This window comes from Pseudomonas sp. GNP012 (assembly GCF_054343835.1).
This window is the reverse complement of record NZ_JBTGUU010000001.1, coordinates 5470984-5526570: the sequence shown is the minus strand read 5'-3', so window position 1 is coordinate 5526570 and position 55587 is coordinate 5470984. Positions and strand designations below refer to the sequence as shown.

At 59.8% G+C, this 55587-nt stretch carries 54 protein-coding genes and 1 pseudogene (2 of these 55 cut by a window edge); 20 read left to right on the top strand and 35 right to left on the bottom strand.

Annotated features, from left to right (window positions below; translation table 11 throughout):
• A protein-coding gene (locus tag ACXX83_RS25135; RefSeq protein ID WP_458549893.1) for an aminopeptidase crosses the window boundary here: on the top strand, positions 1-761 show its 3' portion. It extends 337 nt beyond the left edge of the window; only the last 761 of its 1098 coding nucleotides appear in the window; its start codon lies beyond the left edge, outside the window; the stop codon is at positions 759-761.
• Here the strand turns inward: ACXX83_RS25135 and ACXX83_RS25130 are convergent.
• The 4 genes from ACXX83_RS25130 to ACXX83_RS25115 form a co-directional block, all read right to left on the bottom strand.
• Positions 743-1972: a spore maturation protein gene (locus ACXX83_RS25130; RefSeq protein ID WP_015092921.1), complete on the bottom strand. Its 1230-nt coding sequence runs from the start codon at positions 1970-1972 to the stop codon at positions 743-745. The two genes, ACXX83_RS25135 and ACXX83_RS25130, sit on opposite strands and share 19 nt — an antisense overlap.
• Positions 1973-2185: 213 nt before the next feature.
• Positions 2186-3517, bottom strand: a complete 1332-nt coding sequence (gene gltP / locus ACXX83_RS25125; protein ID WP_015092920.1) for a glutamate/aspartate:proton symporter GltP — start codon at positions 3515-3517, stop codon at positions 2186-2188.
• 840 nt (positions 3518-4357) lie between these two features.
• On the bottom strand, positions 4358-4522 hold the full coding sequence (locus ACXX83_RS25120) for a DUF1328 domain-containing protein (RefSeq protein WP_003177151.1): 165 nt from the start codon (positions 4520-4522) through the stop codon (positions 4358-4360).
• A gap of 72 nt (positions 4523-4594) precedes the next feature.
• Entirely contained in the window at positions 4595-4882 is a 288-nt protein-coding gene (locus ACXX83_RS25115; RefSeq protein WP_217836803.1) for a hypothetical protein, read from the bottom strand.
• Between the two features lie 438 nt (positions 4883-5320).
• Here ACXX83_RS25115 and algB point away from each other — a divergent pair, with 438 nt between their 5' ends.
• Together algB and ACXX83_RS25105 are read left to right on the top strand one after the other, a co-directional pair.
• Entirely contained in the window at positions 5321-6667 is a 1347-nt protein-coding gene (algB, locus tag ACXX83_RS25110) for a sigma-54-dependent response regulator transcription factor AlgB (protein ID WP_007969783.1), read from the top strand.
• Between the two features lie 10 nt (positions 6668-6677).
• The gene (locus ACXX83_RS25105; protein WP_217836801.1) at positions 6678-8468 is read left to right on the top strand and encodes an ATP-binding protein; all 1791 of its coding nucleotides are present in this window, start codon (positions 6678-6680) and stop codon (positions 8466-8468) included.
• A 7-nt stretch (positions 8469-8475) separates the two neighbouring features.
• Here the strand turns inward: ACXX83_RS25105 and ACXX83_RS25100 are convergent, their stop codons facing one another.
• The 7 genes from ACXX83_RS25100 to ACXX83_RS25070 form a co-directional block, all read right to left on the bottom strand.
• On the bottom strand, positions 8476-10092 hold the full coding sequence (locus ACXX83_RS25100) for an EAL domain-containing protein (protein ID WP_015092916.1): 1617 nt from the start codon (positions 10090-10092) through the stop codon (positions 8476-8478).
• Between the two features lie 76 nt (positions 10093-10168).
• On the bottom strand, positions 10169-10948 hold the full coding sequence (locus ACXX83_RS25095) for an N-acetylmuramoyl-L-alanine amidase (protein WP_015092915.1): 780 nt from the start codon (positions 10946-10948) through the stop codon (positions 10169-10171).
• Positions 10949-11052: 104 nt separating this feature from the next.
• Positions 11053-13071, bottom strand: a complete 2019-nt coding sequence (locus ACXX83_RS25090; RefSeq protein ID WP_458549888.1) for a GGDEF domain-containing protein — start codon at positions 13069-13071, stop codon at positions 11053-11055.
• Positions 13068-13946: an endonuclease/exonuclease/phosphatase family protein gene (locus tag ACXX83_RS25085; protein WP_015092913.1), complete on the bottom strand. Its 879-nt coding sequence runs from the start codon at positions 13944-13946 to the stop codon at positions 13068-13070. Before ACXX83_RS25085 ends, ACXX83_RS25090 begins: the two co-directional genes overlap by 4 nt.
• Before the next feature lie 14 nt (positions 13947-13960).
• Complete coding sequence (gene dsbA, locus ACXX83_RS25080; protein WP_095967849.1) at positions 13961-14602, bottom strand: thiol:disulfide interchange protein DsbA; 642 nt, start codon at positions 14600-14602, stop codon at positions 13961-13963.
• A gap of 199 nt (positions 14603-14801) precedes the next feature.
• Positions 14802-15431, bottom strand: coding sequence for a c-type cytochrome (locus tag ACXX83_RS25075; protein WP_015092911.1), 630 nt, complete (start codon positions 15429-15431; stop codon positions 14802-14804).
• Between the two features lie 45 nt (positions 15432-15476).
• Positions 15477-15767: a c-type cytochrome gene (locus ACXX83_RS25070; RefSeq protein WP_015092910.1), complete on the bottom strand. Its 291-nt coding sequence runs from the start codon at positions 15765-15767 to the stop codon at positions 15477-15479.
• Positions 15768-15958: 191 nt separating this feature from the next.
• Here ACXX83_RS25070 and yihA point away from each other — a divergent pair, with 191 nt between their 5' ends.
• Entirely contained in the window at positions 15959-16603 is a 645-nt protein-coding gene (gene yihA / locus ACXX83_RS25065) for a ribosome biogenesis GTP-binding protein YihA/YsxC (RefSeq protein WP_008018454.1), read from the top strand.
• 405 nt (positions 16604-17008) lie between these two features.
• Here the strand turns inward: yihA and polA are convergent, their stop codons facing one another.
• Complete coding sequence (gene polA / locus ACXX83_RS25060) at positions 17009-19813, bottom strand: DNA polymerase I (protein ID WP_458373646.1); 2805 nt, start codon at positions 19811-19813, stop codon at positions 17009-17011.
• 74 nt (positions 19814-19887) lie between these two features.
• On the opposite strand from polA, the gene ACXX83_RS25055 reads away from it, so the two are divergent.
• Both ACXX83_RS25055 and ACXX83_RS25050 read left to right on the top strand, forming a co-directional pair.
• Positions 19888-20178 carry a DUF2782 domain-containing protein gene (locus tag ACXX83_RS25055; RefSeq protein WP_015092908.1) on the top strand — a complete coding sequence of 97 codons (291 nt, stop codon included), beginning with the start codon at positions 19888-19890 and terminating at the stop codon, positions 20176-20178.
• A 57-nt stretch (positions 20179-20235) separates the two neighbouring features.
• On the top strand, positions 20236-21186 hold the full coding sequence (locus tag ACXX83_RS25050; protein ID WP_015092907.1) for a homoserine kinase: 951 nt from the start codon (positions 20236-20238) through the stop codon (positions 21184-21186).
• A gap of 90 nt (positions 21187-21276) precedes the next feature.
• Here the strand turns inward: ACXX83_RS25050 and ACXX83_RS25045 are convergent, their stop codons facing one another.
• The gene (locus ACXX83_RS25045; protein ID WP_458549886.1) at positions 21277-22197 is read right to left on the bottom strand and encodes a zinc ABC transporter substrate-binding protein; all 921 of its coding nucleotides are present in this window, start codon (positions 22195-22197) and stop codon (positions 21277-21279) included.
• Positions 22198-22263: 66 nt separating this feature from the next.
• Between ACXX83_RS25045 and zur the strand changes: the two genes are divergently transcribed.
• The 4 genes from zur to ACXX83_RS25025 are packed head-to-tail and all read left to right on the top strand — an operon-like array spanning position 22264 to position 25066.
• Positions 22264-22746 carry a zinc uptake transcriptional repressor Zur gene (zur, locus tag ACXX83_RS25040; protein ID WP_008045818.1) on the top strand — a complete coding sequence of 161 codons (483 nt, stop codon included), beginning with the start codon at positions 22264-22266 and terminating at the stop codon, positions 22744-22746.
• The gene (gene znuC, locus ACXX83_RS25035) at positions 22746-23531 is read left to right on the top strand and encodes a zinc ABC transporter ATP-binding protein ZnuC (RefSeq protein WP_126048478.1); all 786 of its coding nucleotides are present in this window, start codon (positions 22746-22748) and stop codon (positions 23529-23531) included. Before zur ends, znuC begins: the two co-directional genes overlap by 1 nt.
• Complete coding sequence (znuB, locus tag ACXX83_RS25030) at positions 23524-24312, top strand: zinc ABC transporter permease subunit ZnuB (RefSeq protein ID WP_015092904.1); 789 nt, start codon at positions 23524-23526, stop codon at positions 24310-24312. The genes znuC and znuB overlap by 8 nt, the downstream gene beginning before the upstream one ends.
• 37 nt (positions 24313-24349) lie before the next feature.
• Positions 24350-25066: a PA5502 family lipoprotein gene (locus tag ACXX83_RS25025; protein WP_458549884.1), complete on the top strand. Its 717-nt coding sequence runs from the start codon at positions 24350-24352 to the stop codon at positions 25064-25066.
• Positions 25067-25187: 121 nt separating this feature from the next.
• Here ACXX83_RS25025 and katE read toward each other — a convergent pair whose 3' ends face one another.
• The gene (gene katE, locus ACXX83_RS25020; protein WP_458549882.1) at positions 25188-27326 is read right to left on the bottom strand and encodes a catalase HPII; all 2139 of its coding nucleotides are present in this window, start codon (positions 27324-27326) and stop codon (positions 25188-25190) included.
• Between the two features lie 210 nt (positions 27327-27536).
• On the opposite strand from katE, the gene ACXX83_RS25015 reads away from it, so the two are divergent.
• From ACXX83_RS25015 to ACXX83_RS25005, 3 genes are read left to right on the top strand one after another with little or no spacing between them, the layout of a single operon-like run.
• The gene (locus ACXX83_RS25015; RefSeq protein ID WP_015092901.1) at positions 27537-28544 is read left to right on the top strand and encodes a methionine ABC transporter ATP-binding protein; all 1008 of its coding nucleotides are present in this window, start codon (positions 27537-27539) and stop codon (positions 28542-28544) included.
• Positions 28544-29218 carry a methionine ABC transporter permease gene (locus ACXX83_RS25010; RefSeq protein WP_008002212.1) on the top strand — a complete coding sequence of 225 codons (675 nt, stop codon included), beginning with the start codon at positions 28544-28546 and terminating at the stop codon, positions 29216-29218. The genes ACXX83_RS25015 and ACXX83_RS25010 overlap by 1 nt, the downstream gene beginning before the upstream one ends.
• Before the next feature lie 59 nt (positions 29219-29277).
• Positions 29278-30051 carry a MetQ/NlpA family ABC transporter substrate-binding protein gene (locus ACXX83_RS25005; protein ID WP_015092900.1) on the top strand — a complete coding sequence of 258 codons (774 nt, stop codon included), beginning with the start codon at positions 29278-29280 and terminating at the stop codon, positions 30049-30051.
• A 173-nt stretch (positions 30052-30224) separates the two neighbouring features.
• On the opposite strand, the gene ACXX83_RS25000 is transcribed toward ACXX83_RS25005, so the two are convergent.
• The 5 genes from ACXX83_RS25000 to ACXX83_RS24980 are packed head-to-tail and all read right to left on the bottom strand — an operon-like array spanning position 30225 to position 34127.
• Positions 30225-30860 (bottom strand): SCO family protein, encoded by a 636-nt coding sequence (locus tag ACXX83_RS25000; RefSeq protein ID WP_015092899.1) that lies wholly within the window; start codon positions 30858-30860, stop codon positions 30225-30227.
• A complete protein-coding gene (gene cyoE / locus ACXX83_RS24995; RefSeq protein ID WP_015092898.1) occupies positions 30857-31756 on the bottom strand; it encodes a heme o synthase in 900 nt (299 codons plus the stop codon). Before cyoE ends, ACXX83_RS25000 begins: the two co-directional genes overlap by 4 nt.
• Entirely contained in the window at positions 31744-32817 is a 1074-nt protein-coding gene (locus ACXX83_RS24990) for a COX15/CtaA family protein (RefSeq protein WP_015092897.1), read from the bottom strand. The genes cyoE and ACXX83_RS24990 overlap by 13 nt, the downstream gene beginning before the upstream one ends.
• Before the next feature lie 10 nt (positions 32818-32827).
• The gene (locus tag ACXX83_RS24985; RefSeq protein ID WP_126048469.1) at positions 32828-33421 is read right to left on the bottom strand and encodes a PA_0111/PP_0108 family redox-active disulfide protein; all 594 of its coding nucleotides are present in this window, start codon (positions 33419-33421) and stop codon (positions 32828-32830) included.
• Positions 33387-34127: an SURF1 family protein gene (locus ACXX83_RS24980; RefSeq protein ID WP_458549878.1), complete on the bottom strand. Its 741-nt coding sequence runs from the start codon at positions 34125-34127 to the stop codon at positions 33387-33389. The genes ACXX83_RS24985 and ACXX83_RS24980 overlap by 35 nt, the downstream gene beginning before the upstream one ends.
• A 71-nt stretch (positions 34128-34198) precedes the next feature.
• Between ACXX83_RS24980 and ACXX83_RS24975 the strand changes: the two genes are divergently transcribed.
• A complete protein-coding gene (locus ACXX83_RS24975) occupies positions 34199-34402 on the top strand; it encodes a twin transmembrane helix small protein (RefSeq protein ID WP_015092894.1) in 204 nt (67 codons plus the stop codon).
• Between the two features lie 81 nt (positions 34403-34483).
• Here ACXX83_RS24975 and ACXX83_RS24970 read toward each other — a convergent pair whose 3' ends face one another.
• The 4 genes from ACXX83_RS24970 to coxB all read right to left on the bottom strand — a co-directional run bounded on the left by ACXX83_RS24970 (position 34484) and on the right by coxB (position 38889).
• Positions 34484-35371: a cytochrome c oxidase subunit 3 gene (locus ACXX83_RS24970; protein WP_015092893.1), complete on the bottom strand. Its 888-nt coding sequence runs from the start codon at positions 35369-35371 to the stop codon at positions 34484-34486.
• A 25-nt stretch (positions 35372-35396) separates the two neighbouring features.
• Positions 35397-35948, bottom strand: coding sequence for a cytochrome c oxidase assembly protein (locus ACXX83_RS24965; protein WP_458549876.1), 552 nt, complete (start codon positions 35946-35948; stop codon positions 35397-35399).
• A 138-nt stretch (positions 35949-36086) separates the two neighbouring features.
• Positions 36087-37679: a cytochrome c oxidase subunit I gene (gene ctaD / locus ACXX83_RS24960; protein ID WP_458549874.1), complete on the bottom strand. Its 1593-nt coding sequence runs from the start codon at positions 37677-37679 to the stop codon at positions 36087-36089.
• A gap of 82 nt (positions 37680-37761) precedes the next feature.
• Positions 37762-38889 (bottom strand): cytochrome c oxidase subunit II, encoded by a 1128-nt coding sequence (gene coxB, locus ACXX83_RS24955; RefSeq protein ID WP_015092890.1) that lies wholly within the window; start codon positions 38887-38889, stop codon positions 37762-37764.
• 369 nt (positions 38890-39258) lie between these two features.
• Between coxB and ACXX83_RS24950 the strand changes: the two genes are divergently transcribed.
• Positions 39259-39909 (top strand): hypothetical protein, encoded by a 651-nt coding sequence (locus tag ACXX83_RS24950; RefSeq protein WP_015092889.1) that lies wholly within the window; start codon positions 39259-39261, stop codon positions 39907-39909.
• A gap of 109 nt (positions 39910-40018) precedes the next feature.
• Here ACXX83_RS24950 and ACXX83_RS24945 read toward each other — a convergent pair whose 3' ends face one another.
• The 3 genes from ACXX83_RS24945 to ACXX83_RS24935 form a co-directional block, all read right to left on the bottom strand.
• Positions 40019-41545 carry a SulP family inorganic anion transporter gene (locus tag ACXX83_RS24945; RefSeq protein ID WP_458549873.1) on the bottom strand — a complete coding sequence of 509 codons (1527 nt, stop codon included), beginning with the start codon at positions 41543-41545 and terminating at the stop codon, positions 40019-40021.
• Positions 41546-41635: 90 nt separating this feature from the next.
• Positions 41636-42367, bottom strand: a complete 732-nt coding sequence (locus tag ACXX83_RS24940) for a carbonic anhydrase (protein ID WP_217836787.1) — start codon at positions 42365-42367, stop codon at positions 41636-41638.
• A gap of 244 nt (positions 42368-42611) precedes the next feature.
• Positions 42612-43670 (bottom strand): PA0069 family radical SAM protein, encoded by a 1059-nt coding sequence (locus tag ACXX83_RS24935; protein ID WP_217836786.1) that lies wholly within the window; start codon positions 43668-43670, stop codon positions 42612-42614.
• 208 nt (positions 43671-43878) lie between these two features.
• Between ACXX83_RS24935 and ACXX83_RS24930 the strand changes: the two genes are divergently transcribed.
• Together ACXX83_RS24930 and ACXX83_RS24925 are read left to right on the top strand one after the other, a co-directional pair.
• The gene (locus ACXX83_RS24930; protein WP_458549871.1) at positions 43879-44184 is read left to right on the top strand and encodes a hypothetical protein; all 306 of its coding nucleotides are present in this window, start codon (positions 43879-43881) and stop codon (positions 44182-44184) included.
• Positions 44185-44426: 242 nt separating this feature from the next.
• Entirely contained in the window at positions 44427-45071 is a 645-nt protein-coding gene (locus ACXX83_RS24925) for a dual specificity protein phosphatase family protein (RefSeq protein WP_458549870.1), read from the top strand.
• Positions 45072-45114: 43 nt separating this feature from the next.
• Here the strand turns inward: ACXX83_RS24925 and ACXX83_RS24920 are convergent, their stop codons facing one another.
• Both ACXX83_RS24920 and prlC read right to left on the bottom strand, forming a co-directional pair.
• Positions 45115-45402 (bottom strand): YheV family putative zinc ribbon protein, encoded by a 288-nt coding sequence (locus tag ACXX83_RS24920; RefSeq protein WP_217836783.1) that lies wholly within the window; start codon positions 45400-45402, stop codon positions 45115-45117.
• Positions 45399-47450 (bottom strand): oligopeptidase A, encoded by a 2052-nt coding sequence (gene prlC, locus ACXX83_RS24915; protein ID WP_458549869.1) that lies wholly within the window; start codon positions 47448-47450, stop codon positions 45399-45401. Before prlC ends, ACXX83_RS24920 begins: the two co-directional genes overlap by 4 nt.
• 88 nt (positions 47451-47538) lie before the next feature.
• Between prlC and ACXX83_RS24910 the strand changes: the two genes are divergently transcribed.
• The 3 genes and pseudogenes from ACXX83_RS24910 to ACXX83_RS24900 all read left to right on the top strand — a co-directional run.
• Positions 47539-48084: a gamma carbonic anhydrase family protein gene (locus ACXX83_RS24910; protein ID WP_458549868.1), complete on the top strand. Its 546-nt coding sequence runs from the start codon at positions 47539-47541 to the stop codon at positions 48082-48084.
• A gap of 26 nt (positions 48085-48110) precedes the next feature.
• On the top strand, positions 48111-48758 hold the full coding sequence (locus ACXX83_RS24905) for an HAD family hydrolase (RefSeq protein WP_015092881.1): 648 nt from the start codon (positions 48111-48113) through the stop codon (positions 48756-48758).
• 35 nt (positions 48759-48793) lie between these two features.
• A pseudogene (locus ACXX83_RS24900) lies at positions 48794-48871 on the top strand (outer membrane lipoprotein carrier protein LolA); the annotation flags it as partial.
• Positions 48872-48889: 18 nt separating this feature from the next.
• Here the strand turns inward: ACXX83_RS24900 and ACXX83_RS24895 are convergent.
• The 7 genes from ACXX83_RS24895 to ACXX83_RS24865 form a co-directional block, all read right to left on the bottom strand.
• On the bottom strand, positions 48890-49516 hold the full coding sequence (locus ACXX83_RS24895; protein ID WP_458549867.1) for an ABC-type transport auxiliary lipoprotein family protein: 627 nt from the start codon (positions 49514-49516) through the stop codon (positions 48890-48892).
• Complete coding sequence (locus tag ACXX83_RS24890) at positions 49513-50451, bottom strand: MlaD family protein (protein WP_015092879.1); 939 nt, start codon at positions 50449-50451, stop codon at positions 49513-49515. Before ACXX83_RS24890 ends, ACXX83_RS24895 begins: the two co-directional genes overlap by 4 nt.
• A gap of 1 nt (position 50452) precedes the next feature.
• Positions 50453-51256 (bottom strand): ABC transporter ATP-binding protein, encoded by an 804-nt coding sequence (locus ACXX83_RS24885; protein ID WP_015092878.1) that lies wholly within the window; start codon positions 51254-51256, stop codon positions 50453-50455.
• Entirely contained in the window at positions 51253-52401 is a 1149-nt protein-coding gene (locus ACXX83_RS24880; protein ID WP_015092877.1) for an ABC transporter permease, read from the bottom strand. Before ACXX83_RS24880 ends, ACXX83_RS24885 begins: the two co-directional genes overlap by 4 nt.
• A gap of 54 nt (positions 52402-52455) precedes the next feature.
• Positions 52456-53484 (bottom strand): DUF5924 family protein, encoded by a 1029-nt coding sequence (locus tag ACXX83_RS24875; protein ID WP_458549864.1) that lies wholly within the window; start codon positions 53482-53484, stop codon positions 52456-52458.
• Positions 53485-53715: 231 nt separating this feature from the next.
• Complete coding sequence (locus ACXX83_RS24870) at positions 53716-55092, bottom strand: M16 family metallopeptidase (protein ID WP_458549863.1); 1377 nt, start codon at positions 55090-55092, stop codon at positions 53716-53718.
• Positions 55093-55148: 56 nt separating this feature from the next.
• Positions 55149-55587: the final stretch of a Na/Pi cotransporter family protein gene (locus tag ACXX83_RS24865; RefSeq protein WP_217836777.1), read on the bottom strand. The gene runs 1220 nt beyond the window's last position; only the last 439 of its 1659 coding nucleotides appear in the window; its start codon lies off the right edge, out of view; it ends in the stop codon at positions 55149-55151.

Sequence of the window (55587 nt, the reverse complement as noted above, 5' to 3'; positions counted from 1 at the left end):
TTTCCCTCAAGCCTGTAAACCACTGTTTTCCCATCGCCGGCTGCGTGGCCTATCGCGGGTACTACAGTCAGAGCGCAGCTCGCGGCGAAGCAGCCTTGCAACGCTTGCAGGGCATGGACGTGTCGATTGGCGGCGTCGAGGCCTATTCGACACTCGGCTGGTTCAACGACCCGATCATCAGTTCGATGATGGGCTGGGGGGATGAGCGACTGGCCACGCTGATCTTTCACGAACTGGCCCATCAGCGCGTCTATGTGAAGGACGACACCGAGTTCAACGAATCCTTTGCCACCTTCGTCGAGCAGGAAGGAACTCGCCAATGGCGGGCCTATCGCCACCTGCCACCGGACAACTATGCGCAGGCGCGTCAGCGCGACCAGTTCACTGAATTGGTGCTGGAAACCCGCGCCAGGCTGGAAAAGCTCTACGCCTTGCCATTGCCAACCAAACAGATGCGCCAGCGCAAGGCGGCCGAGTTCGAGCGCTTGCGCAGCGAATACCGGCAACTGCGCGACAGTCAGTGGGCTGGAGACAAACGCTACGACGCTTGGATTCATGCCCCCATGAACAATGCCCGGCTATTGCCGTTTGGCTTGTACGACCAGTGGGTACCGGCATTTGACGCGCTGTTCCATCAGGTGGATGGCGATTGGCCCAGGTTCTATGCCGCCTCGGAAAAGCTCGGCGGCTTGCCGACGGATGAGCGCAAGGCCGCGCTTAAGACGCTGGCTGAAGGCGCCGATCAACCAAAGAACCAGTAGCAAACGCCGATTGCACCCAGCACCCCGGCAAGTTCCGCCAGCAATGCGCAGCCAACTGCATGGCGCGCACGCTGAATGCCCACGGCACCGAAGTACACCGCCAGGACATAGAACGTGGTCTCGGTACTGCCCTGGATTGTCGCCGCCACCAGCGCCGGGAAGCTGTCCACGCCCGAAGTCTTCATGGTTTCAATCAGCATCGCCCGGGCGGCACTGCCGGAGAAAGGTTTGACCATCGCCGTCGGCAGCGCATCGACGAAGCGCGTGTCCCAACCGGCCCACTCCACCAGATGACGAATCCCGTCCAGGCCGAAGTCCAGCGCCCCGGAGGCCCGCAGGACACCCACCGCGCAGAGCATCGCCACCAGATAGGGCAGCAGGTTCTTGGCGACGTCGAAACCCTCTTTGGCACCTTCAACGAAGGCCTCGTACACCTTCACTTGGCGCAGCGCGCCGATCAGTAAAAACAGCATGATCAGGCCAAACAGCGTCAGGTTGCCGAGGATCGATGACAAGCCCGCCAGCGCGGTCGCTGAAAGGGTCGCCAGCAACGCCATGAAACCACCGAGGGCGAGGGCGCCGGGGATCAGGTAGGCCAGCACCACCGGGTCCCAGACGCGCAGGCGCTGCATGAACGCCACCGACAGGAAGCCGACAATGGTCGAGCAACTGGTCGCCAGCAGGATCGGCAGGAACACCAGCGTCGGGTCAGGCGCGCCTTGCTGGGCGCGATACATGAAGATGGTCACCGGCAGCAGGGTCAGCGAAGAGGCGTTGAGCACCAGGAACAGGATCTGTGCGTTACTGGCGACGGTAGCGCTGGGGTTGAGTTCTTGCAGCGCTTTCATGGCCTTCAGGCCAATAGGCGTGGCGGCGTTGTCCAGACCGAGGCCGTTGGCGGCGAAGTTCAGGGTGATCAGGCCGATGGCTGGATGACCAGGCGGGACTTCAGGCATCAGGCGCAAAAACAATGGTCCCAAGGCCCTGGCCAACCATTCGACGATGCCGGCCTTCTCGGCAATGCGCAGAAAACCCAGCCAGAGGGTGAGGGTGCCGAACAGCAGCACCATGACCTCGACCGACAGCTTGGCCATGGCAAAAATGCTCTCCACCATCGCCGCGAATATCCCGGCGTTACCACCAATCAGCCACTGCGCCAGCGCCGAAACGGCTGCCACGATGAAGAAGCCAAGCCACAGGCCATTGAGCATCAGTCAAATCCCCCAAAATATCCGCGAATGATAGCGGGGTGGCCAGAAACGACAAACCCCGGATTTCCCCGGGGTTTGTCTGGTGCGGCTTTCGTAGATCACTGTGGGAGCAGCCGGTCGACGCTCGATTGCTCGCGATAGCGGTGTATCAGTCGACATCAATGTCGGCTTTAGTCGGTCATCGCGAGCAAGCTCGCTCCCACAGGTTTTGTATCAGTTGCTGGAGGTTTCACCCGCCGGCAGCTTTTCCTTGCTACGCCAGTGCGGCAGGGAGTTCCAGTAACGCTGGCCCTTGGCGTCGTCGTACATGCCTTCCCAACGAGCGATAACCAGAACAGCCAGGGCGTTGCCGATCACGTTCAGCGCGGTACGGGCCATGTCCATGACGCGGTCGACACCGGCGATGAATGCCAGGCCTTCCAGCGGAATACCGACGCTGCCGAGGGTGGCCAGCAGGACCACGAAGGACACGCCCGGTACGCCGGCGATGCCTTTGGAGGTGACCATCAACGTCAGGACCAGCAGCAGTTGCTGGCTGATCGACAGGTCGATGCCATAGAGCTGGGCAATGAAGATCGCCGCAATGCTTTGGTACAGGGTCGAGCCGTCGAGGTTGAACGAGTAACCGGTCGGTACCACGAAGCTGCAAATGGCTTTCGGCGCGCCGTAGGCTTCCATCTTCTCGATCACACGCGGCAGCACGGTTTCGGAGCTGGCGGTGGAGTAGGCCAGTACCAGCTCATCCTTGAAGATGCGCATCAGCTTGATCACCGAGAAGCCGAACAGGCGAGCGATCAGGCCCAGGATCACGAACGCGAAGAAGGCGATGGCGACGTAAACCAGGATCACCAGCTTGGCCAGCGGTATCAACGACGCGAAGCCGAAGTTGGCCACAGTCACCGCGATCAGTGCGAACACGCCGATCGGGGCGTAGTTCATGATCATGTGAGTGACCTTGAACATGCTTTCCGACACGCCCTGGAACATCTTCACCAGCGGCTCGCGCAGGTCCGCCTGCAAGCTCGACAGCCCGAGACCAAACAATACGGAGAAGAAGATAATCGGCAGCATTTCGCCGCGAACCATGGCCGCGAAGATGTTCGACGGGATCAGGTTGAGGATGGTTTCGATGAACGCATGTTCATGCTGGACCTCGGCGGCAGTCGCCTGGTACTTGGAAATGTCCACGGTGCCCAGGGTGCTCATATCGATGCCGGCACCCGGATGGAACAGGTTGGCCAGCAGCAGACCGACCACGATGGCGATGGTAGTGACGATTTCGAAGTAGACGATGGTCTTGAAGCCGATGCGCCCCAGCTTCTTGGCGTCACCGACGCCGGCAATGCCGACGATCAAAGAGGAGATGACGATCGGGATCACGATCATCTTGATCAGACGGATAAAGATATCGCCTGCTGGTTGCAGGACGTTGCTGATCCACCAGGCTTTTTCGGCACTGAAATGGTTGAGCAGCGCACCGATTGCTATCCCCAATACCAGACCGATGAGGATCTGCCAGGCGAGGCTAAGCTTTGCCTTCTTCATATCTTTACCCTTACTTGCGTTTGACTCAGGGAGATGCGCGAACTGGAACGCTCATGGCGAAAAAGTCTAGTGCATCTACCCCCCGTATAAGGTGCCCCGGAACGCGTGTTTGCGGCTCTCTGGCAGGCGAAAAAAGGCGCAACTATTCCGATGCAAGGAAGCGCCGTCTAATGCCGTAAACGCCTACCCTATGCCGAATCGGCATGAGGTTTTTTTGCTGAATGCGGCGTCGCAATCGGTTCGATTGCGACATTTCGGCAGGCATAAGTGCCGTGAACCGGTCATCACAGAGCAGATTGAATGTTTTTTGAGCAGTGGCCGAGCGTTGATTTTTCAACAAAATCCCGTAGGACAAAGCGAAAAATCGCGACCAAAAAAAAGGGATTTTTCTCGATATACGGTCGCCTGTGAAACACCGGGAAAAGTAATTTCCGACGTAACAGGGACAAGGAGCCGATAACAGTGATGAAATCGAGACGAGCGCTCTATTTCAATGTGTTGCTTGATCCAGCCCTTCGCAAGCTCGTCGAGCCATGGTGGTCCGGCGAACTTGCGCAGCAGCTTTTCCTGACCCGGCCCTTACGCAGGTACTCCCTGTACCCGTAGGTCACTCCGCCCCTGAAGCAGGCAGAACATCCCGACCCCTTGGTCATGCGCCAGCCTTCCTCAGGTGACGCAGATCGAAAGAGGCGCTGTGACCTCCTTCGTGTACAAATTCTGTTCTACCGACAAGCCCTGCATGAGGGCCTCAGGCATGCCGCAGAAGCCTCAGCCCGCATGCCATGGCACTACCGCCCTGATAGCAGGGCGGCTGCCAGCGTCTTGAACAAACCTTTCATGTCAGCCTCGACCGCGACGGCCAAAGAAGAAGGAAGCAATGAACATCACCAGGAACACGACAAACAGAATCTTGGCGATACCCGTGGCGGTGCCCGCGATACCACCGAAGCCCAGTACTGCGGCGATGATGGCAATGATCAGGAATGTGATTGCCCAGCTCAACATGGTGATTCTCCTTACGCTTCTATTTAGAGGTGTTGCGTTTCCCGGCACATCGCTGCGGCGGAAATTTTTTACCTAGAACACCCAGCGCTCCTGATGACGTATCTCACCTGCAGATCCGGCCTGGTCGACGTCGATCATGCGCATCGGGGGGCTATCGGCCTGAAGGCTGCCAACAGCACTGAAATGGGTTTGGGTCGGATGCTCAATTGACAGTTGTGGCGCTTGCGGCTGCAGACTCTGCTCCCAGCGCAGAAACTGTTGGCCACCGATAAGGGTGAGCAACAACGCCAGAACAGCAAACAGTCCTTGCTGAATATGCAAAGGCGAGAGGTGCAGGTGGGCGACACGTTGACGGTTCATCCTGGAGCTCCTACCACTAGGGTCGGTATTCGATAGCGGGCGTCTGTTTTTGAATGCCCTGGTCAACCAGACAATTGCAGCCCGCATGCCAGCATTGAAATGAATTAATTTCTTTTAATATCAATGCTTTAAGACCATCAAAGAAATCACATCGTACGCATCCTGCACGATGCCACTTGTACGGTCGTGCGTATTGCACGATTCGTTTGAAGGAGGGTGTAAATTTTTTGAATTGAGAGGAGGACGCAGATGTCAGAAATACACACTGGCCGCTGTCGGAAACCGGACATCTATTAAAAAAGCCGCGACATCAGCTGGCAAACCGATACATCGGATGAAAGCTACCCTGCCATGACAGGAATGGCTCAGAATCAATCATGCAACTTGCCCGATTTCTCCGGGACTAAATCAAGATCATTCATTAAGGAGCGTAGGAAAATGGAATCAGCCACTGAGCACCAAGGCCGCATTCTGCTGGTTGATGATGAATCCGCCATCCTGCGCACTTTCCGTTACTGCCTTGAAGACGAAGGCTACAGCGTGGCAACCGCCACCAGCGCCGCGCAGGCAGAAGCCCTGTTGCAGCGCCAGGTCTTCGACCTGTGCTTCCTCGATTTGCGTCTGGGTGAAGACAACGGCCTGGATGTGCTGGCCCAGATGCGTATCCAGGCGCCCTGGATGCGGGTGGTGATCGTCACTGCGCACTCAGCCGTCGACACGGCGGTGGATGCGATCCAGGCCGGTGCCGCCGATTATCTGGTCAAGCCGTGCAGCCCCGATCAATTGCGGTTGGCAACCGCCAAGCAACTGGAAGTGCGGCAGCTGTCGGCGCGGCTCGAAGCCCTGGAAGGTGAAGTGCGCAAGCCCAAGGATGGTCTGGACTCCCACAGCCCGGCCATGAAAGTGGTACTCGAAACCGCGCGTCAGGTGGCCACGACCGATGCCAATATCCTGATTCTCGGTGAATCCGGCACCGGCAAGGGTGAGCTGTCCCAAGCCATTCACGGCTGGAGCAAACGCGCGAAGAAATCCTGTGTCACGATCAACTGCCCGTCGCTGACCGCCGAGCTTATGGAAAGCGAGCTCTTCGGCCACAGTCGTGGCGCCTTCACCGGCGCCAGCGAAAGCACCCTGGGTCGAGTCAACCAGGCGGACGGCGGGACGCTGTTTCTCGACGAAATCGGCGATTTTCCCCTGACATTGCAGCCGAAGTTGCTGCGTTTCATTCAGGACAAAGAGTACGAGCGCGTCGGTGATCCGGTGACCCGCCGTGCCGATGTGCGCATCCTTGCAGCCACCAACCTCAACCTCGAGGACATGGTCCGCGATGGGCGTTTCCGTGAAGACCTGCTCTATCGCCTGAATGTCATTACCCTGCACCTGCCACCGCTACGCGAACGCCGTGAAGATATCCTGAACCTGGCCGATCGTTTCCTGGCGCGTTTCGTCAAGGAGTATGCCCGTCCCGCGCGCGCGCTAAGCGACGAGGCCCGGGAAGCCCTGCTGGGCTATCGCTGGCCGGGCAACATCCGTGAGCTGCGCAACGTGATAGAGCGCGCGAGCATCATCTGTCCGCAGGAGCGGGTCGAGATCAGTCATCTGGGCATGGCCGAAACCCCGGTCAACAATGCACCGCGCATCGGCGCAGCGCTGAGCCTGGATGAGCTGGAAAAGGCCCACATCGGCGCGGTCCTCGCCACCGCCGACACGCTGGATCAAGCGGCAAAAACCCTGGGCATCGATGCCTCGACGCTGTACCGCAAACGCAAGCAGTACAACTTGTGAGCAATAGGCGATGAAACTGGCGATGAAATTGCGGACCCGGCTTTTCCTGAGCATCTCCGCACTGATCACCGTCGCCTTGCTCGGGCTACTGCTCGGGCTGGTCAGCGTGATGCAGATGGCCGGCAGCCAGGAGGCGCTGACCCGCAGTAACTTCATCACCCTGGACCTGGGACTCAAACTGCGCCAGACCTTGGGTGATCAACTGATCATCATGCTCAGCGAGAAGCCTGACTCCGCCGCTTTCGCCGCCTCGAAGCAGCACTACTTCCAATTGCTGGAGGAAGGCATCGCCCAGGAACCCGAGCTAAACGCAAGCGAGTACGGCTTCAGAAAAGCCAAGGCTGACTACGAGCGCTTTATCGAAGCTTATGAGGCGTCCCCGGACCCTTCGACTGTGCTCAGCAGCCATGACAACCTGACGGAAAAATTCAACGCACTGCGCAATGGTCTGATCGCCGAGCACAAGCGCGCCCTGGATAACATCAATGATACCGAGCGCCAGGCCCGGGAGCGGGCACTGCTGATTGCAGGGTTACTTGCCTTGGTGGGGCTGGCAGTGCTGATCATCGGCTTCGTGACCGCACAGGCCATTGCCCGGCGATTCGGGGCGCCCATCGAAGCCCTGGCCAAGGCGGCGGACAATATCGGCCAGGGCAATTTCGATGTCACCCTGCCGATCTCCTCGGCAGTGGAGCTCAACCAGCTGACCCGGCGTTTCGGGATCATGGCCCAGGCGCTGCGTGAACACCAGGCCACCAACGTCGATGAGTTGCTGGCCGGCCAGCAGCGTTTGCAGGCCGTGCTCGACAGCATCGACGACGGGCTGCTGATGATCGACCGTCAGGGCCATCTGGAACACCTTAACCCTGTGGCCCAGCGCCAGTTGGGCTGGGAGTCCGATCGCCTGGGACAGGGACTGGGCACGGCACTGGAGCGCCCCGAACTCGATGAGCAACTGCAACTGGTGCTGCGCGGCGGCACCCTGGAGAGGGCGCCGGAGGACTTGAGTGTCGAAGTCGACGGCGAGTCGCGACTGCTGACCTTTAGCCTGACCCCGGTCAGCCACACCCAGGGCCATATTCTCGGTGCCGTGATGGTGCTGCATGACGTCACGGAGCAGCGTGCCTTCGAACGGGTACGCAGCGAATTTGTATTGCGCGCCTCCCATGAATTGCGCACACCGGTTACCGGCATGCACATGGCCTTCGGATTGTTCCGCGAGCGCACACACTTTGCCCCGGACTCCCGGGAAGCCGACCTGCTCGATACCGTGAATGAAGAGATGCAGCGGCTGATGCAGCTGATCAATGACCTGCTGAATTTCTCCCGTTACCAGAACGGTTTGCAGAAACTCACCCTGGCGCCGTGTTCCATCGAGGCGTTGCTGGAACAGGCTCAGTCACGCTTTGCCACATCGGCCGAAGAGAAGGAAATCAGTCTGCTGGTGGAAGTGCAGGGGCCTTTGCCGCGTTTGCAGGCCGATCAGCCACAACTGGAGCGGGTACTCGATAATTTGCTCGACAACGCCTTGCGTCACACCGGTTCCGGCGGGCGGATACGCTTGCACGCCCGGCGCCACGGCGATCGGGTCATCATCAGTGTCGAGGACAACGGCGAAGGCATTGCCTACGGTCAGCAGGGGCGGATCTTCGAGCCGTTCGTGCAGGTCGGACGCAAGAAAGGCGGGGCCGGTCTCGGCCTGGCATTGTGCAAGGAAATCGTGCAATTGCATGGCGGGCGGATGGGCGTCTATTCACGGCCGGGGCAGGGCACTCAGTTCTACATGGCGCTGACGGTTTAGATTGCGGTCACGCTTCGTCATCCAGGCGCCGGCCGCCCGCCAGACGTCGCCCCCGGGTGATCAATTCAATGAACTGAACCGCGCTCAGCGCGTGGGCGAACAGCCAACCCTGGCCGAACTTCACGCCTTCACTGCTCAGGAACTCGGCCTGGGCCTCATGTTCGATGCCCTCGGCAATCACCTTCAAATGCAGCGACTGGGCCATGTGAATGATGTGCGGGGCCACACCGCTGCTGGCGGCGTCATGGCCCAACGCATCAATGAACGCCTTGTCGATTTTCAGGCAGTCCACCGGCAGGGTTTGCAAATAGGCGAGGCTGCAGTAGCCGGTGCCAAAATCATCTATCAACACCTGGTGCCCGACATCTCGCAGCGATTGCAGGTTTTCCCGGGCCACCACCACATCGACCAGCCCACGCTCGGTGACCTCGAAGGCAATCTGTCGCGCAGCGACGCGGTGCAGGGTCAACAGCCTCGCCATCACCTGGCCGATTCGCGGAACCATCACATCACACGCCGCGAGATTGACCGAGATGTACAGTTGCGGGTTGGCACGCAGCAACTGGCCGAGTTGCTCGAGCAAGCGTTGCAAGACGAAATCCGTCATCTGGCGAATCTGCCCGGTGTCCTCCGCCATCGGAATGAACAGGTCGGGACTGGTCAGGGTACCGTCCGGCCTGCGCCAGCGCAGCAGCGCCTCAGCCCCGACACAGTTGCGGCTATCGAGGTCGAAGATCGGTTGATACAGCACCTGCAACTCGCCCCGGCGAATCGCCCCGGCCAGTTCGGCATCCAGTGACTGCCGCTGTTGCACCAGCAGAAACACCAGGAACCCGACGCATATGCCCAGCGCAAGGCTGGCCGGCAGTAGCCACCACCAGACCGAAGGGATATGCATGCCCGTACGCAGGCTGATCAACACCAATTGATACTCCGGGTTGTCGGTGGGCATGCGGTATATCAGGCGTGTCTGAGTGATCTGCAGCGCATCGCGATTTTTCGGGGGCCAGGCCTCGACCGGGGGCCAGATCTGCGAAGAACCCAACACCGGAATCGCGCGCTTACCATGGTCCAGGACTACCAGCAGGCTGCTGCCCGGCGACAGGTCGACCATATCGGTCAAATGCCCGCGAGAGGTCGCGACCCGGAAATTCCCGCGCCCGAGCATCAGGGCGGCGCGGTTTTCATCGGGTTCGGTGGTGGTATTGAGCCAATAGCTGTAGGTCGGGCCTTTGATGTCTGGCGGTCGAATCAGCGACAGCCCTTCCTGGCGAGGGCGATTGGAGCAGATTCGCGAGGAATCCATGTAGGCGGCTTCGTAGACGAAGCGATAATTGAACGTAACCTGTTGCAAGGTCGCGATCATTTCAGCATCGCAACCACGCAGCGGTTGCGCTTCAAGGTCGTCCAGGCTTTCCCGCAGTTGCCCGAAGAGCTGTTCCAGGCGGGCGAGAAAGCGCTCCCCCTGAGCATTCATTTCTTCGCTTTCGTTTTGCTCGACCTGATGAATGGCGACGAACAGGCTGCCGGCCATCAATAACGTTGCGCTCAAGACAGCCGACATCAGCCCCAGGAACCAAGGGCGATGGAACCAACTACGGAAGGTCTCTCGAGCAGCAGTCATTGCGTAATATCCGATGGATTACCAATGAGTTATAGCTGCTGATTGGGAAATAGCCCGGACCGCCGGGCGGGCGCCATTATTTTGTCTGATTCAACACCAAAAGCAGCGCGGCTGTTTGCGCATCCGGAGTGCCATCGAAGCGTGCCGGGCGGAAGTGCATCTGGAATGCCGCTATCACATGTCGTGTCGCAACATCGAGCTCGCCGGTTTGTGGCGAGGCATAACCCAGGCGGGCCAATTGCGCCTGAAACCAGCTGATGCTCGGTAACTGATCGGCGAACAGCATTTGCTGGCGCGCGACCGCCTGTTCGTTCGGCCAGATACCCAGACCCTCGGCAGCCAGACGCTTCCAGGGGAACAGCGGCCCCGGGTCCAGTTTGCGCAACGGCGCAATATCGCTATGGCCGATGATGTCGCGAGGCTTGATGCCCTGACGCTTGCTGATGTCCTTGAGCAACACGATCAAGGACTGAACCTGATCTTCGCTGTAGGGGTACCACACGCGCCCGTTTGGAGTGTCCTTGAACCCCGGGTTGACGATTTCGATACCAATGGAACTGGAATTGAGCCAGGTCCGGCCATCCCATTCGCTCTCCCCGGCGTGCCAGGCACGAACATTTTCATCCATCAGCTTGTAGATTGTGGCGCCCTTGTCGTCACCGATCAGGTAATGACTGCTGACTTCGCCGCGGGTCAGCAGTTGCAGCGAACGCTCCATCGAGGCGTTGGTGTAATGCACCACCACGAACTGCACACGACTGTCGTAATTGGCTGAAGGATGACTGGTGTCAAAACGGGGACCGCTGGCGCAGCCAGCCAGCAGAACAAGTGACAGGATCAGAGCAAGATATTTCATGGCGAAAGGCAGTACACACAAGACAATAATGCAACAGTGTAACGTAATGCCTTGCGGGTTGACGGCAATCGCCACGAATTAAACAAATATGGAACAAATAATGTTCAGCCCGGCTCCACGCGATTGCGGCCGGCATTTTTTGCACGGTACAACGCCTGATCGGCTCTTTTAAGCACTTGATCGCTGTGCTCACCCGGCCTGAACGCCGACATTCCGACAGATACGGTAATGGTCACCGGCTCTCCCTTGAAGTGAAACGGACAGGCCTCGATGGAGGCACGCAGGCTTTCCAGCAACTTCAGTCCCGCCGCCGGCACTGTGGATGGCATTAACAGCACAAACTCCTCGCCGCCGAACCGGGCAATGAAGTCCGTTGCGCGAAGACGCTTGCGCAACACGCTGGCAATGATCTTCAGCACTTTGTCACCGGCCAGGTGCCCGTAGTTATCGTTGATGCGCTTGAAATGATCGAGGTCGAGCATGGCCAGTAACAGCGTATTGCCATGTTGCTGCCATTGTTTGACTTCATGATCCAGGCGCTCGCTCCAGGCCGCGCGGTTGGGCAGGCCGGTCAACGGGTCGACCAAGGCCTTCTGCCGTTGCTCTTCAAGATGCTCACGGTACCCCTGGGCCTCCTGCTCCATATGCGCGACGCGCTCGGCCAGGCTGTGCAGGCGCGCAGCGACCTCTTGCTCGCGCTCATCGCGTTGTTTCTGGTGCTGGTCCATGGTGCCCAGCAAGCCTTCGAGATGGTTTTCCAGAACGTGCTTGAGACCTTCCAGGTCCGCGGCTTCCTGCATGCTGCTTTGCAAGCCATCAACCTGTTCGCGGATCTGCGTGTCCATCTGCCGCGCAGCCGAACGGTTGTCGGCGTGCCCTGCGGTGGCGGCCTGCAAGTTGCTCTGGAACGATTCGAGGCGCTCGTTCAATCGTTGCAGGTAGGCTTCGAACTCATGCTGGCCGCTGTCGGTAATGGCCAGCATCAACGTGGCGAAGTCGTCGAGAATCGGTAGCAATTCGTACCAGTTCAACCCGTTTTTCAGACGATCGCGCATGGATTCGGCTTGCGGGCGATGACGCTCGGGCAATGTCAGGTCTTCGAGCAGCCCCAGCAGCGTGTGTTCGATGTGGCTGGCCACCGAGCTGTAGGAGGGCTCTGGGGTATCCGGGAGTGCATAGAACGTGTCGTGACCGGATAGAGGCTGATCTGCGGCGACCACCTCCTCTGTCGGAATCGCAAGCAAGGCCTGGCCATCCGGCGATGCTGGCACGATCAGCTCGTCGGGGTTCACTTGCGATTCAAGAGGTGTTTCGATGGTTTCCGGGGTCGGCTTCTCGGTCGATTCGGTTTCTGCCGCGCCTGCACTGGCGGATTGAGGCTCCGCAGCCGCAGGTGCCAGCGCCACGACTGCCGGAGCAGGGGAGGCCTCGGCTGGCTCGGTCGGCGCGGACACCTCTTCAACTCGCTCAGCCATGGGCACTTCGCAGATTGCCGTCTCAGTCGCGACCGGGATGGGCTCGATAACCGCCGCAGGACTCTCGGCTACGGGGGCCGCCGGTGCAGGAGAAGCAGTCGTTGATGCCACCGTCTCTTCTGCTTCACGACCGCCGAACAATCGCTGCAACAAGCCCGGCCGACCAGGTTCCGTCGGGGTCTCCAGCTGGCTCAGGGCCTTGCCTTGCAAGCCACTCAGCTCGCTGAGCAACAAGGGTATCTCACGCGCCTGACTGACCCGCGCATCCAGTTGCTTGGCGAAACTCTTGAGTGGCCGGCTCACATCCCGTGGCAGTGGCAATGTTTGCAGTTGAGTGACCAGTGCAGTCAGGGCGGCACTGGTCTGGTTGATCCGGGTTTCCCGACGCTGCTCGGAGTCGAGCACGGCTTTTTCCAGGCGTGGAATCAGCGCGGCCAGGCCGGCGTCCATGTCGTCGGTACGCACGACCTCGCGCATTTCCTTCATGCATTGGTCAACCGCGCGGTCAGTACCTTCCGCCGCCAGGGTGCTGCGCACCAGTCCACGGCGCAGCAAGTCGAGCCGCGCGTCCCAGCGACGTTCGAGCTTTTCCTGTTGCTCGATGCTTTTGAGGTATTTCTCTTTCCAGCGCTGTGCTTCGTCGCTCATTCATGGGTTCCGCGAGGGGCAGGACTCAACGCGGGCAATGCATCGGCCGTGAGCGAACCCGGCAGACGAATCTCTACCGCGACCGGCAGGTGATCGGAAATGGGCTGTGCCAGCACCTCGACCTTTTCCAGGGTCAGGCTCGGGCTCAGCAGGATATGGTCCAGGCAGCGCTGTGGACGCCAACTGGGAAACGTTGCTTCCATTTGCGGCGCGAGCAGGCCGAGATCGCGCAACGCGGAATTTTGCAGCAAGTCACTGGCATGGGTGTTCATGTCGCCCATCAGTACCTGGTGTTTGTAGTCGCCAATCAGATCGCGGATATAGGCCAGTTGCAGGCTGCGCGCCCGGGCACCCAGCGCCAGGTGCATCATGACGACCACCAGTGCTTCCGGGCCTTCGCCGAAGCGCACCAGGATGGCTCCGCGCCCCTTTGGGCCCGGCAACGGATGATCTTCAATGGCCCACGGGCGCAATCGGCTGAGCACGCCATTGCTGTGCTGGGCCAGGCGACCGAGATTGCGATTGAGTTGTTGATACCAGTAGGGGAAGGCGCCGAGCTGGGCCAGATGCTCAACCTGATTGACGTAGCCTGAACGCAGGCTGCCACCATCGGCCTCCTGCAAGGCGACCAGATCGAAGTCGCCCAGCAGATTGCCGATTTTCTGCAGATTGTCGGCACGCCCGGTGTGCGGCAGCAGATGCTGCCAGCCCCGGGTCAGGTAATGCCGGTAACGCTCGGTGCTGATGCCGACCTGGATATTGAAACTGAGCAAGCGCAGACGACTGTCTGCGGGCAAGCCCGTGGATTCCAGATGATGCTCATTGACCCGCGGATGATGCAGGCCAACGATGCGTTCAGTACCCCATCGGCGCATGGCAGTGACTGCCCTTAGTTGGCGGCAGCCTTGTTAGCCGCTCGCTCTTTGTCGATCAGTTTGTCGGCCAGTTGCAGGGCCTGTTCGGCACCGCCGGCGGAGCCTACGTCAAAGCGGTATTTGCCATTCACAATCAGGGTTGGAACGCCGGAGATCTCATATTTTTTGGCCAGTTCACGAGCCTGAACGACCTGCCCCTTGATCGCAAAGGAGTCGAAAGTGGCCAGGAATTTTTCCTTGTCTACGCCCTGGGTAGCCAGGAAGTCGGCCATATCATTCTTATCGGTCAGCTTCATTTTTTTGTTCTGGATCGCGTCGAACACCGCGGCATGAACCTTATGCTCAACACCCATGGATTCAAGAGTCAGGAACATTTGGCCATGAGCGTCCCAAGGACCGCCGAACATCGCTGGAATACGCTTGAAGTTCACATCCGATGGCAGTTTTTCGGCCCAGGGATTGATTGTCGGCTCAAAGTGATAGCAGTGCGGGCAGCCATACCAGAACAGCTCCACCACTTCGATCTTGCCAGGCACGGCGACCGGAACCGGATTGCTCAGTTCGACATAAGGTGCGGCGGGGGCTTCAGCAGCCTGGGCAGTCATGCCGAACAGGCTGGCAGCGGCAAAAACGGCGCTGATGATCAGATTACGCATGCTTCACTCCTGGACAAGTTTTTCGCCTCGCGCAACGTGTTTTCAGACAGGTCCTGGCGGGCTTGAGTTCTGTAGTGTAACGGCAGCGGCCACAAAAAAGGGCGGCCAAGGCCACCCTTTTTATACTCGTTGCAACGGATTAATCGAGCGTTAACGTTGCAGGCGATATTTACCCCGTTCAACGCCCGATCCGCCGGCCTTAGTGCAGGCCCTGGATGTAGCTGGACACCGCGGCGATGTCTTCGTCGCTCAGCCGCTTGGCGATGGTCTGCATGGTCTTGGCATCGCCATCGTTGGTGCGGCCGCCTTCTTCCTTGCGGAAATCGGTCAGTTGCTTGGCGATGTATTGAGCGTGCTGGCCACCCAGGTGCGGGAAGCCGGCGGCTGCGTTGCCGGCGCCATTTGGCGAGTGGCAGCCGGTGCAGGATGGCAGGCCCTTGGCCAGGTCACCGCCACGGAACAGGGCTTCACCGCGAGCGACGACTTTAGGATCGGCGGCACCAACGCTGCCTTTCTGGCTGGCGAAGTAGGCGGCGATGTCCGCCAGGTCCTGATCGCTCAGGTTGGTCAGCAGGCCGGTCATTTCCAGAACAGTGCGCTTGCCCGACTTGATGTCGTGCAATTGCTTGGTCAGGTAGCGTTCACCCTGACCCGCCAGTTTGGGAAAGTTTGGCGCCATGCTGTTGCCATCCGGACCGTGGCAGGCGCCACAGACGGCGGCTTTGGCCTGGCCAGCTTTAGCATCACCCGGTTGTACTGCCTCACCTGCAGCATGGGCTATGCCGGAGATGCCCACGGTCAACAGCAGACTCACGATCAATTTCTTCATCAGCTAATCCAACTACGGCTAAGGGTTAAGAGTTATGGACCGGGCTTACTCGCTCATCCAAAGGATGATGGCTTGGTAATCCTCGGCACTGCAGTCCATGCACAAACCACGCGGCGGCATCGCCTTGAAACCCTGGGTCACGTGTTGCACCAGCGTCTCCATACCTTTCGCCAACCTCGGCGTCCAAGCATCCTGATCGCCTTTTTTCGGCGCCATGGGTAGTTGGCCGGAATGACAGGCACCACAAACACGGTTGTACACAGCTTCCGGATCCTGTGTAGCCTGAGCGCTGTAAAGCGGCATCAAGACACCGGCAGCTAGCAGCCATTTCGTCATAAAACGACCTTTTCAGGGTTGAGAGCGAGCTGCGTTCTAGTGCGCAATCAAGGTCTGTCGCTCTCGTGAACTTCATCCTACGCTGGGACAAAGCGCACACAAAATCTGCGGCATTATATACTGGCGTCACTGAAACGGAAGCGACACTGCTTGCCGCACCCATTCCTGGCGCCGCCCACATCGGAAATCCCATGCAACTCAAGAATCCCATCCTCGGTCTGTGCCAACAGTCCACCTTCATGCTCAGCGCCGCCAAAGTCGACCAATGTCCGGATGACGAGGGCTTCGAAGTCGCCTTCGCCGGGCGTTCCAACGCCGGCAAGTCGAGTGCCTTGAACACCCTGACCCACGCCAGCCTGGCGCGCACCTCGAAAACCCCGGGGCGCACGCAACTGTTGAATTTCTTCAAGCTAGACGATGAACGCCGTCTGGTCGACCTGCCGGGCTACGGTTATGCAAAAGTACCGATCCCGCTCAAGCAACACTGGCAGCGTCACCTGGAAGCGTACCTGGGTGGTCGAGAGAGTTTGAAAGGCCTGATCCTGATGATGGACATCCGCCATCCGATGACCGATTTCGACCTGCTTATGCTCGATTGGGCCGTGGCTGCCGGCATGCCGATGCACATTCTGCTGACCAAAGCGGACAAGCTGACCTATGGCGCGGCCAAGAACACGCTGCTCAAGGTTCAGGCGGAAATCCGCAAGGGCTGGGGCGATCTGGTGACGATTCAGCTGTTCTCGGCCCCGAAACGCATGGGCCTGGAAGAAGCCTATACCGTACTGGCAGGCTGGATGGAGCTGGCGGACAAGGGTGCCGAGGTAGAGGCCCAGTAAGGCAGCGAAAGCTGTCTGGGCACTCCAGACAGCTTTCTGCAGGCAAAAAAAACCCCGGGCTTCATATGGGGAGGGAGAAGTTCCGGGGTTCAAGCTCTAGACCGCTAGGGCGGGGTCCAGATATCTGCCAACACTTAACACAACATAGGAGCATCGAAGGGCTTCACCAGCCATTCAGTACCTCTGAGTGGTGCTTCGCAAGATTAGTTCAGATTTTTTTCAAATAGCTTTGAAATAACGCCGATAACCTTCCGGACTAAACTGATTGCGCCCTTCTGCCGCGGCACTATGCCGCAGCAGAACACGACTCTTTTCTGTAGGAGCGAGCTTGCTCGCGATGGAGTGTCAGACACATCGATTTCGACTGAGATTCCATCGCGAGCGAGCTCGCTCCTACAGGAAGGCTCAGTGAGCCTCATCCCAGTTATTTCCAACACCCACTTCGACCAGCAACGGCACGTCCAGTTTCGCGGCTTCGCTCATGTGTACGCGAATTTCATCGCGAACCTGGTCGACCAGGTCTTCACGCACCTCCAGTACCAGTTCATCGTGCACCTGCAAAATGACTTTGGCGTCGAGGCCGGACGCGGTCAGCCAGTTATCCACAGCGACCATGGCTTTCTTGATGATGTCCGCAGCGGTGCCTTGCATCGGTGCGTTGATTGCCGTGCGTTCGGCGGCGGCGCGTTCTTGCGGCTTGTTGGAGTTGATGTCCGGCAGGTACAGGCGGCGACCGAAGAACGTCTCGACATAACCTTGCTCGGCGGCTTGGGCACGCGTGCGGTCCATGTACTGGCGTACACCGGGGTATCGGGCGAAGTAGGTATCGATGTAGGCCTTGGCGGTTTTGGTGTCGACGCCAATGTCCTTGCCGAGCTTCTGCGCCCCCATGCCGTAGATCAGGCCGAAGTTGATCGCCTTGGCGCTGCGGCGCTGGTCGGAGGTCACCTCGGCCAGTCCGACCTTGAACACTTCGGCGGCGGTCGCGGTGTGCACGTCCAGATTGTGGCGGAAGGCGTTCATCAGCCCTTCATCCCGTGACAGGTGCGCCATGATCCGCAACTCGATCTGCGAGTAGTCCGCCGCCAGCAGCTTGTAACCGGCCGGGGCCACGAAGGCCTGGCGGATACGACGCCCTTCGGCAGTACGCACCGGGATGTTCTGCAGGTTCGGATCGCTGGAGGACAGGCGCCCGGTGGAGGCGACAGCCTGGTGGTAAGACGTATGGATCCGCCCGGTGCGCGGGTTGATCTGTTCCGGCAAACGATCGGTGTAAGTGCTTTTCAGCTTGCTCATGGAGCGATATTCCATGAGCACTTTCGGCAATCGGTAGTCGTCTTCCGCCAGCTTGGCCAGCACCTCTTCGGCCGTGGACGGCTGGCCCTTGGCAGTCTTTTTCAGCACCGGCAGGCCGAGTTTCTCGTAGAGGATCACGCCGAGCTGCTTGGGCGAACCGAGGTTGAATTCCTCGCCGGCAATCTCGAAGGCTTCGCGCTCAAGTGCGACCATCTTGTCGCCCAGCTCGATGCTTTGCACACCCAGCAGAGCGGCGTCGACGAATGCGCCCTGGCGCTCGATGCGCGCCAGCACCGGCACCAGCGGGATTTCGATGTCGGTCAGCACACTGGCCAGGCTCGGAATGGCCGAGAGCTTTTCGAACAGGGCTTGGTGCAGACGCAGGGTGATGTCCGCATCTTCGGCGGCGTAAGGCCCGGCCTGCTCAAGGGCGATCTGATCGAACGTCAGCTGTTTCACGCCTTTGCCGGCGATGTCCTGGAAGCTCACCGTGGTGTGGTCCAGATACTTCTGCGCCAGGCTGTCCATGTCATGGCGCGTGGCCGTGGAGTTGAGCACGTAGGACTCGAGCATGGTGTCGAAGGCGATGCCGCGCACGGTGATGCCGTTGTCCTGTACGCCACCGATGGCGCAGTTGGCCAGGATGTTCATGTCGAACTTGGCGTGCTGGCCGACCTTGAGCTTGTTCGGGTCTTCCAGAATCGGCTTGAGCGCGCGCAGGACCGTGTCGCGGTCCAGCTGCTGCGGCACGCCGATGTAGGAATGGGTCAACGGGATGTAGGCCGCTTCGTTAGCCTGAACCGCGAATGACAGACCCACCAGTTGCGCCTGCTGCGCGTCGATGCCGGTGGTTTCGGTGTCGAAGGCAAACAGCTTGGCGTTGTTCAGCTTTTCCAGCCAGGCATCGAAACGCGCCTGATCGAGGATGGTTTCGTAGGCGGCTTCAGCAGCGGCGGCCGGTGCTTCGGCCTCTGGTTCGCTGAACAGATCGTTGGCCGGTGCAGGCTCGGCGGCAGCGCTCAGTTCCAGGCGTTTGGCGTCGCGATCAAGGTCGTTCAGCCAGCTCTTGAACTCCAGCAGGCTGTACAACTCGTAGAGTTTCGCCGGATCTTCCGCGCCCATTTGCAGGTCGTCGAGGCCAATGTCCAGCGGTACGTCGACCTTGATGGTCGCCAACTGATAGGAAAGGAAGGCCATTTCCTTGTGCTCTTCGAGCTTGGCCGGCAGGGTCTTGGCACCGCGAATCGGCAGGGTTGGCACGATGTCGAGCTGCGCATAGAGCTCGGTCAGACCGCCGTTCACACCGACCAGCAGGCCTGAAGCCGTCTTCGGGCCAATCCCCGGAACGCCCGGAATGTTGTCGGAAGAATCGCCCATGAGCGCCAGATAATCGATGATCTGCTCCGGAGCGACGCCGAATTTCTCCTTTACGCCCTCCACGTCCATGCTGCTACCGGTCATGGTGTTGACCAAGGTAATGTGACCATCGACCAGTTGCGCCATATCCTTGTCGCCCGTGGAGATGATTACCGGACGATCCGCCGCCGCACTGCTGCGGGCCAGGGTGCCGATCACGTCATCGGCCTCGACGCCTTCGACGCACAGCAGCGGGAAGCCCAGGGCGATCACGCTCTGGTGCAGCGGTTCGATCTGCACGCGCATGTCGTCAGGCATACTCGGACGGTTGGCCTTGTATTCGGCGTACATGTCATCGCGAAAAGTCCCGCCCTTGGCGTCGAACACCACGGCGAACGGACTATTCGGATATTGCTTGCGCAGGCTCTTGAGCATGTTCAACACGCCCTTGACCGCGCCGGTCGGCAGGCCTTTGGACGTGGTCAGCGGTGGCAGCGCGTGAAAGGCGCGGTACAGGTAAGAAGAACCGTCCACCAGGACGAGGGGGGCTTGGCTCATGAGCAGGATCAACCTTTTCGGCGGGTCCGGCGCTAGAATAGCGGGACCGTTGACGACAAAGGGACAAGGTTATCATGCGCACACTAAATCGCCTGTTGCTGGCTGGCTTGTTTGCAATCACTCCATTGGCCGTCATGGCGGCGGACGATGCGCCATCGCCGGAGCCGGATGTGACCATTCGCACGGAAGGCGACAATACGATCAAGGAATACCGCCAGAATGGCTTCCTGTATGCCATTCAGGTAACACCGAAGGGCGGAAAACCGTACTTTCTGGTGCGCGCCGATGGATCGGACGGTAACTTTATCCGCTCGGATCAGCCCGATATGCTGATTCCGTCGTGGAAGATTTTCGAGTGGAAGTAGTTTCTTAATTTCAATCGGCGCTGGCTCAACAATGGCGCCCGTACTGGCAGCTTAAACATGTCTGTGTTCACCCCCCTGGCTCGGCCCGAGCTGGAAGCTTTTCTCGCCCCTTATGGCCTCGGCCGCCTGCTTGATTTCCAGGGGATTGCCGCCGGTAGCGAAAACACCAATTTTTTTATCAGCCTGGAGCAGGGCGAATTTGTCCTGACCCTGGTCGAGCGCGGCCCGGTTCAGGAAATGCCGTTCTTCATCGAGCTGCTCGACGTGCTGCACGGCGCCGACCTTCCAGTGCCTTACGCCCTGCGCACCACCGACGGCGTGGCCTTGCGCGAACTGGCGGGCAAACCGGCGTTGCTGCAACCACGCCTGGCCGGCAAGCACATCAAGCAAGCCAATGCGCAACATTGCGCGCAGGTCGGTGAGTTGCTTGGCCATCTGCACCTGGCGACCCAGGCCAACATGATCAAGCGCAAAACCGATCGCGGCCTGGACTGGATGCTGGAAGAGGGCACGCAGTTCCTCTCGCACCTCGGTGCCGAACAGAAGGACCTGCTGCAACGGGCGCTGGAAGAAATCACCCGACAGAAAGAAAAAATCCTCGCTCTGCCGCGGGCGAACATTCACGCCGATCTGTTCCGCGACAACGCAATGTTCGAAGGCACACACCTGACCGGACTGATCGACTTCTACAACGCCTGCTCCGGGCCGATGCTCTACGATGTGGCGATTGCCTTGAACGACTGGTGCTCGGACGACGAGGGCGTGATCGATGGACCGCGAGCACGGGCCTTGCTGGGCGCTTATGCGGCCTTGCGACCGTTCACCGCTGCCGAAGCCGAGTTGTGGCCGACCATGCTGCGGGTGGCTTGCGTACGGTTCTGGTTGTCACGCTTGATCGCGGCAGAGTCGTTTGCCGGGCAGGACGTGTTGATTCACGATCCGATGGAATTCCAGCTGCGCCTGGCGCAGCGGCAGACGGTCAATACGCCGTTGCCTTTCGCCCTTTAAAGGCTTCGCGAGCAGGCTCGCTCCCACAGGTTCACGGTGATCCTTGTGGGAGCGAGCCTGCTCGCGAATGGGGGCGCCACTTTTTTCGAATTACAACGACTCCAGGCACCCCGCCAGATCATTCCCCAATTTCTCCAGCACCTGCTCATAGCCCTGGGCAGTCGCCGGCGTGTAACCGCCCAACGCATCCAGTTCCGCCAGCTTCACCGGCAAGCCCGCCACCAGAGTTTCCGCAAGGCGCGGACGCAGCGGTGGTTCGCTGAACACGCAGGTCTTGCCGACCTCCTGCAAACGCGCGCGCATCGCCGCGACATGCTGGGCACCGGGTTGCACTTCGGCCGCGACGCTGAACACACCCACGTGCTTGAGGCCGTAGGCGTCTTCGAAGTAATCGAACGCTTCGTGGAACACGAAGTAAGGCTTGCCCTGAACATCGGCCAGGCGCTTCTTCAGGCGCGCATCCAACGCATCGAGACGCTCGTCGAAGGCTTTCAGGTTGCTCTGATAGCGCACGGCATTGTCAGGATCGGCCGCACTCAGGTCAGCCGCCATTTTCGTGGCGATGACCCGGGCGTTGACCGGCGACAGCCACAAATGTGCATCCAGGCTGCCTGGGCGATGATCGTGGTCGTGGTCGTCGGCTTCTTCGGCGTGGGAGTGGCTATCTTCGGCAAAACGGCGCAGTTTCATGCCTGGCAAATCCTGCACGGCCACGCTGGGCAGCGTACGACCATTGAGCACGCGAGGCAGGAAACCCTCCATGTCCGGGCCGATCCAGTACAGCAGGTCCACCGATTGCACCTTGCGTACGTCGGAAGGGCGCAGTGCATAGTTGTGCGGCGAGACACCCGGTGGCAGCAAGACCTCAGGAATCGCCACGCCGTCCTGCACCGCTGCGGCGATCAACTGCAGGGGCTTGATGCTGGTAAGGACCTTGACCTCGGCCTGCGCCGGACCGATCAGCAGAAAACTTGCGAAAAATGCGACAAAGATAGAAAAAAGACGGGACACGATGACCACTCGAAGAGGCGAGAACGGGTAACATAATAACGTCTCTCACAAAACTCGTCGCCGCTCATGCTAAAAACACCGATTGCCAGCCGCCCCCACGACCACTCGCATTGCGTTCACAGCGCTTTGTCCGAGGCCGATGCCCTGTGCGCTCGTCAAGGCCTGCGCCTGACCGCATTGCGCCGACGGGTGCTGGAACTGGTGTGGCAAAGCCACAAGCCGCTGGGCGCCTACGACATTCTTGCGGTCCTCAGCGAGCAGGACGGTCGCCGCGCCGCGCCGCCGACGGTGTATCGCGCGCTGGATTTTCTGCTGGAAAACGGCCTGGTCCATCGGATTTCCTCGCTCAACGCCTTTATCGGCTGCAATCACCCGGAACATGCACACCAGGGTCAGTTCCTGATCTGTCGTGTGTGCCACGCCGCCATCGAGCTCGAGCAAAAATCCATCAGCGACGCGATCATCGCCAGCGCCAGGGATGTCGGGTTTGTCGTCGAAGGCCAGACCGTCGAAGTGGTCGGTCTGTGCTCGGGTTGCCAGGGGGCTTGATGAGCAACGCGCTGATCCGTCTAGAACAGGTTGCCGTCACGTTCGCCGGGCAACCGGTGCTGGACAACATTGAGCTGAGTGTCGAGCCGGGGCAGATCGTGACCTTGATCGGCCCCAACGGCGCCGGCAAAACCACACTGGTACGTGCCGTGCTCGGCCTGTTGAAACCGGACAGCGGCAACGTCTGGCGTAAGCCCAAACTGCGGGTCGGCTACATGCCGCAAAAACTCCATGTCGACCCGACCCTGCCGCTGTCGGTGCTGCGCTTCCTGCGCCTGGTGCCGGGCGTAGACCGTGCGATGGCCTTGGCGGCACTCAAGGAAGTCGGCGCCGAGCAGGTCATCGACAGTCCGGTGCAAAGCGTTTCCGGTGGTGAAATGCAACGCGTGCTACTGGCCCGGGCCCTGTTGCGCGAACCGGAACTGCTGGTACTCGACGAACCGGTACAGGGTGTCGACGTGGCCGGCCAGGCTGAGCTGTACAGCCTGATCACCCGCCTGCGCGACCGTCACGGTTGCGGCGTGCTGATGGTCTCCCACGATTTGCATCTGGTGATGAGCACCACGGATCAAGTGGTTTGCCTCAATCGTCACGTCTGCTGTTCAGGCCATCCCGAGCAGGTCAGCGGCGATCCGGCGTTCGTCGAGCTGTTCGGAAAAAACGCACAAAGCCTGGCGATTTATCACCACCATCACGACCACGCCCACGACTTGCACGGCTCAGTGGTCAAGGCGCCCGCATCGGGCAAACCCCATGTTCACGGAGATGGCTGCAAGCATGGCTGATTTTCTGCTCTACGCCCTGCTTGCAGGCCTGGCCCTGGCCGTTGTCGCGGGCCCGCTGGGGTCTTTCGTGGTCTGGCGGCGCATGGCTTATTTTGGCGACACCTTGTCCCACGCGGCATTGCTCGGTGTGGCCCTGGGCTTCCTGCTGGATGTCAGCCCGACGGTTGCCGTGACCGTTGGTTGCCTGCTGCTGGCGGTGTTACTGGTGACCTTGCAACAACGCCAGCCATTGGCATCTGACACGCTTTTGGGAATTCTCGCACCCAGCACGCTCTCACTGGGCCTGGTGGTACTAAGCTTCATGCACGAAGTGCGGATCGACCTGATGGCGTATCTGTTCGGCGACCTGCTGGCAATCAGTCCAACCGATCTGGCCTGGATTCTTGGCGGCAGTGCGGCCGTGCTGGCCTTGCTGGTTGCATTGTGGCGGCCATTGCTGGCGATCACGGTGCATGAAGAACTGGCCAGGGTCGAAGGCCTTCCGGTGGCCGGATTGCGCCTGGCGCTGATGTTGCTGATCGCCGTGGTGATTGCCGTGGCGATGAAAATTGTCGGCGTGCTACTGATCACTTCGTTGCTGATCATCCCGGCGGCAGCGGCACAACGTCACGCCCGTTCGCCGGAGCAGATGGCACTGGGCGCAAGCCTGCTGGGCATACTCGCCGTGTGCGGCGGGCTGGCACTGTCCTGGTTCAAGGACACCCCGGCCGGCCCGTCGATTGTGGTGGCAGCCGCCGCGCTGTTTCTGCTGAGTTTTGTTCTGCCCCGTCGAGGGGTGTAGACTTGCTCGTTTTTTGCGCAAATAGAGAGTCGCAGGAATGAAGTCGTTCGCCTCCCGTTATCTGCTCCTTGTCGCATTTTCTTTGCTGCTGGGCGCCTGCCAAAGCACGCCACCGGCGGCCACCGAGGCCGCCAATGCGCGAGCCACGGCCATCGTACAGCTGGAACAAAACATCGCCAGCGATGAACTGGCCACCGCCGAAGACCAATTGGCGGCCTTGCAGACCGAATCGCCCAACGATGCCTCCCTTGAGCAGTACCAGCGGCAACTGGCCGAAGCCTATCTGCGCCGCAGCCAGATCGTGTTGCAAAAAGGTGATGTGGATGCCGCTGCAACCGCCCTGAGCCGTGCCCGCGCGTTGATGCCCAAGGCTCCGGCACTGACCGGCGGAGTCAATGGCTCGATTGCCCAGGCGCGCAAGGCTGAGCTGGAAAAAGCCGAAGCCGCCCTGAAGGCTGCCGAAGCCAAGCCAAAAGCCAAGGTCATCGATCTGACGGCTGAAAGCACCACGGTCGCGCTGAATATCAACGATATGGGCAAACTGCGTCGCCAACTGGATGCCATCGCCGCCGATGTGGTGAATTTTCAGTGCGATGTGAGCATTCAGGCTCCACGCACCGATGATTACCCTTGGCTGGCTAATCTGCTGACCAAACGGGTGAACAAGCTCGATCCCGAGTTTGACCTGAAGCTGGAGCGACAGATTTTGCGCAGTGTTCCGGCGCAGATGGTTCTAACACCCCGCAAATCTTAAAAGCATCGCGAGCAAGCTCGCTCCCACAGTAGAGACGTGTTGGTCACAAGATTTGTGGCAACTCGGATCCCTGTGGGAGCGAGCTTGCTCGCGATGGCGGCCTCTTTAGCTCCAAAGATCCTCAGGCCGGAATCGCCCTGGCCTTCGCCTCCCTGTCCCAAACCCGATGCTGCCCGATCGCGGCGAAAAACCCTTTGATCAACTTCGCATCCGTCCCCACGATCAATCCCGCATCAGCCTCCAGCTTCAACACATCCAGCAACTGCTTCGCTTCACCCTGCAAGGCGATAGCCTTGAGATGTTTGTATGCCTCCAGCAGGTAATGCAGCGCCACGCCGTCCGTACTCAGCGCCTTGATCGACGCGGCTCCGCCCGGCACGAACACCGCGTCGAATGCCACCGACGGCGAGCCCTCCATCGAAGCATCGACCGCCAGGGTTTTGCCATCGGCGGTTTTCACTGGTGCAGAGGTCGGCCCCAGTAACTTCGCGTGAGCGCCCTGCGCTGCAAGCGCTTTCTTCATCGCATCAATCGCAACGCTATCAACGCCATTGGCCGCCAGAATCGCGACTTTTCGCGTCTTGATGTTCTCCGGCAATAAATTGGCCTGGCTCAATGCCGGAGAGTGATCCGGTGCGGTTTTGCGCACCTCGACGGTTCCTCGAGCCGGCGCAGGCAATCCAAGGTTCTGCGCCACTCGCTTGGCCAACTCCAGATCGATATTGGCGAGAATTTCGTTCACTTCCCGGGCGCGGATCGCCTCACGCTCAACCTTGCCCAATTCAAAGCTGTAGGCCGAGATGATGTGCTCCCGTTCATGCTCACTCATGCTGTGGAAAAACAAGCGAGCCTGGGAGAAGTGGTCAGCGAACGATTCGCTGCGCTGGCGAATCTTGTTGGCGTCGATGCGCTCCGGATAACTCTCGAATCCTCCATCCTGAGCCGAAACAGGCGTTTCCTTTGGCCAGCCGCCATCGATGGAGTTCGGCTCATAAGACGCACGCCCCTTGTCGATGGTGGTGCGGTGCTGCGCATCCCGCTGACCGTTGTGGAACGGCGACACCGGACGGTTGATCGGGATCTCGTGAAAGTTCGGCCCGCCGAGTCGGCTGATTTGCGTGTCGGTGTAGGAAAACAATCGACCTTGCAGCAGGGGGTCGTTGGAGAAATCGATTCCCGGAACGATATGCCCGGGGCAGAAGGCAACCTGCTCGGTTTCGGCGAAGAAGTTGTCCGGGTTGCGGTTCAGCACCATCTTGCCCAGCGGCGTGATGGGCACCAGTTCTTCGGGAATCAGCTTGGTCGGGTCGAGAATGTCGAAATCGAAGGCGTGTTCATTTTCTTCTTCGATGACCTGCACTCCCAACTCCCATTCCGGGTAGTCGCCGATCTCAATCGACTCCCACAGATCACGCCGATGGTAGTCGGCGTCCTTTCCCGCAAGTTTCTGCGCTTCGTCCCACACCAGGGAGCAAGTGCCGGCGGTAGGGCGCCAGTGGAATTTGACGAAGCGCGACTTGCCCTCGGCATTGATCAGGCGAAAGGTGTGCACGCCGAAGCCCTGCATGCTGCGCAGGCTTTTCGGGATCGCCCGGTCGGACATTGCCCACATCACCATGTGCGCCGACTCCGGTACCAGCGAAACAAAGTCCCAGAACGTATCGTGGGCCGAGCCACCGGTAGGGATTTCGTTATGCGGCTCGGGTTTGACCGCGTGCACGAAGTCGGGAAACTTGATCGCATCCTGTATGAAAAACACCGGCATGTTATTGCCCACCAGGTCGAAGTTGCCTTCGTCGGTGAAGAACTTCACGGCGAAACCCCGTACATCACGCACGGTATCGCCTGACCCTCGCGGCCCCTGTACCGTGGAAAAGCGCACGAACACCGGAGTTTTCTTCGCGGGGTCCTGCAGGAAACCGGCCTTGGTCAGCACCGAGTGGTTTTCATAGCTCTGGAAGTAACCATGGGCACCGGTGCCGCGAGCGTGAACGATGCGTTCGGGAATGCGCTCATGATCAAAATGCGTGATCTTTTCACGCATGATGAAATCTTCCAGCAGCGACGGTCCGCGGGCCCCGGCCTTCAGGGTGTTCTGGTTGTCCGCCACCTTCACACCCTGGTTAGTGCGCAAGGCCTGCTCAGTGGCATCGGAGCGAAATGCTTCCAGGCTGTCGAGCTTGGCGTTGGTGTTGTGGCGGTCCGGGGTATCGGTCCCGGCCAGGACGCTCTTGGTGGCGGCAGGCTTCTTGGTACTCATCAGGCGTGAACTCCTCAGGCATATTCCAGTGGCCTAAGTAGTGACTGACGAGCTTATTCAGCCGTTCCTTTTTTCTGACCTTTGATCGCGTTATTGCCAAATGACAGGACAAATGCGAAATAAATGCTAAGAACCTCTATACGGACAGGCTAAAATGCGCGCCCGGCTAACCGCTGACCCTTTTCTAACGCGCCCCACAAGGTTCGCTACGTGATCGAGTTTCAAAACGTCCATAAAACCTACCGCGTCGCCGGTAAGGAAATCCCCGCGCTGCATCCGACCAGTCTGACGATTGAGAACGGGCAGGTTTTCGGCTTGATCGGTCATTCCGGCGCAGGAAAAAGTACCCTGCTGCGTCTGATCAATCGCCTGGAAAACGCCAGTGGCGGCAAGATCACCGTCGACGGTGAAGAAGTCACCGCGCTCGACGCCAACGGCCTGCGCCGCTTCCGTCAGCAGGTCGGGATGATTTTCCAGCACTTCAACCTGCTGGCCTCCAAGACCGTCGCCGACAACGTCGCACTGCCACTGACCCTGGCCGGCGAACTGTCGCGCAGCGAGATCGATTCGCGCGTGGCCGAGTTGCTGGCGCGGGTCGGTTTGTCCGACCACGCGAAAAAGTACCCGGCGCAATTGTCCGGCGGGCAAAAGCAGCGTGTGGGCATTGCCCGCGCCCTGGCGACCAAGCCAAAAATCCTGCTGTGCGATGAAGCCACCAGCGCTCTCGACCCGCAAACCACTGCATCGGTCCTGCAATTGCTGGCCGAGATCAATCGCGAGCTGAAACTGACCATCGTGTTGATCACCCACGAAATGGACGTGATCCGCCGGGTCTGCGACCAAGTGGCCGTGATGGACGCCGGCATGATCGTCGAGCAAGGCTCGGTGGCCGAGGTGTTCCTGCATCCGAAGCACCCGACCACCAAACGCTTTGTGCAGGAAGACGAGCAGATCGACGAAAGCGAACAGCGTGACGACTTCGCTCACGTACCGGGACGCATCGTGCGTCTGACCTTCCAGGGCGATGCGACCTACGCGCCGTTGCTGGGCACCGTCGCCCGGGAAACCGGGGTGGACTACAGCATCCTGGCCGGTCGTATCGACCGCATCAAAGACGTCCCTTACGGGCAACTGACCCTGGCCGTGACCGGCGGTGACATGGAAGCGGCGTTCGCCCGCTTCACCGCAGCCGACGTCCACATGGAGGTGCTGCGTTAATGGAAGCCCTGACAAGTTTCTTCGCCAATATCGACTGGTTCGAAATCTGGCTGGCCACTGGCGACACCCTGCTGATGCTCGGCGGTTCGCTGTTGTTCACCGTGCTGCTCGGCTTGCCGCTGGGCGTACTGCTGTTCCTGTGCAGCCCGCGCCAGTTGCTGGAAGCCAAAGGTGTCTACGCGATGTTGTCGCTGGTGGTGAACATCCTGCGTTCGCTGCCGTTCATCATCCTGTTGATCGTGATGATTCCGTTCACCGTGTTGATCACCGGCACATCCCTCGGTGTTGCCGGTGCGATCCCGCCGCTGGTGGTGGGTGCCACGCCGTTTTTCGCGCGCCTGGTGGAAACCGCCCTGCGTGAAGTGGACCGCGGCATCATCGAAGCCACCCAGGCCATGGGTGCGACCACGCGACAGATCATCACCAATGCGTTGCTGCCTGAGGCTCGTCCGGGCATCTTCGCGGCGATTACGGTGACCGCAATTACACTGGTGTCCTACACGGCGATGGCGGGTGTTGTCGGCGCCGGTGGTCTGGGTGACCTGGCGATCCGCTTCGGTTACCAGCGTTTCCAGACCGATGTGATGGTCGTGACAGTGGTGTTGCTGCTGGTATTGGTCCAGGTACTACAAACCGTTGGCGACAAGTTGGTCGTCCACTTTTCCCGCAAGTAAGACATGAGCCGGCCATTCGCTGGCAGGCGCCAAACGGGCGCCTCACAAGGAGTTAGCTGATGAAAAAACTACTCGTCGCCTTCGCTGCCGTTGCCGCATTCTCGGCCCACGCGGCTGACACCCTGACCGTCGCGGCCACCCCGGTGCCACACGCCGAGATCCTCGAATTCGTGAAGCCGACCCTGGCCAAAGAAGGCGTGGACCTGAAGGTCAAGGTCTTCACCGACTACATCCAGCCGAACGTGCAGGTCGCGGAAAAGCGCCTGGATGCCAACTTCTTCCAGCACCAGCCGTACCTGGATGAGTTCAACAAGGCCAAGGGCACAAACCTGGTATCCGTCGCCGGCGTGCACCTGGAACCCCTGGGCGCTTACTCCAGCAAGTACAAGACCCTCGCTGAATTGCCTGGCGGCGCCAACGTGGTGATCCCGAACGACGCCACCAACGGCGGCCGTGCACTGTTGCTGATGGCCAAGGCCGGGCTGATCAAGTTGAAGGATTCGAACAACATCCTGTCGACCGTGAAGGACATCACCGAGAACACCAAGGACCTGAAAATCCGCGAACTGGAAGCCGCGACCATCCCGCGCGTGCTGACCCAGGTCGACCTGGCGCTGATCAACACCAACTACGCGCTGGAAGCCAAGCTTGATCCGGCCAAGGACGCGCTGGTCATCGAAGGCAACGACTCGCCGTACGTGAACATCCTGGTGGCTCGCCCGGATGACAAGGACAGCGAGGCGATGAAGAAGCTGGTTGCAGCTCTGCACAGCCCGGAAGTGAAGGCCTTCATCCTTGAGAAGTACAAAGGCGCGGTAGTGCCGGCGTTCTGATTGAACTGCGGAAACGAAACAGGGGACGCCAAGTGCGTCCCCTTTTTTGTGCCTTGAAATATAGACCCCTGTGGGAGCGGGCTTGCTCGCGAAGGCGGTGTGTCAGCCACTATCAATGTCGGCTGAACCACCGCCTTCGCGAGCAAGCCCGCTCCCACAGGGTTTTGTGTCGCTTAATTACGCTTGAGCATCACCGGCAACTGCGCCACCAGCTTCGCGTTGTTCAACGGCGCCCGGATGAAGCCGCGCTGCGTGCCGTCCGGCCCGATCACCGCGAGGTTGCCACTGTGGTCGACGGTGTAGTTTGGCTTGTTGGTGTCCGCCGGAATGAACGGAATGCTCACCGCGTTGGAGACCTTTTGCAGCTCATCGATCGACTTTGGCGTCAGGCCGACAAATTGCGGGTCAAAGTAGCCCAGGTACTGCTTGAGCTGCTGGGGGGTGTCGCGATTGGGGTCGATACTGACCAGCACGATCTGCAACTTATCCACCGCCTCGGGCGGCAACTCGCTCTTGATCTGTCGCAGCTGGGCCAGGGTGGTAGGACAGACGTCCGGGCAGAAGGTGTAGCCGAAAAACAGCAGGCTCCACTTACCCTTCAATTCATTGATCGCGACCGGCTGGCCGTCCTGATTGGTCATCGTCACGTCCGGCAGATTGCGGCTTTGCGGCAGCAAAATGATACCGGCGTCGATCAGCGCCGTCGGGTCGCCCTGGTCTTTCCCGGACAGTACCTTGTTGACGGTCAGGCCCAGGATCAGTGCGACCAGGGCGACGAGGATGAAGACGGTTTTCTGGGTTCGAGTCATAGGTTCAACAGTAAGTAGTGGTCTACGAGCAGGGCGATAAACAGCAGGAACAAGTAATAAATAGAGTACTTGAACGTGTTGATCGCCGCGTGCGGCCGAGTGCCACGGTACAACACCACGGCCCATTGCAGAAAGCGCGCGCCCAGCCCGAGCGCGCAGACCAGGTAGAGCATACCGCTCATGTGGATCACGTAGGGCATCAGGCTGACGGCGAGCAGCGCAAAGGTATACAGCAGGATATGAATCTTGGTGTAGTGCTCGCCATGGGTGACCGGCAGCATCGGGATGTCGGCCTTGGCGTATTCCTCCTTGCGATGGATCGCCAACGCCCAGAAGTGCGGCGGGGTCCAGGCGAAGATGATCAGCACCAGCAGCAGCGGTTCGGCGCTGACATGACCGGTGGCTGCGGTCCAGCCGAGCAAGGGCGGCGCGGCACCGGCCAGTCCGCCGATGACGATGTTCTGCGGGGTCGCACGCTTGAGGAATCCGGTGTAGATCACCGCATAGCCAAGCAGCGAGGCGAGGGTCAGCCACGCGGTCAGCGGGTTGGTAAACGCCAGCAGCATGGCTTGCCCGAGGGCCGCCAATACCAGCGCGAACGTCAGCGCGGCGGTCGGAGATATCCGGCCTTCGGCGAGCGGCCGTTTGTGAGTGCGCGCCATCACAGCGTCGATGCGCCGGTCCACCACATGATTGACCGCCGCGGCGCCACCGGCACACAGGGCGATGCCCAGGTTGCCGAACACCAGCACCGTCCACGGCACCCCGGCACGGGTCGCGAGGAACATCCCCACCAGTGACGTGATGAGCATCAGCACCACGACTTTGGGTTTTGTCAGTTCCAGGTAGTCACGCCAGATCGCCTGACTGGGACGTTCGCCGATCAGAATCGCCATGGCATCTCTCCTTTTATTGTTATGGGCCCGGCTGAATGTTTACGCAGGCTGAAGCGCCAGCGCGTTGGCTGTTTGACCCGGACCAGACTGGTTCGGGCGTGGTAATTGACCAGCACCATGGTCAGCAACAGCGCCGCGCCGCCCGCGTTATGCGCGACGGCCAGCGGCAGCGGCAAATGGAACAGCACATTGCTGATGCCCAGGGTGATTTGTGCGCCAAGGGCGATCAGCACCAGGGCTGCCAGGCGTGTCATGCCGACCGCCTTCAATTGCCAGGCCAGACCGAGCAACACCAGGGTGACCAGCAAGGCGCCGATGCGATGGGTCAGGTGGATGGCCGTACGGGCATCGCTGTCCAGTTGCCCGCCGAGGTAATTCGGGCCGATGTGTTGGGTCAGATGAAAGCCATTGGCAAAATCGGCAGGCGGCAGCCATTGGCCGTGACAGGTTGGAAAGTCGATGCAGGCCACGGCGGCGTAGTTGGAACTGACCCAGCCACCGAGGGCGATTTGCCCGATCACCAGCAACAGCCCCGCCGTCGCCCAGTGCTGCAAACGTCGTGGCACGGTCAGCGCCGGCAGCACGCCGGACAGGCGCAAGGTCAGCAGAAACAATAGGCTCAAGGTCGCGAAGCCGCCAAGCAAATGCCCGGTGACCACCTGCGGCCAGAGCTTGAGCGTTACCGTCCACATGCCGAACGCGGCCTGTCCGATGACCACCGCCAACAGAAACAATGGCAACTTCACCGGTTGCCCCGGATGACGGCGATGCAACCACGCACGACCGGCCAACACCGCGATCAACACGCCCAGCGTGCCAGCGAAGTAGCGGTGGATCATCTCGTTCCAGCCCTTGTGGGCCTCGACCGGAGCGTCCGGGAAATGCAATTCGGCATGGGCCAGCTGGGCTTCGCTTTTCGGCACGCTGATGAAACCGTAGCAGCCAGGCCAGTCCGGGCAGCCGAGGCCGGCGTGGGTCAGGCGGGTGTAGGCGCCGAGCAATACCACGATCAGTGCCAGCAAGGTGGCAAACAACGCGAGGCGAAATCCAGGCTTGGCCATGACGATGCCCTTATCCGATGTTCGACAGTTTCAGCAGGTGGCGCAGATCGTTCAGCAGGTCCTTGCCCTTCACCGACGGGTCGTAGCGCAGCACCAGATTGCCGTGGGGGTCGATGATCCACAGGTGCGGCACGTCATTGCTCTGAGCGCCTTTTGTGTAGGCAGGCAAGTCCAGTGAATAGCGTTGCAACTGCGGGTACTCGCGTTGAAGTTTAGTCTCGTAATCGCTGTTCAGCGTCTGCGCGGCGGCCAATGCATGGCTGGCGCGGGACGCATCGCGGCCGAGGCCGATCTGGATCTGCCGCGCCAGATACACCAGTTGCTGGCAGTCCACCGCGCAATCCTTGGGCGCGGTCACCAGGATTTGCCAACGCTCTTCCTGGGCCTGCACGCCAATGTCCGCGCGGGTCTGACCGTTGCCGATCAGTTCGCCGTGATAACTGCGGCCCTCGGGCACCCAGAAATTCAGCTTGTACATGCCGGTGGCAAGGATCATCGGACCGATTACCCCGAGCAGGATCAGCAGCAGTTGCATACGGCCCTTGCGCCGGTTCACCGAAGGTTTCGCCTCAGACATGCTGGGTGGATTCATGGCCGCTCCCATGGTGTTTCTCCTTTGCGTTGTGCCAGCCGAGATAGAGATAAAGACCGAACAGGGCGATCGCCATGGCGAACCACTGCACGGCATAAGCGATGTGTTTTTCCGGGCCCGTGGCGACCACCGGCCAGTCGGCCTGATAGGTGGCGGGGCCGGTTTCGGCGCGTAGCTCAAAGGCAAAGCCTTCGCGGTTCAGCGTCTTCCAGAGACGGGCCGGTTCAACGGCCGTAATCAGCTTCGGCCACGTCGCTGTCGCCGGATCGGCGTGCAACTGAAATGGCGCACCGGGGGAGACGTAGACCCACGCGTCGAGGCTGACTGCCTCGGCAGGTGTCTTAAATTGCACGGGTGTGCGGCGTTCCGGCCAGGGCAGCCAGCCGCGATTGACCAGCAGCCAGAGCCCGCTGGCCTGATCATGAAAGGGTTGCAACAGCTCGACGCCGACCCTGCCGTTACGTTGACTGTTGTCCAGCAGCAGGCTGTGTTCGGCATCGAAGCGGCCGTGCAGGCGAACCCGGCGGAAAGCCGGGTCAGCGGTGTATTGCAGCTCGGTGCTGGCCATCGGCTCGGCGGCCCGGCGCTCGGCGTAGGTGTGCAGCAGCGCGCTTTTCTCCGCGCCCCGGCTCAATTGCCAGAACCCCAGGGACACCAGTAGCGGCAGCAACAGCGCGACCACCAGCGTTGGCACGATACCCGGCCGAAAGCGCTTCATGGCATCGCCAGAAAGTTGGTCATCGCGATAGCTATACTCAAGTGCATCGCTTTTCCCCCGGAGGTCCCACCATGCTCAAAGCAGCCATCGTCCTGATGCTGATTGCCACGGTTGTCAGCCTGTTCAGCGGCCTGTTTTTTCTGGTCAAGGACGACAGCAGCTCAAACCGCCTCGTCATTGCCTTGAGTGTGCGTGTCACGCTGGCCGCCCTTACCCTCGGTCTGATCACCTGGGGGTTTTTCAGCGGCCAGCTGGTTTCTCATGCACCCTGGTAACCGTGTAGGAGTCAGCTTGCTGGCGATGGTGTGTCAGACACGTTGATTTCGACTGACACACCTTCGCCAGCAAGCTCGCCCCTACAGTACGTAGACGAAAACGAACAACCCGATCCACACCACATCCACGAAGTGCCAGTACCAGCTCGCCGCTTCGAAGCCGAACTGGTGCTCGCTGTCGAAGTGCCCGCGCATGACCCGCATCAGCATCACGAACAGGATGATGGTGCCGATGGTCACGTGGGCGCCGTGGAACCCGGTGAGCATGAAGAAGGTCGCGCCGTAGATGCCCGAACCCAGGGTCAGGCCCAGTTCGCGGTAGGCGTGCATGTACTCTTCGGCCTGGAAGATGAGGAATGCACAGCCCAACACTACGGTGAGCGCCAGCCAGAGTTTCAGTGCGCCGCGATGGCCCTTTTTCAAGGCGTGGTGGGCGATGGTCACAGTCACACTGGAGCTCACCAGCAACACGGTGTTGAGCAGCGGCAGACCCCAGGGGCTGATGACCTCCTTGGGCGGCGGAAACAGTTTCGAGTCGGGGTTGTCCAGCAGCGGCCAGGTGAACTGGAAGTTCGGCCACAGCATGTGCGTGATGCCTTGGGCGCCTTCACCGCCAAGCGCCGGCCCGGAGATGTGACGCACATAAAACAGAGCGCCGAAAAAGGCGATGAAGAACATCACCTCCGAGAAAATGAACCAGCTCATGCCCCAGCGGAACGAGCGATCCATTTGTGCGCTGTACAAACCGTCGCGACTTTCCTTGATCACCGTGCCGAACCAACCGAACAGCATGTAGGCCAGCAGTAACCCGCCGACGAAAAAGATCAGTGGCCCGTGGGATTCCGGACGCGCCGCTTTCAGATCATTGAACCAGGTGGCCAGACCAAACACTGTGACGAACATGCCGACCGTGGCGATGATTGGCCATTTGCTCTGGGCCGGCACGTAATAATGTTCATGAGTTGCCATTTATTGTTCTCCTTATCGGGCACGCTCAGCCGCCAGTGTTTACAGCTACCGGTGGATGTCGGGCGGTGATATCGAACAGCGTGTAAGACAGCGTCAGGTGCTTCACATCCTTGGGCATGTCACGGTCAACGATGAAACGTACCGGCATCTCGATCCGTTGACCGGGCTGCAGCACTTGCTGGGTAAAGCAGAAACACTCGGTCTTGTGGAAGTACGCCGCCGCGGTGCTTGGCGCGATGCTCGGCACGGCCTGGGCACTCATTAGTTTATCGGTGGGGTTGTGGGCGATGAAGATCATCTCGTTCACCGCCCCCGGGTTAGCGGTCAGTTCGTCATGCTTGGGGTAAAAATCCCACGGCATATCGGCGGTATTGGTCGACAGAAACTGCACACGCACCTGCCGCGAGGTGTCGACCGTCTGCTGCCCCTCGTACTGCCCGGCGGTCTTGCCATTGATGCCGAAGGCCCTGCACATCACGTCGTAGATCGGCACCAGCGCAAAGCCGAATACAAACATTGCTCCCACTACCAGCAATAGACGGGTGACCAGTTTCTTCAGCGAAATCGAGTCAGCCATGATTGCAAACCTCTACGCCAACCCCTGTAGGAGCGAGCCCGCTCGCGAAAAACCTGAGAGCGCCGCGGGGTATCAGGCCTCCAGCGTTATCGTTGACGACCATCGCGAGCAAGCTCGCTCCTACAAAGGGGCAGGTATTCATTTCACTTCCGGCGGCGTGGTGAAGGTGTGATACGGCGCCGGCGACGGGATGCTCCACTCCAGGCCTTCAGCCCCATCCCACGGTTTGGCCGGTGCTGGCGCGCCGCCGCGAATGGTCTTGATCACGATGAACAGGAAGAAGATCTGCGTGGCCCCGAACATGAATGCACCGACCGACGACACCATGTTGAAGTCAGCGAACTGCAGGTTGTAGTCCGGAATCCGTCGCGGCATGCCCGCCAGACCCACAAAGTGCATAGGGAAAAAGGCCAGGTTCATGCCGATGAACGACAGCCAGAAATGCAGCTTGCCGAGGGTTTCGTCGTACATGTGACCGGTCCATTTCGGCAACCAGTAGTAGGCCGAGGCGAAGATCCCGAAGATCGCCCCCGGTACCAGCACGTAATGGAAGTGCGCGACCACGAAGTAGGTGTCCTGGTACTGGAAGTCCGCCGGGGCGATGGCCAGCATCAATCCCGAGAAACCGCCGATGGAGAACAGGATCACGAACGCCACGGCAAACAGCATCGGTGTCTCGAACGTCAGCGAGCCCTGCCACATGGTACTGGCCCAGTTGAATACCTTCACACCCGTTGGCACCGCAATCAGCAGAGTGGCGTACATGAAGAACAACTCGCCCACCAGCGGAATGCCGACCACGAACATGTGGTGCGCCCAGACGATGAACGACAGGAACGCGATACTCGCCGTGGCGTAGACCATCGAGGTATAGCCGAACAGCGGCTTGCGCGAGAAGGCCGGAATGATCGAGCTGACGGCACCGAAGGCCGGCAGGATCATGATGTACACCTCGGGGTGGCCGAAGAACCAGAACACATGCTGGAACAGCACCGGGTCACCGCCACCGGCGGCGCTGAAGAAGCTGGTGCCGAAGTGGATGTCCATCAGCATCATCGTCACGCAGCCCGCCAGCACCGGCATCACCGCGATCAGCAGGAACGCGGTGATCAGCCAGGTCCAGACGAACAACGGCATTTTCATCAGCGTCATGCCGGGGGCGCGCAGGTTGAGGATGGTGGCGATCACGTTGATCGCCCCCATGATCGAGCTGATCCCCATCAAGTGAATGGCGAAGATGAAGAAGGTCACGCTTTCCGGTGCGTAGGTCGTCGACAGCGGCGCGTAGAACGTCCAGCCAAAGTTCGGCCCGCCACCGGCGGTGAACAGGGTCGACACCAGCATCAGGAACGCCGCCGGCAACAGCCAGAAACTGAAGTTGTTCATTCGCGGCAGGGCCATGTCCGGCGCGCCGATCATCAGCGGGATCATCCAGTTGGCGAGGCCGACGAAGGCCGGCATCACCGCACCGAAGACCATCACCAGACCGTGCATGGTGGTCATCTGGTTGAAGAATTCCGGCTGGACGATCTGCAGCCCCGGCTGGAACAGCTCGGCGCGAATCACCATCGCGAACGAGCCGCCGAGCAGGAACATGGAGAACGCAAACCACAGGTACAGAGTGCCGATGTCCTTGTGGTTGGTGGTCAGCACCCAGCGCATCAGGCCTTTGGCGGGGCCGTGGGCGTGGTCGGTGGCGGTATGAACATGTTCATCGATTACAGCAGTCATGTCCTGTCTCCTGCAAACAGATGGGCTGGGCAGGCCGGGGTGCGTAGCCCCGACCGGTTCCTTACGTGCGCAATAGACCGGGTCATTTGCTTTCCGCCTGTTTCAGCTCCAGCACTTCTTTTGGCGTGACCATGTCGCCCTTGTTGTTGCCCCAGGCGTTACGTTCATAGGTCACGACCGCTGCGATATCGACTTCCGAGAGCTGTTTGCCGAATGCGGCCATGGAAGTGCCAGGCTTGCCGTGGAAGACAATGCCCAGGTGATCTTCTTTTGGTCCGGTGGCGATTTTCGAGCCCTTGAGTGCCGGGAACATCGGCGGCAGGCCCTGGCCTTCGGCCTGGTGACAGGCCACGCAGGTAGTGTGATAGACCTTGTCGCCGCGCTCCTTGAGCTCGTCGAGCGTCCATTCCTTGCTGGTCAGTTCTTTGAGTTGCGCGGCCTCGACCTTGCGATCGGCCAGCCATTTTTCGTAATCGGCCTTTTCCTTGACCTCGACCACGGTCGGCATGAAGCCGTGATCCTTGCCGCACAACTCGGCGCATTGGCCACGGTAGATGCCGGGCTTGTCGATGCGGGTCCAGGCTTCATTGACGAACCCGGGTATCGCATCGCGCTTGACCGCGAAAGCCGGCACCCACCAGGAGTGGATCACGTCGGCGGAGGTCACCAGGAAGCGCACTTTGGTGCCGACCGGCAGCACCAATGGCTTGTCGACCTCGAGCAGGTAGTGCTCACTCTTGGCTTCCTTGTTGTGGATTTGATCCTGGGGGGTGGTCAGGTTGCTGAAGAACTCGACGTCCTGGCCCAGGTATTTGTAGTGCCACTTCCACTGGTAGCCAGTGACCTGGATATCGATCTCCGGCTCGCTGGCGTCGTACATCTTGATCAGGGTCGCGGTAGCGGGAACTGCCATGGCCACCAGGATCAGGAAGGGCACGATGGTCCAGAGGATTTCGACGGTGGTGCTTTCATGAAATTTGGCGGCCACCTGCCCGGTCGAGCGGCGGTGGAGAATCATCGACCAGAACATGGCACCAAAAACGATGATGCCGATCACCACACAGATCCAGAAAATGGTCATGTGCAGGTCGAATACTGCGTGACTGATTTCAGTCGCTCCAGGCGCCATATTCACAGTCCAGGCCGCTTGCGCCTGACTGAAAATCGACCACAACAGGAGGCCCATCCAGACATGTGGATGTCGCATCATTGCGGGTTCCCCTTATCGTTCTTGTTATCCCGCCGGCTTTCACCTGCGGCAAGGGAGCGGCTGCATCAGACTACGAACTTGAGCACCGGGCCTTGCTGCATATGCAGTCGGGCGTCATCAGCTAACTCCATTCCAACCCGAGTATAGACAGCACCACTGACCTCGCAATGCGAAGGCGTAAATCATCTGAAACAGCATTAACTTGCGTTGCAGGGCACGAATGGAGAAGGATGCAGACGAGTGGTGGCAAACCGATATAACGGAGCCGTCTCAAGGATGAAATAATTATGACAAATGCGTCTTAGCATTTTTCGTAAGCCAGCTAAGTTATGTCTTCCCTATTTCATTGCCTTGTTTCCTGGAGTTTTCATGAACACCGCCGCATTGCGCGAGCAGATCCAACAAGCCCAACAACACGAAGCCGACACCGGCCTGCTGACGCGTCAGCTGGAAAGCAAACTGCCTCACCTGCACCCGTCGATCCAGTTACCGGAAGCGGATGCCAATGGCGTGCTGACGCGTTTTGTCGCCGCCTATATCGAAGAAGTACCTGATCTGCTGGATGCAGCCAATGAAGTTGCCAGGGAAGCGGGCATCGAGTCACAGATCAAACCGGTGCTGAAAATCGCCGAACAGTACTTCCTCCAGCCGCCGACGGTCCTGAACGGTCACGTCGGGCTCGACAGCCTGCTGGATGAAGCCTACCTCGCGCACAGGTTTGTCGAAGAGGTCAACGACCTGTACATCAAGCATTTCGGCCAGCCACTGATCCCCCTGGACATGACTGTCGCCAACCTGATTGCTCACCAATTGATCGGTGAGGAGTTCGCCAACCAACTGGACGAGGTGGTGCATCACGCGGTGGACGAAATGCTCAACGACGAAAGCTTTGCGCTGGAGTCGGTGGAAGCCTATCGCGAGAAGCTCAGCAGCCCGGACACCGGCGCCGCATGGAAACGCTGGCCGTGCATGTCCCGCCGCCTGGGCGTAGGCCTGGAGCTGGATCAGCCGGCTGCCTGATCCCTGAAACCTGTGGGAGCGGGCTTGCTCGCGAATGCGGCGTGTCAGTCAACATAAACGTTGAATGATTGACCGTATTCGCGAGCAAGCCCGCTCCCACACAGGTATCTCAGCCAACCGCACCGACGCCGGTATTCGTCCGCACCCGCCCCTCAAGCCGACGCTTCAATCCCCGCGATTCAATCAACAGCTTCGAACCCTTGCCCGCATTGGCTCGCCCCCATTCCTCCAGTAACTCCAGACACGAGTGATCGATGTAGCTCAGGTTATTGAGCGGCACATGCACCGTCGTACCCACCGGAATGCTGCCCATCACCCGGGTCAGCGCCGGCACTTTGAGGAAGGTCGCCGCGCCCGTCAGGCGCAACTCCATTTCCCCTTCACGGGGCAGGTCGATCAGGCTGATCTTCAAGCGCGAGGCTTTCAACGCCAGTTTCAGCAGGGTCAGGCCAAAGCCAATCAACACGCCCGTCAGCAGGTCGGTAAAAACGATGGCCAATGCGGTTGCCGCGTATGTGAACATCGGCGCCCGACCATACCGGCCCAAACCCCGAAAGACCTTGAGATCCACCAGTTTGAAACCGGTGTACACCAGCACGCCCGCCAGGCTAGCCACCGGAATGCTTTGCAGGACGCTGGACAGCAACAGCACGAACGCCAGCAGCCACAGGCCGTGGAATATGGTCGAAAACCGTGTGGTTGCTCCGGCCTGAACATTCGCCGAACTGCGCACGATAACGCCGGTCATCGGTAGTGCCCCAAGCACACCGCACAGCATGTTGCCGATACCTTGCGCCGTCAGTTCCCGGTCGAAGTCCGAACGCTGACCACTGTGCATCCGATCAACTGCCGCGGCTGAGAGCAAAGTTTCGGCGCTGGCGATAAAGGCCACGGCAAACGCCGCGATCAGTAGTGTCGGATCGGCCAGGTTGAGCAGGTCCACCGGCTTTAGCCAGTCGATGGCCTCTGCCAGGTTGGCCGGGACCTCAACCCGTTTGACCTGCAACGCCAGCACCAGGCTGGCCAGCGTGGCCAGACCGACACCCAGTAGCGCCCCGGGAATGAAGCGCAAGGATTGCGGACGGAATTTTTCCCACAGCCACATGACAGCAATCGTCGACAGACCGAGCAAACCGGCTTGCCAGCCAAACGTGGGCAATGCCTGAGCCAACGCCGCCGGGAAGGCTGCCAGGTTATCGAGACCCGAGGGTTTGGGCACCGCATCCAGCATTACATGCACTTGGGACAGGACAATCAGTACACCAATCCCGGCCAGCATGCCGTACACCACCGCAGGCGCCGTCACTCGAAACCAGCATCCCAGCTTCAATCGACCCGCCACCAGTTGCAGCAAACCCGCCAGTAACAGGATGGGTCCAAGCATCGCGATACCGTGTTGGCGGACCAATTCGAAAACCAGAACGGCCAGACCCGCTGCCGGGCCACTGACTTGCAGCGGCGAGCCGGCCAACCAGCCAACCACCAGACCGCCGATGATGCCGGTGATCAGACCTTTGGCCGGTGGCAGCCCAGAAGCAATGGCAATGCCCATGCACAGGGGCAGGGCAACCAGAAACACGACCACCGAAGCCAGCAGCTCCCGAGGCAGAACAGCTTTGAGTCGAGCAGCACGCATGGTGAGTCTCCCGAAGTTTTCTTCAGGCATGGCAAAGCCAGGCTGCCTGAATGGCAGCCTCGGCTAAACCACACAACGATTTAGGAGGAGTTAGAAGCGCGCTTTGGGCGTCGCCACGGGAATTGGCAGGCTGCCATTGAGCGGCAGGAAACAGCCTTGATCGGCGTCGTACGCTTTGATTTCGCTGGTTTCGATGTTGTAGACCCAGCCGTGGATAAACAGCTGACCGTTGGCCATGCGCGAGGCAACCGACGGATGGGTACGCAGATGCTGCAATTGGGCGATCACATTCTCCTCGGTGAGGATGTGCATGCTTTCGCTTTCGTTAGAGCAGCTGCAGTTCTCCTGCACCATGGTCTTGGCCACTTCGGCATGACGCAGCCAGGCTTTGACCGTGGGCATTTTCTCCAGACTTTCCGGGTTGAGTACCGCGCGCATGGCGCCGCAGTCGGAATGCCCGCAAATGATAATGTGATGCACCCCCAGAGCCAGTACGGCGTACTCGATGGCCGTGGAGACACCACCGTTCATTTGCCCGTAAGGCGGCACAACGTTGCCGACGTTACGGGTCACGAACAGATCGCCTGGGGAGCTTTGTGTGATTAATTCAGGAACGATGCGCGAATCGGCGCAGGCGATGAACATCGCTCGTGGCCGCTGGGCCGTGGCGAGTCTCTTGAAGAGCTCTTCCTGCTGAGGAAAGACCTCATGATGAAAATGCAAAAAGCCGTCAACGATATGCTGCAACGCTGCATCGGCGGTTTCGGCCTCGGGTTGGGCGGAAGCCGACGCAGCCAACGGCTGTTTATCCTTGTCACTCATCAATTCATCCTCATTGGCGGGCTCAGGGAGTCATCCCGTGTGGTCCGGTGTGAAGCCAGTGGCTGGTTAAAAAACATCCAGGCCAAACATCTCGACCCATCAGTCACTCGATGAACAAGGTAGCGGCCGAATCTTAATTGAAACTGAATAAAACGCTCTAGAATGCGTGTTCCAGGTCACAAAAAACGTGACCAGCCTAAGGCGCGAGCGCGATCTTCAGTACTCAACCATAGGTCAATTGTCCTCAAATCAACGACATTTGGCGACCGGGCGGACAAAAGGCATTGCAGTCCAGGTCAAAGCCTTCCCGGTGATTGAGCCCCAGGCGCTTGATGGTTTTGGCAAAGCGCTGTGCCAGCAGGTCGGCGAAGGGACCTTCGCCGCGCATTCGAGCGCCAAAGCGGCTGTCGTAGAGTTCACCGCCACGGCTCTGGCGAATCAGGCTCAGCACATGCGCCGCCCGTTGAGGGTAGTGGGTCGCCAACCATTCCTCGAACAGAGGCGCCACTTCAAGCGGCAAGCGCAGCATCATGTAGGCGGCACTCTGCGCCCCGGCCGCATGGGCCTCAGTGAGCAGACTTTCGAGTTCGCTGTCGTTGATCATCGGGATCATCGGTGAACACAGAACGCCGACCGGGATACCCGCCTCGCGCATGACCCTGATCGCCCGCAGCCGCGCCTTGGGCGCTGCGGCGCGGGGTTCGAGGATGCGCTTGAGTTCGTCGTCCAGTGTGGTCAGGCTGATCATGACCGCCACCAGTCTTTGGCTGGCGAGCTCGGTCAGCAGGTCCAGGTCACGAAGAATCAGCGAGCCCTTGGTCACGATGGTCACCGGGTGCCGGTAGCGCAGCAGCACCTCAAGGGTCTTGCGGGTGATCCGGTATTCGCGCTCGATCGGCTGATACGGGTCGGTGTTGGAGCCGAGGTTGATCGGTGCACAATGATAGCCACGTTTGGACAACTGCTCCTCCAGCACATCCACGGCGTTGGTCTTGGCGATCAGTTTTGTCTCAAAATCCAGTCCGGGCGACATGTCCCAATAGGCATGACTGGGGCGCGCATAGCAATAAATGCAACCGTGCTCGCAGCCGCGATAGGGGTTGATCGAGCGATCGAAGGGCAAGTCCGGCGACGTGTTGCGGGTGATGATGGTTTTCGCCGTTTCAATGCGCACCTCAGTGCCTTGAGTAAGCGGCACCTCCTGATACCAGCCGTCGTCTTCGGCCACCGAATGACTGGGGGCGAAACGGTTGTGCGGGTTGGTCGCAGTGCCGCGGCCGCGGGGAGGAAATGGCGTGTGCATGAGAAACACCCGATTGCTGTATATACATACAGTACATCGATCAAAACCACTCGACCAGCACCGTTCGGCACTTTCTGATTATTTGTCATGCACGTTTGCGTGAAGCAACCGGGAGAAACATATAAAGCCTGGCTGTTGCGACAAAGCCGCATGTACCATTTTTTCGCTGAAAAACATAAACACCGATATTCTATAAAAGGATTTATTTATGTCGTTTTTTAATCGCCGCGGTATATTTCTGCAAAAACTTGGACCGACTGTAGTCGACCCCGATGAAGTACTGGTATCGATGCAGTTCGCACTCAAGGAAGAAGGCTGGGATGAAGAAAACTCGGTCGTGACCACCTCTTTGCTGGACTCCACCACACTGATTGCGTCCTCATACGACGGCGGCCAGTCTTTTAGTATCGGCAGTGTCGACAAAGATATTGATGGTAACGGGACCATGAATTCCGATGATAAGGAAAAACTGCTGGCTCTGGCCAAAGCGTACGCCAGCATTGCGAAATATTGAACCAAAGGTCCAGGCAACTATATTTTTATTTATCAGGTCCGGTCGAAGTTAATAATCGATCGGGTTTGATTTTTTTGTCGCCTATAACAATGCTCTTTCAATGAGCGAGGCTCGATCCTTGATGAAACATTCATCATCCCGTCAGCTTCACGATTCTTTGACAGCCCTCTCACAGGCCTTTGACCGGGCGTGGCTGATCCTTGCCAGCATCTTCCCGTCCCTTTCAGAACGGTCGCTCAAGCATGCCCTTACCACGATTCATATCTGCAATATGCCTGTCGCTCGTTGTACTTGTTAACCTGACACCGGCATTTGCTGACAACAGCGCGATGCACCGTCCGGCAGATTGGGCTCAACCGATCGAGAAGCAATACAACCTCTTTCAAATGTCGCCAACCCTCTACCGCAGCGCCTTGCCGGACAAGGACGCGGTGCCGCTGCTGGAGAAACTCAAGGTCGGTACAGTGATCAACTTTTTGCCTGAAGCGGACTCTAGTTGGTTGTCCACGTCAGGCATCACGCAAGTACAACTGCCTTATCGCACCAACCATGTGGATGACGCCGATGTGCTCAAGGCCTTGCGCGCCATCCAGTCTGCCGAAGCCAAAGGCCCGGTGCTGATGCACTGCAAACACGGCTCTGACCGTACCGGCCTGATGGCGGCCATGTACCGGGTTGTCATCCAGGGCTGGAGCAAGGAAGAGGCCCTGAACGAAATGACCGAGGGCAGCTTTGGTGACAGTACCCACTTCAAGGACGGCATCCGCTACATGATGCAGGTCGATGTCGACAAACTGCGCACGGCCCTGGCCAATGGCGATTGCAGCACCAGCCCGTTCGCCGCGTGCTCGATGAAGAGCTGGTTCAAGTCCGCGCATATCGAATAAAAAAAGCCCCCGTTGCATGGAGCAACGGGGGCTTTTTTCTCACTCAGTGCTGTTCGTCGGGCTTTTTCTTCAGCTTCGGATTCGGGAAGAACTGAACCGCCTGGACCTTGGTGTCCGGGGCTTTGGGCGCGGTGGTGTTGACCCGCGTGCCAAGCTCCCTGGGCACCGACAGCCCTTGCTCATTGAGTGTGTCGGAGTAACCGCAGGCCACGCACTCTCGGTGCGGGACCTGGTCTTCGTTCCACATCATCAACTTGTCCGGCTCGCTGCATGCCGGGCAGACCGCCCCGGCGATAAAGCGTTTTTTCGTAATCACAGGCCCCTCACTCATGCTGCCGCGTCCTCACTCAGGCCGCTGTGGCGCAAGAGTGCGTCAATCGATGGCTCACGGCCACGGAAGTCGACGAACAGCACCATCGGCTCCTGGGAACCGCCACGGGCGAGGATCGCTTCGCGGAAAGCACGACCGGTGTCGGCGTTGAGCACGCCTTCTTCTTCGAACTTCGAGAACGCATCGGCCGAGAGCACTTCAGCCCATTTGTAGCTGTAGTAACCCGCGGCATAACCACCGGCGAAGATGTGCGCAAAGCTGTTGGGGAAGCGGTTGTAGGCCGGCGGACGCATCACCGAGACCTCGTCGCGCACGCCTTCGAGCACTTGCAGCACGCTGCGGCCGACGCCATGGGTCGCGTGCAGTTCGAAGTCGAACAACGAGAACTCCAGTTGGCGGACCATCATCAGGCCAGACTGGAAGTTTTTCGCTGCGAGCATTTTCCCGAGCAGGTCCTGAGGCAGTGGCTCGCCGGTTTCGTAATGACCGGAAATCAGCGCCAGGCCTTCCGGCTCCCAGCACCAGTTTTCCATGAACTGACTTGGCAGTTCGACGGCATCCCATGCCACACCGTTGATGCCGGACACGCCAGCATGTTCGACGCGGGTCAGCAGGTGATGCAGGCCGTGACCGAATTCATGGAACAGGGTAGTGACTTCATCGTGGGTCAGCAGCGCAGGCTTACCGCTGTCAGCCGGGGTGAAGTTGCACACCAGGTTCGCCACCGGGCTTTGCAGCACGCCGCCAGCCGTGCGGCGACGGTCACGAGCGCCATCCATCCAGGCACCACCGCGCTTGTTGGCGCGAGCGTAGAGGTCGAAGAAGAAGCGGCCGACGTGCTGGCCGTTTTCCTTGATTTCGAACAGGCGCACATCCGGGTGCCAGGTGTCGAAGCCTTTGAGTTCGGCAATCTCGATGCCGTACAGGCGCTGGACGATGGCGAACAGGCCGCTGAGCACCTTGTCGATCGGGAAGTAGGCACGCAGGGCCTCCTGAGCCACGCTGTAACGTTGTTCACGGAGTTTTTCGCCGTAGAAACCGCTGTCCCAGCTTTGCAGATCCGGGCAACCTTGCTCGGCCGCGTAGGCCTTGAGCTGTTCCAGATCCTGGGCGGCGAACGGCTTGCTGCGCTTGGCCAGGTCGCGCAGGAAGCTCAGCACCTGATCGCTGGACTCAGCCATTTTGGTCGCCAGGCTCAGCTCGGAGAAACTGCTGAACCCCAACAGCTTTGCCAACTCCTGGCGCAGATCGAGGATTTCTTCCATGACCGGGCCGTTGTCGTTCTGGCCGGCATTCGGCCCCTGGTCCGACGCACGGGTGCAGTAAGCCGCGTAGACTTCTTCGCGCAATGCGCGGTCCTGGGCGTAGGTCATCACAGCGTAATAGCTCGGGAACTCCAGGGTGATCAGCCAGCCGTCCAGGTCCTTGGCCTGTGCCGCGGCAGCCATTTGCGCCTTGGCCGAATCGGTCAGGCCGGCGAGGGCGGCTTCATCGGTGACGTGCTTGGTCCACGCCTGAGTGGCATCGAGCAACTGGTTGGAGAAACGGCTGCCCAGTTCCGACAGCTTGCTCTGCACTTCGGCGTAACGTTTCTGTTCGGCTTCCGGCAGGTCGATACCCGACAGACGGAAGTCACGCAGGGAGTGTTCCAGGATGGTTTTCTGCGCCACGTCGAAACCGGCGGCTTCAGGACTGCTGGCCAGGGCTTCGAAGGCCTGGAACAGTTCGCGGTTCTGGCCCATTTCGGTGGAGTAGGCGCTCAAGGCAGGCAGGCACGACTCGTAGGCTTCACGCAGTTCGGCGCTGTTGCACACGGCATTGAGGTGGCTGACCGGGCTCCAGGCGGCACCCAGGCGGTCGTTGAGTTCGTCCATCGCCAGCACCAGGCCGGCCCACGTTGGCTGCTTGGCCTGGGTCTTGAGGATCTCGACGATGGCGGCGCGGTTGTCAGCCAGGATCTGTTCAATGGCCGGTTGTACGTGTTCGGCGCGGATGGCGGAGAACGGCGGCAGGTCATAGGACTGCAAAAGAGGGTTGTTCACGCTCACGGTTGATACCTTGGCTGGAGAAACATGCAGCCATCTTAATTACAATCGACGTTCACCGCAGCTATCAGCAACAGAGAGAAACCCTATCGTGAACCTTCGCAAGTATCAGAACCACACGCCGCTGCTGGGTAAAGGCGCTTTTGTCGATGGCTCGGCCGTGGTGATCGGCGACGTTGAAATCGGCGAAGACAGTTCGGTCTGGCCGCTGACGGTGATCCGTGGCGACATGCACCGCATCCGCATCGGCGCGCGCACCAGCGTGCAGGATGGCTGCGTGTTGCACATCACCCACGCCGGTCCGTTCAACCCTGAAGGCTTTCCGTTGCTGATCGGCGATGACGTGACCGTCGCCCACAAGGTCATGCTGCATGGCTGTTCGGTGGGCAGCCGGGTGTTGATCGGCATGGGCTGCATTGTCATGGACGGCGCCGTGGTCGACGATGACGTGATCATCGGTGCCGGCAGCCTGGTGCCACCGGGCAAGCACCTGCAAAGCGGCTTCCTGTATGTGGGCAGCCCGGTGAAGCAGATCCGGCCGCTGACGGACAAGGAGCGCGCCTTTTTCACCTACAGCGCGGCGAACTACGTGAAGCTCAAGGACCTGCATCTGGCCGAAGGCTACGACCAGCTTTGACCTGGCTCCCTTATTCAGGACTCAACATGCATTACCAAACCGTTTTGTTCGACCTCGATGGCACCCTGACCGACCCGCGCGAGGGCATCACCCGTTCGATCCAGTTCGCCTTGGGCAAACTGGGTATCGATGAACCGGATCTGGGCAAACTCGAACACTTCATCGGCCCGCCACTGTTGCAGGCCTTCATGCAGTTCTACGACTTCGATGAAGCCAGGGCGTGGGAGGCGGTGAATTTCTACCGCGAACGCTTCAAGGTCACCGGACTCTACGAGAACCGTGTGTTCGACGGCGTCACGCCGCTACTGGAAACCCTGAGCGAACAAGGCCGGCAGCTGTACATCGCGACCTCGAAACCCTGGGTGTTCGCTCGTGAAATCGCCCGGCATTTCGATTTTGCCAGGCACTTCAAGGTGATTTACGGCAGCGAACTGGATGGCACCCGGACCAACAAGGTCGATCTGATCGCTCACCTGATGGCCGAAGAAAATCTGGACCCGGCCAATACCCTGATGATCGGCGACCGCAAGCACGACCTGATCGGCGCGCGCAGCAATGGCCTGGATGCGGTGGCGGTGGGTTACGGGTTCGGCAGCCACGAAGAACTGAGCGCCGAAGCGCCGGCGTATCACTTTGAAACGCTGGCTGAGTTGCATCAGGCGTTTTTGCGCTGATACGACGCCTCCCTGTAGGAGCGAGCCTGCTCGCGATGGTCGTGAACGATAACGCTGGAAGCCTGACGCCCCGCGGCGCTCTCAGGTTTTTCGCGAGCAAGCTCGCTCCTACAAAGGAATTGCGCAGGCCTTCATGGTCGAGGTGGTGGCGCCAATTTCTGTCCTTGCTCCACCGCCCAGCTCACCACTTGCGCGGTCAACTGATCATTCGCCTGACCGAACCCGGCCACCACCGCCGGGACCTGCACATTGCTCAACGGCTGGTGCACTTCGAAGCGGCGACTGGCGAGGATTCGCTGGTCGTAACTGCGCACCAGCAATGCATCCAGACGCACGACCACGCTGGCACTCGTACCCAGGTATTCAGTCTGGAAAGCCTGCAGGCTGCCGCCCAATTCAAGATCGGTCTGGAAAATGCTGTCATCGGTGCTCAATAACGACACCCGTCCGTCATGCTGGAAACCTTGCAACAGGCGATTGCGCACCAGCACCGGCGCCGGGTCGCTCCAGCGCGAGCCCTTGTAGTGGCTGATCACGTCGCCCTGAGGAATGACTGCAATGTTCGGACTGTTCAACGCTTCACTGGACTGGAACTTGGTCAGGCGCAGCGACCAATGCTGCGGCGTGCCATGACTGGCCGCCGTGCTGCTCTGGGCTGAGGGCAATCGATAGACCTCGAAAAGCTCTGGCTTGGGCAGGATCGAGCACGAGCCGATCAGCGTGAAGCCAGCGAGGAGGGCAATCCGGATCAGCTTCATGGCGTGAATTCCTTGGTCTTGTCACTGCCCAGCAGGTAACCGCTGGGGTCGGCCTCCAGACGTTTGGTAATGACGCGCAACGAGGACAGGGTTTCGCGCATCTCACGCACGGCCGGGCCCAGGCCATTGAGGCCCTGCATGCCACTGTTGAGCGACTCCTGATTGGCGCTGATCAGTTTGTTGAGGGTGGCGCTACTCTCCTGCAGCGACTTCATCGCCTGCTCGGCACTGCCCAGCGCTTCCTTGCCATGCTCATTGAGCAACCCGTTGGCGTTACGCATCAGCGTCGTGGTCTGCTCCAGCATGTTGTTGGCCTGTTTGCCCACCGAAGCCAATTGCTGCATGGCCTGGTGGATATCCCCACGCTGATCGGCAATTGTTCCTGTGGTTTGCTCCAGATGCTCCAGGGTGTTGCTGATGCGCGCGATGTTTTCCGTGGAGAACATCAGGTTGGCGTTATGCATCAGCGTGCTGACTCCGGCCATCAGGTCTTCGCTGTCATTGAGCAGGCGGGCGATGGGCGATGGCGAGGCGACAATGGTCGGCAGTTTGCCGTCCTTGCCCTTGAGCGTCGGGCTCTGTGGTGTGCCGCCGCTGAGCTGGATGATCGAGGTCCCGGTAACGCCGGTCAGGGCCAGTTTGGCCTGGGTGTCTTCCTTGACCGGGGTATCGCCAGCCAGACGAATTCGCGCCAACACCCGGCGCGGGTCTTTCGGGTCCAGGCGCAGCGAGATCACATCGCCGACCTTGATCCCGCTGTACTGCACCGAACTGCCCTTGGACAAACCGCTGACCGCCTCGTTGAACACAACCTCGTAGTCCTTGAACTCGGTGTCGACACTGGACTTCGCCAGCCACAGACCGAACAACAGCGCGGCCGTCACCACAATCACGGTGAACAGGCCGATCAATACATGATGGGCTCGGGTTTCCATGTCAGACCTCGTTGAGCTGTTGGGCGGCCGTCAATGCCGCGCGGCCGCGAGGGCCATGGAAGTATTCGTGAATCCACGGATCGTTGGTTTCCGAGACCTTGTCGATGGCGTCCGCCACCAGCACCTTTTTCTGCGCCAGCACCGCCACCCGGTCGGTGATGGTGTAGAGCGTGTCGAGGTCGTGGGTTACCAGAAAGACACTCAGGCCCAGGGCATCGCGCAGGGTCAGGATCAATTGGTCGAACGCGGCAGCGCCGATCGGGTCGAGACCGGCGGTGGGCTCGTCGAGAAACAGAATGTCCGGGTCCAGCGCCAATGCCCGGGCCAGCGCGGCACGCTTGATCATGCCGCCGGACAGCGACGCCGGGTACTTCTCTGCTGCCGACAGCGGCAATCCGGCCAGGGCCATTTTCACTGCCGCCAGATGCTCGGCGTCGTTGCGGCTCAGGCCTGCGTGCTCGATCAGTGGCAGGGCGACGTTCTCGGTCACGGTGAGCGAAGAGAACAGCGCGCCTTTCTGGAACAGCACGCCAAATCGCCGTTCCACCAGCGAGCGCTCGTGCTCCGGCAAGGTCGGCAGGTTCTTGCCGAAGACTTTCACCACCCCTTCGCTGGGTTGGCGCAGCCCGACAATGCTGCGCAGCAGCACCGATTTGCCGCTGCCGGAGCCGCCAACCACGGCGAGGATTTCACCCTTGTACAAATCCAGGTCGAGGTTCTCGTGCACGCTCTGGCTTCCAAAGCGGTTGCACAGTCCACGGACTTCAATCACCGCCTCGGAGGGCGCTCTGGGGATACGACTCACCAACCCATCTCCATGAAAAACATCGCAGCGACCGCATCCATCACGATCACCACGAAAATCGACTGCACCACACTCGACGTGGTGTGCGCGCCCACAGATTCAGCGCTACCACTGACCTTGAAGCCTTCGAGGCAACCGATGGCGGCGATGAGGAAGGCGAAGATCGGGGCTTTGACGATCCCCACCAGAAAGTGCTGAACGCCGATGTCCGATTGCAACAGCGAGATGAACATCGCCGGCGAGATATCCAGCTTCACCGCACAGACCACCGCGCCGCCGATAATCCCCGACAGCATCGCCAGAAAGGTCAGCATCGGCAGGGCGATCAGCAACGCCAGGACCCGCGGCACCACCAGCAACTCCACGGGGTCGAGGCCCAAAGTGCGGATGGCGTCGATTTCCTCGTTGGCCTTCATCGAACCGATTTGCGCCGTGAACGCACTGGCGGTGCGCCCGGCCATCAGGATTGCCGTCAGCAACACACCGAATTCACGCAGGAAGGCAAATCCCACCAGGTCCACGGTGAAGACCGTGGCGCCGAAGGTGGCCAACACCGTCGACCCGAGGAACGCCACCACGGCGCCCACCAGAAAAGTCAGCAGGGCAACGATGGGCGCGGCGTCGAGACCGGTCTGTTCGATGTGGGCGATCATCGGCGTGACGCGCCAGCGCTTGGGACGGAACAGGCCGCGGGCGATGGTTTCGATGATCAGGCCAACGAAACCCAGCAGTTGCAGGGTGTCCTGCCAGACGGTGTCCACCGCGCGGCCAATGCGGGTCAGCAACTGAATGGAAACGCTGACTTCCGGTTCCTTGATAGGTACGCAGAAATCGGTCAACGAGCAGTAGACGGTTTGCAGCAACGCCCGATCAGCGGCGGAGAGCGTGCAATCAGGATGTTCGGCGGAGCGACCGAGGCGCTCGGAGCCGAGCAACTCAACCAACAGCGAGGCGCCGGCGGTGTCGAGGGCGCCGAGACCATTGAGGTCAATGGGGGTGTTGGTGTCGTACTGGCCGTGGAGTTTTTCGCTCAACAGCTTGAGGTCAGCGTAATGGGCAAGCGTCCAGTCGCCCGTCACCCGCAACCGTGCAGGAGTGAGCGACGTGTCCAACTGGGCATTGCCGGCCATCGTGCTGCTGATCATAAGCTCCGTGCTTGTTCAGTGATTAGGCAGCTCTACGTAATAGCACGAACCGCACTACTTTTCTTTGATCGCTGTGCTGTCCTTGACCTTGAAACGCAGCACGCCGATGACCTGGCCATCTTCGGTCAGCACCCGGACCTGCCATTTGCCGGCCGGGTTGCCCGGGAAATTCTGCTTGTGGGTCCAGGCCCGGTAACCTTCCTTGCGCCCGCCACGAATATCCAGAGGGATACGGTCGACCTCTTTGCCGTTGAACTGCCAGACGTGATAAATCCGCTCGTCCAGGCCACGCGGGGCATTGATCGCGGTGTAGGCGTAAAGCCCGCCGTTGCGAATCTGCTCGGCACTGACTTCGTCGAGGCTGGCGCCAGGCGTGCGGTCCTGCATTTGCGTACTGATGGCCACGTCGGTCATCCACAGCGTCGCCGGTGGCACCCACGAGCGCAACCCCCACCCGACGGCGCCAATGCCCAGAGTGATACTCAAAATCGCCAGTGCACTGCGCAGGGTACGAATCGGGAAGATCGACGCCAGGCTCGGGAACGACAGCAGCACCGAGATACCCAGTGCCCATTTGAAACTTTGCGCTGTGGTCAGGTGCATGATCACCGGCAACGCGGTGAGCAGCGCGGCGAACAGGGTCAAGGTGTGCAGGGCGAGAAACGCCCAGCGTCGTGGAGCCAGCCACTTGTAGTACAGCGGGTCGATGATCGAAATCAGTGCCGCGACGCCCAGCAGCCCGGTGAAAAACAACTGGCCGCTGTTCCACGTCGTGGTGATGAAGAAGAACGGCAGGACAAAAAACAGGCTTTCCTGATGGATCATCTGCGTTGCGTAACGCAGCAAGGGTTCCGGGATTTCGCGCTTGAAAATGCGTGTGAACAACTTGGTCAGGCTGTTCTCCAGCATCAGCCAGATCCAGCTGATCAGCATGATGGTGGTGATCCAGCTCGCCAGGCCTTGCTGGCGATCGACCAGGATGAAACTGCCTACCCCGGAGATGAAACCAGCGAGCGCAATGACCCCGGGGTAGCGCTTCATCAATTCGAGGATGCGCTGTACGAAACGGGGCAGGTTTTGCATTCGGCGGGTTCACAGTGGTTGTAGGAAAAAACCTCGACAGGGTACCGCTGGTGCGGCCTTGTGGCGAGAGTTTGCGGTCAGTTGCACCACGCAACCTGTGGGAGCGAGCCTGCTCGCGATGGCGGCGGATCAGTCAACTTTGATGTTAAATGACATGGCCTCATCGCGAGCAAGCTCGCTCCCACAGAGGATTGTGTTTCCCACAAGGAGTTTTCTTGCCAAACAGAATAGTTACTTCCTGCGATGCAAACGCCAGCCCACCAGCATCAACACGATCAAGCCCACCCCACCAACCACCAACCACATCAACTGGTCATAGCTGAACAACGGCTTCTCGATCCGCAAATACCCCGGCTGCAACAGCAGTTCACGCACGGCCTTGTTCGCCTCTTCCAGCGTCACCCCTTGCAGCTCCCGGGACGGGTTGGCGAAACGGCCGTCCTCGTAGTTTCCGATGGCGCTCCAGTAGTAGTCGGCCAACGCACTGTTGCCTTGTACGGCCCAGGCCTGGCGGGCGATCGCAGCCTGCTTCAGGCGGTTGAAGGTGTCGGCATTGAGGCCGTCCCTGAGCAGTCCGGCCTTCAAGTCGTCGAGCACTTGTTCGGCCTCGGGCACGTCGTCGCGTTCAAGGTCGGCATTGAGGCTCATGAAACCCACGCCGCCGAACACTTCACGTTCCGCCCACGGGCCGTAGGACAAACCATGAGCCAGGCGCAGCTGGCGATAGAGCGCCCAATCCAGATAGTCCTTGAGTAAATCGAAGGTTTGGTCGTGCCCATCTTCCAGCACCGGCTCCGGCACCAGCCAGTGCAACTTGGCGCCGTTGCCGACCAGACCACGGGTCAAGGTGCGCTCATGGGCGGCGCTGGCCTGGATTTGCGGTAGCGGCGGATGCTCGCCGGGGGGGATCGCTTCCAGCGCGCCATAGGCCCGTTCCAGATAGGCTGGCAGCAACTTGTCGAGGTCGCCGACCACGATCAGGGTCATGTTGTTCGGCGCATACCAGTCCTTGCGCACCTGTTCCAGTTGTTCACGGGTCAGGCCATCGACTTGCGCACGCTCCGGGCATTTGAGGCCCAACTCGACGGCCAACTGGTTGCTGGCCGTGTGGCCGAGGTCTTGACGATCGAGCCAGCGTTGCAGGTGCGAGTAGTGGCCGCCATCTTCACGCTCGACCACTTGCTTGGCCGCGTTGATCGCACTGTCGTCGAAGCGGGTCTGGGTCAGCAGCGCCAGCAACAGGTCGAGTACCTTGCGCTGGTTTTTCGCCGGGGCCTCGATGACGAAAGTCGTATCGGCATTGCTGGTGAAGGCATTCCACTCACCGCCCAAGGCCTGCATGCGCTCCTCCAGGCCGCCTTCGCCACTGGCGTCGATGCCGCTGAACAACAGGTGTTCCAGCAGATGCGGCAATTCCTTTTCTTCGCAGCCGAAATCGTCCAGGCCAACGCCGACCACCAGCCGGATTGCCACATGCCCGCGATCAGTGCCGGGCTTGAGCAGCAACTGCAAGCCATTGCGCAGCGTGTAGCCCTCGACCTGAAAGCGATCCAGGGCGAATGACGGGAGTGAACCAAGCAACAGGCAGACGAACAACAGACAACGCATAACAAGCTTCCATACGACCAGCGTAAGTTCAACAGACTTCAGGCGACTGTGGACGTTCAGGGTGAATGAGTGATGTCGCTCAAATCGTCGACCACCAGCGCACCGGTGTCCGATGTTTCCAGCACCACGTAGGCACTGCTGCAAAACAGCGAATTCAGACGCTTCATGTCGGCGATCAGCTCCAGGTGCAACGAGCTGGTTTCGATACTTTGCACGATTTTACGTTGCAAACGGCTGACATGAGCGTGGGCCAGACGCCGTTCCTGTGCGCGGAAACGACGTTTTTCACGCACCAGTTGGCGCGCACTTTCCGGGTCACCACTTAGAAACACCGACATCCCGAGCCGCAGGCTGGAAATCAACTGAGTGTGCAGTCCGGTCAGTTCCTCCAGCCCGACGTCGGAAAACGACCGGCGCTGCGAGGTTTTCTGCTGCTGAATCTTGCGCAGCATGCGTTCGATCAAGTCGCTGGAGAGCTTCAGGTTGATCGCCAGC

Bases quoted from the DNA above. Each gene is read 5' to 3' on its own strand.
- ACXX83_RS24935 (WP_217836786.1), bottom strand. From the start codon at position 43,670: ATGCACACGCCATTTCCTCCCCGCGGCCGCGGCACTGCGACCAACCCG.
- ACXX83_RS24945 (WP_458549873.1), bottom strand. From the start codon at position 41,545: ATGCGTGCTGCTCGACTCAAAGCTGTTCTGCCTCGGGAGCTGCTGGCT.
- algB (WP_007969783.1), top strand. From the start codon at position 5,321: ATGGAATCAGCCACTGAGCACCAAGGCCGCATTCTGCTGGTTGATGAT.
- yihA (WP_008018454.1), top strand. From the start codon at position 15,959: ATGCAACTCAAGAATCCCATCCTCGGTCTGTGCCAACAGTCCACCTTC.
- ACXX83_RS24890 (WP_015092879.1), bottom strand. From the start codon at position 50,451: ATGGAAACCCGAGCCCATCATGTATTGATCGGCCTGTTCACCGTGATT.
- ACXX83_RS24950 (WP_015092889.1), top strand. From the start codon at position 39,259: ATGAACACCGCCGCATTGCGCGAGCAGATCCAACAAGCCCAACAACAC.
- ACXX83_RS24975 (WP_015092894.1), top strand. From the start codon at position 34,199: ATGCTCAAAGCAGCCATCGTCCTGATGCTGATTGCCACGGTTGTCAGC.
- ACXX83_RS25075 (WP_015092911.1), bottom strand. From the start codon at position 15,431: ATGAAGAAATTGATCGTGAGTCTGCTGTTGACCGTGGGCATCTCCGGC.
- ACXX83_RS25130 (WP_015092921.1), bottom strand. From the start codon at position 1,972: ATGCTCAATGGCCTGTGGCTTGGCTTCTTCATCGTGGCAGCCGTTTCG.
- ACXX83_RS25050 (WP_015092907.1), top strand. From the start codon at position 20,236: ATGTCTGTGTTCACCCCCCTGGCTCGGCCCGAGCTGGAAGCTTTTCTC.
- ACXX83_RS24895 (WP_458549867.1), bottom strand. From the start codon at position 49,516: ATGAAGCTGATCCGGATTGCCCTCCTCGCTGGCTTCACGCTGATCGGC.
- ACXX83_RS25100 (WP_015092916.1), bottom strand. From the start codon at position 10,092: ATGACTGCTGCTCGAGAGACCTTCCGTAGTTGGTTCCATCGCCCTTGG.
- cyoE (WP_015092898.1), bottom strand. From the start codon at position 31,756: ATGGCGATTCTGATCGGCGAACGTCCCAGTCAGGCGATCTGGCGTGAC.
- ACXX83_RS25010 (WP_008002212.1), top strand. From the start codon at position 28,544: ATGGAAGCCCTGACAAGTTTCTTCGCCAATATCGACTGGTTCGAAATC.
- zur (WP_008045818.1), top strand. From the start codon at position 22,264: ATGCTAAAAACACCGATTGCCAGCCGCCCCCACGACCACTCGCATTGC.
- ACXX83_RS25095 (WP_015092915.1), bottom strand. From the start codon at position 10,948: ATGAAATATCTTGCTCTGATCCTGTCACTTGTTCTGCTGGCTGGCTGC.
- ctaD (WP_458549874.1), bottom strand. From the start codon at position 37,679: ATGACTGCTGTAATCGATGAACATGTTCATACCGCCACCGACCACGCC.
- ACXX83_RS25120 (WP_003177151.1), bottom strand. From the start codon at position 4,522: ATGTTGAGCTGGGCAATCACATTCCTGATCATTGCCATCATCGCCGCA.
- ACXX83_RS24930 (WP_458549871.1), top strand. From the start codon at position 43,879: ATGTCGTTTTTTAATCGCCGCGGTATATTTCTGCAAAAACTTGGACCG.
- coxB (WP_015092890.1), bottom strand. From the start codon at position 38,889: ATGATGCGACATCCACATGTCTGGATGGGCCTCCTGTTGTGGTCGATT.
- ACXX83_RS24985 (WP_126048469.1), bottom strand. From the start codon at position 33,421: ATGGGAGCGGCCATGAATCCACCCAGCATGTCTGAGGCGAAACCTTCG.
- znuB (WP_015092904.1), top strand. From the start codon at position 23,524: ATGGCTGATTTTCTGCTCTACGCCCTGCTTGCAGGCCTGGCCCTGGCC.
- ACXX83_RS24980 (WP_458549878.1), bottom strand. From the start codon at position 34,127: ATGAAGCGCTTTCGGCCGGGTATCGTGCCAACGCTGGTGGTCGCGCTG.
- ACXX83_RS25025 (WP_458549884.1), top strand. From the start codon at position 24,350: ATGAAGTCGTTCGCCTCCCGTTATCTGCTCCTTGTCGCATTTTCTTTG.
- katE (WP_458549882.1), bottom strand. From the start codon at position 27,326: ATGAGTACCAAGAAGCCTGCCGCCACCAAGAGCGTCCTGGCCGGGACC.
- ACXX83_RS25000 (WP_015092899.1), bottom strand. From the start codon at position 30,860: ATGACTCGAACCCAGAAAACCGTCTTCATCCTCGTCGCCCTGGTCGCA.
- ACXX83_RS24905 (WP_015092881.1), top strand. From the start codon at position 48,111: ATGCATTACCAAACCGTTTTGTTCGACCTCGATGGCACCCTGACCGAC.
- ACXX83_RS25070 (WP_015092910.1), bottom strand. From the start codon at position 15,767: ATGACGAAATGGCTGCTAGCTGCCGGTGTCTTGATGCCGCTTTACAGC.
- ACXX83_RS25105 (WP_217836801.1), top strand. From the start codon at position 6,678: ATGAAACTGGCGATGAAATTGCGGACCCGGCTTTTCCTGAGCATCTCC.
- ACXX83_RS24965 (WP_458549876.1), bottom strand. From the start codon at position 35,948: ATGGCTGACTCGATTTCGCTGAAGAAACTGGTCACCCGTCTATTGCTG.
- ACXX83_RS24925 (WP_458549870.1), top strand. From the start codon at position 44,427: ATGCCCTTACCACGATTCATATCTGCAATATGCCTGTCGCTCGTTGTA.
- ACXX83_RS24870 (WP_458549863.1), bottom strand. From the start codon at position 55,092: ATGCGTTGTCTGTTGTTCGTCTGCCTGTTGCTTGGTTCACTCCCGTCA.
- gltP (WP_015092920.1), bottom strand. From the start codon at position 3,517: ATGAAGAAGGCAAAGCTTAGCCTCGCCTGGCAGATCCTCATCGGTCTG.
- ACXX83_RS24880 (WP_015092877.1), bottom strand. From the start codon at position 52,401: ATGATCAGCAGCACGATGGCCGGCAATGCCCAGTTGGACACGTCGCTC.
- ACXX83_RS24940 (WP_217836787.1), bottom strand. From the start codon at position 42,367: ATGAGTGACAAGGATAAACAGCCGTTGGCTGCGTCGGCTTCCGCCCAA.
- ACXX83_RS24920 (WP_217836783.1), bottom strand. From the start codon at position 45,402: ATGAGTGAGGGGCCTGTGATTACGAAAAAACGCTTTATCGCCGGGGCG.
- ACXX83_RS25090 (WP_458549888.1), bottom strand. From the start codon at position 13,071: ATGAGCGACGAAGCACAGCGCTGGAAAGAGAAATACCTCAAAAGCATC.
- dsbA (WP_095967849.1), bottom strand. From the start codon at position 14,602: ATGCGTAATCTGATCATCAGCGCCGTTTTTGCCGCTGCCAGCCTGTTC.
- ACXX83_RS24875 (WP_458549864.1), bottom strand. From the start codon at position 53,484: ATGCAAAACCTGCCCCGTTTCGTACAGCGCATCCTCGAATTGATGAAG.
- ACXX83_RS24990 (WP_015092897.1), bottom strand. From the start codon at position 32,817: ATGGCCAAGCCTGGATTTCGCCTCGCGTTGTTTGCCACCTTGCTGGCA.
- polA (WP_458373646.1), bottom strand. From the start codon at position 19,813: ATGAGCCAAGCCCCCCTCGTCCTGGTGGACGGTTCTTCTTACCTGTAC.
- ACXX83_RS25055 (WP_015092908.1), top strand. From the start codon at position 19,888: ATGCGCACACTAAATCGCCTGTTGCTGGCTGGCTTGTTTGCAATCACT.
- ACXX83_RS24970 (WP_015092893.1), bottom strand. From the start codon at position 35,371: ATGGCAACTCATGAACATTATTACGTGCCGGCCCAGAGCAAATGGCCA.
- znuC (WP_126048478.1), top strand. From the start codon at position 22,746: ATGAGCAACGCGCTGATCCGTCTAGAACAGGTTGCCGTCACGTTCGCC.
- ACXX83_RS25115 (WP_217836803.1), bottom strand. From the start codon at position 4,882: ATGAACCGTCAACGTGTCGCCCACCTGCACCTCTCGCCTTTGCATATT.
- ACXX83_RS25005 (WP_015092900.1), top strand. From the start codon at position 29,278: ATGAAAAAACTACTCGTCGCCTTCGCTGCCGTTGCCGCATTCTCGGCC.
- ACXX83_RS25085 (WP_015092913.1), bottom strand. From the start codon at position 13,946: ATGCGCCGATGGGGTACTGAACGCATCGTTGGCCTGCATCATCCGCGG.